54 protein-coding genes, 1 tRNA gene and 2 pseudogenes (1 of these 57 running past the window's edge) are annotated in these 57,671 nt (G+C 46.3%); 28 read left to right on the top strand and 29 right to left on the bottom strand.

Annotated features, from left to right (window positions below; translation table 11 throughout):
• The 3 genes from GN112_RS34755 to GN112_RS00270 form a co-directional block, all read right to left on the bottom strand.
• Positions 1 to 133 carry the 5' end (the start) of an enoyl-CoA hydratase/isomerase family protein gene (locus tag GN112_RS34755; RefSeq protein WP_269434879.1) on the bottom strand. Its footprint begins 242 nt before the window's first position, so only the first 133 of its 375 coding nucleotides appear in the window; its start codon is at positions 131 to 133; the stop codon falls past the left edge of the window.
• On the bottom strand, positions 111 to 530 hold the full coding sequence (locus GN112_RS34750) for an enoyl-CoA hydratase/isomerase family protein (protein ID WP_269434878.1): 420 nt from the start codon (positions 528 to 530) through the stop codon (positions 111 to 113). The genes GN112_RS34755 and GN112_RS34750 overlap by 23 nt, the downstream gene beginning before the upstream one ends.
• Before the next feature lie 362 nt (positions 531 to 892).
• Positions 893 to 2,098 carry a TetR/AcrR family transcriptional regulator gene (locus tag GN112_RS00270; RefSeq protein ID WP_231716899.1) on the bottom strand — a complete coding sequence of 402 codons (1,206 nt, stop codon included), beginning with the start codon at positions 2,096 to 2,098 and terminating at the stop codon, positions 893 to 895.
• Here GN112_RS00270 and GN112_RS00265 point away from each other — a divergent pair.
• Positions 2,043 to 2,396: a hypothetical protein gene (locus GN112_RS00265; RefSeq protein WP_155308377.1), complete on the top strand. Its 354-nt coding sequence runs from the start codon at positions 2,043 to 2,045 to the stop codon at positions 2,394 to 2,396. The two genes, GN112_RS00270 and GN112_RS00265, sit on opposite strands and share 56 nt — an antisense overlap.
• A 402-nt stretch (positions 2,397 to 2,798) precedes the next feature.
• On the opposite strand, the gene GN112_RS00260 is transcribed toward GN112_RS00265, so the two are convergent.
• The 24 genes and pseudogenes from GN112_RS00260 to GN112_RS00145 form a co-directional block, all read right to left on the bottom strand.
• Positions 2,799 to 3,545 carry a hypothetical protein gene (locus tag GN112_RS00260; RefSeq protein WP_155308376.1) on the bottom strand — a complete coding sequence of 249 codons (747 nt, stop codon included), beginning with the start codon at positions 3,543 to 3,545 and terminating at the stop codon, positions 2,799 to 2,801.
• Between the two features lie 72 nt (positions 3,546 to 3,617).
• A complete protein-coding gene (locus GN112_RS00255; RefSeq protein ID WP_155308375.1) occupies positions 3,618 to 4,367 on the bottom strand; it encodes a HesA/MoeB/ThiF family protein in 750 nt (249 codons plus the stop codon).
• Positions 4,364 to 4,888 carry a hypothetical protein gene (locus GN112_RS00250; protein WP_155308374.1) on the bottom strand — a complete coding sequence of 175 codons (525 nt, stop codon included), beginning with the start codon at positions 4,886 to 4,888 and terminating at the stop codon, positions 4,364 to 4,366. Before GN112_RS00250 ends, GN112_RS00255 begins: the two co-directional genes overlap by 4 nt.
• Before the next feature lie 128 nt (positions 4,889 to 5,016).
• Positions 5,017 to 5,298, bottom strand: a complete 282-nt coding sequence (locus GN112_RS00245; protein ID WP_155308373.1) for a MoaD/ThiS family protein — start codon at positions 5,296 to 5,298, stop codon at positions 5,017 to 5,019.
• Positions 5,299 to 5,649: 351 nt separating this feature from the next.
• Complete coding sequence (locus tag GN112_RS00240; protein WP_155308372.1) at positions 5,650 to 6,015, bottom strand: pyridoxamine 5'-phosphate oxidase family protein; 366 nt, start codon at positions 6,013 to 6,015, stop codon at positions 5,650 to 5,652.
• A gap of 85 nt (positions 6,016 to 6,100) precedes the next feature.
• Complete coding sequence (locus GN112_RS00235; RefSeq protein ID WP_155308371.1) at positions 6,101 to 7,765, bottom strand: methyl-accepting chemotaxis protein; 1,665 nt, start codon at positions 7,763 to 7,765, stop codon at positions 6,101 to 6,103.
• Positions 7,766 to 7,989: 224 nt separating this feature from the next.
• A complete protein-coding gene (locus tag GN112_RS00230; RefSeq protein WP_155308370.1) occupies positions 7,990 to 8,580 on the bottom strand; it encodes a DUF4125 family protein in 591 nt (196 codons plus the stop codon).
• A 4-nt stretch (positions 8,581 to 8,584) separates the two neighbouring features.
• A complete protein-coding gene (locus GN112_RS00225; protein WP_155308369.1) occupies positions 8,585 to 10,291 on the bottom strand; it encodes a vWA domain-containing protein in 1,707 nt (568 codons plus the stop codon).
• An 81-nt stretch (positions 10,292 to 10,372) separates the two neighbouring features.
• Positions 10,373 to 11,248 (bottom strand): AAA family ATPase, encoded by an 876-nt coding sequence (locus tag GN112_RS00220; RefSeq protein ID WP_231716898.1) that lies wholly within the window; start codon positions 11,246 to 11,248, stop codon positions 10,373 to 10,375.
• Positions 11,249 to 11,282: 34 nt separating this feature from the next.
• Positions 11,283 to 12,224 (bottom strand): NAD-dependent epimerase/dehydratase family protein, encoded by a 942-nt coding sequence (locus tag GN112_RS00215; protein WP_155308368.1) that lies wholly within the window; start codon positions 12,222 to 12,224, stop codon positions 11,283 to 11,285.
• Positions 12,225 to 12,244: 20 nt separating this feature from the next.
• Positions 12,245 to 13,168, bottom strand: coding sequence for a DUF4037 domain-containing protein (locus GN112_RS00210; RefSeq protein WP_155308367.1), 924 nt, complete (start codon positions 13,166 to 13,168; stop codon positions 12,245 to 12,247).
• A 65-nt stretch (positions 13,169 to 13,233) separates the two neighbouring features.
• Positions 13,234 to 14,121 carry an electron transfer flavoprotein subunit alpha/FixB family protein gene (locus tag GN112_RS00205; RefSeq protein WP_155308366.1) on the bottom strand — a complete coding sequence of 296 codons (888 nt, stop codon included), beginning with the start codon at positions 14,119 to 14,121 and terminating at the stop codon, positions 13,234 to 13,236.
• Positions 14,118 to 14,876: an adenine nucleotide alpha hydrolase family protein gene (locus tag GN112_RS00200; protein WP_155308365.1), complete on the bottom strand. Its 759-nt coding sequence runs from the start codon at positions 14,874 to 14,876 to the stop codon at positions 14,118 to 14,120. The genes GN112_RS00205 and GN112_RS00200 overlap by 4 nt, the downstream gene beginning before the upstream one ends.
• A 96-nt stretch (positions 14,877 to 14,972) precedes the next feature.
• Positions 14,973 to 15,212, bottom strand: a complete 240-nt coding sequence (locus GN112_RS00195) for an enoyl-CoA hydratase-related protein (protein ID WP_231716897.1) — start codon at positions 15,210 to 15,212, stop codon at positions 14,973 to 14,975.
• Between the two features lie 56 nt (positions 15,213 to 15,268).
• Entirely contained in the window at positions 15,269 to 15,964 is a 696-nt protein-coding gene (locus GN112_RS00190) for an acyl-CoA dehydrogenase family protein (protein WP_231716896.1), read from the bottom strand.
• Between the two features lie 15 nt (positions 15,965 to 15,979).
• The gene (locus GN112_RS00185) at positions 15,980 to 17,245 is read right to left on the bottom strand and encodes an IS4 family transposase (protein WP_155308364.1); all 1,266 of its coding nucleotides are present in this window, start codon (positions 17,243 to 17,245) and stop codon (positions 15,980 to 15,982) included.
• Between the two features lie 93 nt (positions 17,246 to 17,338).
• Positions 17,339 to 17,914, bottom strand: coding sequence for an acyl-CoA dehydrogenase family protein (locus tag GN112_RS00180; RefSeq protein WP_197743226.1), 576 nt, complete (start codon positions 17,912 to 17,914; stop codon positions 17,339 to 17,341).
• Between the two features lie 45 nt (positions 17,915 to 17,959).
• Complete coding sequence (locus tag GN112_RS00175) at positions 17,960 to 19,189, bottom strand: CaiB/BaiF CoA transferase family protein (RefSeq protein ID WP_155308363.1); 1,230 nt, start codon at positions 19,187 to 19,189, stop codon at positions 17,960 to 17,962.
• Entirely contained in the window at positions 19,179 to 20,414 is a 1,236-nt protein-coding gene (locus GN112_RS00170) for a CaiB/BaiF CoA transferase family protein (RefSeq protein ID WP_155308362.1), read from the bottom strand. Before GN112_RS00170 ends, GN112_RS00175 begins: the two co-directional genes overlap by 11 nt.
• A gap of 128 nt (positions 20,415 to 20,542) precedes the next feature.
• Positions 20,543 to 21,289: pseudogene (locus tag GN112_RS00165) on the bottom strand (SDR family NAD(P)-dependent oxidoreductase).
• A 54-nt stretch (positions 21,290 to 21,343) separates the two neighbouring features.
• Positions 21,344 to 22,093, bottom strand: a complete 750-nt coding sequence (locus GN112_RS00160; protein ID WP_155308361.1) for an SDR family NAD(P)-dependent oxidoreductase — start codon at positions 22,091 to 22,093, stop codon at positions 21,344 to 21,346.
• Positions 22,094 to 22,248: 155 nt separating this feature from the next.
• On the bottom strand, positions 22,249 to 23,418 hold the full coding sequence (locus GN112_RS00155) for a benzoylsuccinyl-CoA thiolase subunit BbsB (RefSeq protein ID WP_155308360.1): 1,170 nt from the start codon (positions 23,416 to 23,418) through the stop codon (positions 22,249 to 22,251).
• Between the two features lie 25 nt (positions 23,419 to 23,443).
• Positions 23,444 to 23,887 carry a benzoylsuccinyl-CoA thiolase subunit BbsA gene (locus GN112_RS00150; protein ID WP_155308359.1) on the bottom strand — a complete coding sequence of 148 codons (444 nt, stop codon included), beginning with the start codon at positions 23,885 to 23,887 and terminating at the stop codon, positions 23,444 to 23,446.
• A 554-nt stretch (positions 23,888 to 24,441) separates the two neighbouring features.
• Complete coding sequence (locus GN112_RS00145) at positions 24,442 to 25,647, bottom strand: TetR/AcrR family transcriptional regulator (RefSeq protein ID WP_231716895.1); 1,206 nt, start codon at positions 25,645 to 25,647, stop codon at positions 24,442 to 24,444.
• A gap of 354 nt (positions 25,648 to 26,001) precedes the next feature.
• On the opposite strand from GN112_RS00145, the gene GN112_RS00140 reads away from it, so the two are divergent.
• The 12 genes from GN112_RS00140 to GN112_RS00090 all read left to right on the top strand — a co-directional run bounded on the left by GN112_RS00140 (position 26,002) and on the right by GN112_RS00090 (position 40,735).
• A complete protein-coding gene (locus tag GN112_RS00140; protein WP_162458708.1) occupies positions 26,002 to 27,270 on the top strand; it encodes a lactate/malate family dehydrogenase in 1,269 nt (422 codons plus the stop codon).
• Between the two features lie 944 nt (positions 27,271 to 28,214).
• Positions 28,215 to 29,189, top strand: a complete 975-nt coding sequence (locus GN112_RS00135) for a glycyl-radical enzyme activating protein (RefSeq protein ID WP_155308357.1) — start codon at positions 28,215 to 28,217, stop codon at positions 29,187 to 29,189.
• Between the two features lie 183 nt (positions 29,190 to 29,372).
• Positions 29,373 to 29,552 (top strand): benzylsuccinate synthase gamma subunit family protein, encoded by a 180-nt coding sequence (locus GN112_RS00130; protein ID WP_155308356.1) that lies wholly within the window; start codon positions 29,373 to 29,375, stop codon positions 29,550 to 29,552.
• Between the two features lie 26 nt (positions 29,553 to 29,578).
• A complete protein-coding gene (locus GN112_RS00125) occupies positions 29,579 to 32,167 on the top strand; it encodes a glycyl radical protein (RefSeq protein WP_155308355.1) in 2,589 nt (862 codons plus the stop codon).
• A 108-nt stretch (positions 32,168 to 32,275) separates the two neighbouring features.
• Complete coding sequence (locus tag GN112_RS33505; protein ID WP_162458707.1) at positions 32,276 to 32,497, top strand: benzylsuccinate synthase beta subunit family protein; 222 nt, start codon at positions 32,276 to 32,278, stop codon at positions 32,495 to 32,497.
• 454 nt (positions 32,498 to 32,951) lie between these two features.
• On the top strand, positions 32,952 to 34,235 hold the full coding sequence (locus GN112_RS00120; protein ID WP_162458706.1) for an OmpP1/FadL family transporter: 1,284 nt from the start codon (positions 32,952 to 32,954) through the stop codon (positions 34,233 to 34,235).
• A gap of 79 nt (positions 34,236 to 34,314) precedes the next feature.
• Positions 34,315 to 35,367, top strand: a complete 1,053-nt coding sequence (locus tag GN112_RS00115; protein WP_162458705.1) for a TRAP transporter substrate-binding protein — start codon at positions 34,315 to 34,317, stop codon at positions 35,365 to 35,367.
• 59 nt (positions 35,368 to 35,426) lie between these two features.
• Complete coding sequence (locus tag GN112_RS00110) at positions 35,427 to 37,316, top strand: TRAP transporter large permease (RefSeq protein WP_155308352.1); 1,890 nt, start codon at positions 35,427 to 35,429, stop codon at positions 37,314 to 37,316.
• A 24-nt stretch (positions 37,317 to 37,340) separates the two neighbouring features.
• Complete coding sequence (locus tag GN112_RS00105) at positions 37,341 to 37,790, top strand: Crp/Fnr family transcriptional regulator (RefSeq protein ID WP_155308351.1); 450 nt, start codon at positions 37,341 to 37,343, stop codon at positions 37,788 to 37,790.
• 57 nt (positions 37,791 to 37,847) lie between these two features.
• Positions 37,848 to 39,581 (top strand): sensor histidine kinase, encoded by a 1,734-nt coding sequence (locus GN112_RS00100; RefSeq protein WP_155308350.1) that lies wholly within the window; start codon positions 37,848 to 37,850, stop codon positions 39,579 to 39,581.
• Position 39,582: 1 nt separating this feature from the next.
• Positions 39,583 to 40,104, top strand: a complete 522-nt coding sequence (locus GN112_RS00095; RefSeq protein ID WP_155308349.1) for a response regulator — start codon at positions 39,583 to 39,585, stop codon at positions 40,102 to 40,104.
• A gap of 52 nt (positions 40,105 to 40,156) precedes the next feature.
• Entirely contained in the window at positions 40,157 to 40,735 is a 579-nt protein-coding gene (locus GN112_RS00090; RefSeq protein WP_155308348.1) for a DUF4258 domain-containing protein, read from the top strand.
• A 121-nt stretch (positions 40,736 to 40,856) separates the two neighbouring features.
• Here GN112_RS00090 and GN112_RS00085 read toward each other — a convergent pair whose 3' ends face one another.
• Positions 40,857 to 42,395, bottom strand: a complete 1,539-nt coding sequence (locus tag GN112_RS00085) for a class I adenylate-forming enzyme family protein (protein WP_155308347.1) — start codon at positions 42,393 to 42,395, stop codon at positions 40,857 to 40,859.
• Positions 42,396 to 43,029: 634 nt separating this feature from the next.
• On the opposite strand from GN112_RS00085, the gene GN112_RS00080 reads away from it, so the two are divergent.
• The 15 genes and pseudogenes from GN112_RS00080 (at position 43,030) to GN112_RS00010 (ending at position 56,115) form a co-directional block, all read left to right on the top strand.
• Positions 43,030 to 44,289, top strand: a complete 1,260-nt coding sequence (locus GN112_RS00080; protein WP_155308346.1) for an MmgE/PrpD family protein — start codon at positions 43,030 to 43,032, stop codon at positions 44,287 to 44,289.
• A 268-nt stretch (positions 44,290 to 44,557) separates the two neighbouring features.
• A complete protein-coding gene (locus tag GN112_RS00075; RefSeq protein WP_155308345.1) occupies positions 44,558 to 45,064 on the top strand; it encodes a hypothetical protein in 507 nt (168 codons plus the stop codon).
• 77 nt (positions 45,065 to 45,141) lie between these two features.
• Positions 45,142 to 46,386 carry a DDE-type integrase/transposase/recombinase gene (locus GN112_RS00070; protein ID WP_155308344.1) on the top strand — a complete coding sequence of 415 codons (1,245 nt, stop codon included), beginning with the start codon at positions 45,142 to 45,144 and terminating at the stop codon, positions 46,384 to 46,386.
• A complete protein-coding gene (locus tag GN112_RS00065; RefSeq protein ID WP_162458704.1) occupies positions 46,373 to 47,191 on the top strand; it encodes an ExeA family protein in 819 nt (272 codons plus the stop codon). The genes GN112_RS00070 and GN112_RS00065 overlap by 14 nt, the downstream gene beginning before the upstream one ends.
• 27 nt (positions 47,192 to 47,218) lie before the next feature.
• A complete protein-coding gene (locus GN112_RS00060; RefSeq protein WP_155308342.1) occupies positions 47,219 to 47,392 on the top strand; it encodes a hypothetical protein in 174 nt (57 codons plus the stop codon).
• 829 nt (positions 47,393 to 48,221) lie between these two features.
• Positions 48,222 to 49,367: pseudogene (locus GN112_RS00055) on the top strand (TetR/AcrR family transcriptional regulator); the annotation flags it as partial.
• A 46-nt stretch (positions 49,368 to 49,413) separates the two neighbouring features.
• Positions 49,414 to 49,571, top strand: a tRNA-Ser gene (locus GN112_RS00050).
• Between the two features lie 201 nt (positions 49,572 to 49,772).
• Complete coding sequence (gene rpsF / locus GN112_RS00045) at positions 49,773 to 50,192, top strand: 30S ribosomal protein S6 (RefSeq protein WP_155308341.1); 420 nt, start codon at positions 49,773 to 49,775, stop codon at positions 50,190 to 50,192.
• Between the two features lie 3 nt (positions 50,193 to 50,195).
• Entirely contained in the window at positions 50,196 to 50,459 is a 264-nt protein-coding gene (rpsR, locus tag GN112_RS00040; protein WP_155308340.1) for a 30S ribosomal protein S18, read from the top strand.
• 54 nt (positions 50,460 to 50,513) lie between these two features.
• Positions 50,514 to 51,485 (top strand): YybS family protein, encoded by a 972-nt coding sequence (locus GN112_RS00035; RefSeq protein WP_155308339.1) that lies wholly within the window; start codon positions 50,514 to 50,516, stop codon positions 51,483 to 51,485.
• A 31-nt stretch (positions 51,486 to 51,516) separates the two neighbouring features.
• Positions 51,517 to 51,966, top strand: coding sequence for a 50S ribosomal protein L9 (gene rplI / locus GN112_RS00030; protein WP_155308338.1), 450 nt, complete (start codon positions 51,517 to 51,519; stop codon positions 51,964 to 51,966).
• Positions 51,967 to 52,036: 70 nt separating this feature from the next.
• Positions 52,037 to 53,398, top strand: a complete 1,362-nt coding sequence (gene dnaB / locus GN112_RS00025) for a replicative DNA helicase (RefSeq protein WP_155308337.1) — start codon at positions 52,037 to 52,039, stop codon at positions 53,396 to 53,398.
• Positions 53,395 to 55,041, top strand: a complete 1,647-nt coding sequence (gene hflX, locus GN112_RS00020; RefSeq protein ID WP_155308336.1) for a GTPase HflX — start codon at positions 53,395 to 53,397, stop codon at positions 55,039 to 55,041. Before dnaB ends, hflX begins: the two co-directional genes overlap by 4 nt.
• Positions 55,042 to 55,134: 93 nt before the next feature.
• Positions 55,135 to 55,908, top strand: a complete 774-nt coding sequence (locus GN112_RS00015) for an inositol monophosphatase family protein (protein ID WP_155308335.1) — start codon at positions 55,135 to 55,137, stop codon at positions 55,906 to 55,908.
• Between the two features lie 9 nt (positions 55,909 to 55,917).
• Positions 55,918 to 56,115, top strand: coding sequence for a hypothetical protein (locus GN112_RS00010; protein WP_155308334.1), 198 nt, complete (start codon positions 55,918 to 55,920; stop codon positions 56,113 to 56,115).
• Positions 56,116 to 56,230: 115 nt separating this feature from the next.
• On the opposite strand, the gene dnaA is transcribed toward GN112_RS00010, so the two are convergent.
• Complete coding sequence (gene dnaA, locus GN112_RS00005; protein ID WP_155308333.1) at positions 56,231 to 57,571, bottom strand: chromosomal replication initiator protein DnaA; 1,341 nt, start codon at positions 57,569 to 57,571, stop codon at positions 56,231 to 56,233.
• Positions 57,572 to 57,671 lie beyond the last annotated feature (100 nt).

The following is a 57,671-nucleotide window of genomic DNA, read 5'->3' as shown; positions in this document are numbered from 1 at the left end:
CACTGACCAGCCCGACCCGTAAGGCCTCCTGGGCGTCGATCATCTCACCGGTGAGCAGCATCTTCATGGCCACGGCCTGGGGAATCGCCCGGGGCAGACACTGGGTGCCGTTAAGGCCCGCCAGACTGGCCACTTTGACCTCGGTGAGGCCGAACTTGGCGTTGCTTGCTGGCGATGCGCAGATCGCAGGCCAGGGCCATCTCCAGGCCGCCGCCCACGGCATAGCCGTTGATGGCGCAGATGATCGGCTTCCAGGTCTTCATGTGCGGAACGATCGGCTGGCCTTCCCGCAGCCAAATGGAAGCCATGCACTCAGATGGCGGCGGGGTTTTCTTCATGTCCGTGCCCGTGCAGAAGGACTTCTCTCCGGTACCGGTGAGAACGGCCACGCGGATGTCGTCATCGCCGCGCACTTGACCCCAGATCTCCTTGAGCTGAATGGTGGATTCGGGGTCCAGTGAGTTCATGGCCTCGGGACGGTTCAGGGTAATATAGGCTACGTGGTTTTCGATCTTGAAATCAACACCCATGATGTTCTCCTTTTGATAATGGTTGTATATCGATCCTAAAACGCTTTATTATTTTGATTGATAATCTGCTTCAAATCCTTTTTGAAAAATAAATAAAATCAGTAATAATAAATTGATAGATATGAATATGATTGTTTTTAAATAAACATACATAAAATTTCACTTATTTAATAATATTTACTGAGTCAAATTCAATCATCATTGTGACTTGTTGTCAATAGATTATTTGATAAGATTTTCAAAAAAAATGATTGATCGACGGCGAGGGGGTTGGGAAAGCGGGATATGCGGATTGAACGGATTTTTAATCCAACAGGCTTGAAAATATTAAGATTGTTCAGAAATGGGGCTATTTTGGAGTATCAGATCTTTTGAGGACTGATTAACACCGCACGGCAGAGCAATTCGCAGGCCTGGTTGAACTCTTCCATCACCGTCAGCGGGCTGAGGTTGCCGATGATAAACCAGCGAATGGCCATATGCGTGAAGGCACCCACAAACAGATTGCGGTAGATCCGGTTATTCAGATCCTGCTTGAACAAACCTTTCTGCTTGCCCTGTTCGAGGATTTCATAAAGCGGATCAAGGTAGCGCAAATACTGGGGATAGGCTTCGGTGGTGTAGAACTGCTTATTCAGCTTGACATCGTTGAGATAGACCAGCAGGAAACGGATATCGGAGAGGAAAATCAGGAAGTGGCTCCGCATGATCTGGCGCAGTTGAATCAATGGGTCGTCCGACCGGTAGGCCTCTTCCATCTCGTGCCGATAGATCTGAAATTTTTCCCTGGGAATGGAAAAAAGGAGGTCCTGCTTGTTTTTGAAGTGCTCGTAGATGGTGCCCTCGGCAACGCCGGCGCGGTTGGCAATTTCCAGGGTTGTGGATTTGTTGAAGCCTTTTTCGGCAAACACCGCTTTGGCCGCATCCCGTACCAGGTCGGCCTTGCTTGCTTTTCCGGAAGACGGGGCCTCTGCCTCGGACCGGACTTCGATCATAGTCAGAATCAGGCTCATCACGGCCTCGAAATCGGGGAGGGTCTCGGAAATCTCTCCGGCCGACAGGCACGCCAAGGACTCTTCGTCCAAAAAACCAAAGATCACGTCTCTTACCAGCAACACATTGATATCGTTTCGAAAATAATTCTCCTCGATCCCGAGGCGGAGAATGTCCACCAGAACCCGGGTATATTTTTGAAGTGTTTTGCGGCATTCGTGATTGTAGAATTCCTTGTTAGAGCGGCATTCGAGAAACAGATTCTTGTGGATACGGACATTGCCCTTATTGAAGTCGTTCATATACAGGTGGAACCATACCATCTTGCCGAGCTTGGAGACCGGCCCCATGATGCCTTCAAAGTGAAAATAGAGCTCCTTGAGCGCCAGTTTCATCTGCTCGGCGAAGGCCCAGTATAGCAAGTCCTCCTTATTCTTGAAATAGTGGTAGATGATCGAGTCGACTACGCCGGCTTCTTTGGCGATTTCGGTGATGGTCGCATCACGGAGGCCTTTTTCGGTGAAGATTGCCTGGGCCACCGCCAGAATCGCCTCTTTTTTGTTGTTTTTGTTCACAATTACTCCTTTTACACCAAAAAAATTGATTGGTCTCTCTTTTATTATTTACCCCGAGGGTTTGGCAAGCTCAATTCGGCTTGAAAGCGACGGTGCAAACCGCAATGGATCGGCGGGCCGGGCAGAAGCTCCAGATGACTTTTTATTAGAAAAAGAATTAAGCTCAAAAAATAGCAACAAATGGTTAAATTTTATTATGTTTGGATTGCTCCATGAACTTGGACGGCCATTTGTATCAGCACTCATTGACTGCCGAAACCAGCAAACCGCGTTTTGCATGCTATCTAACTTTATTTAATTAATATTTTAAAAATTATCAACGATATGGTTTACAGAATTTTCAGGTGGTTTAAGTGCGATTGCAAACACCGCCAAAACGGCCGGGTTTTTTAAAAGAGTTTGACAAATTGCTTTTTATTAACTCGAATTCTACTCAGTATGATACATTTGAACGCAGAGGAATTGAGATGGCGTGTGGATTTCAGTAAGCGCTTTCGGGAACAGAGGGGAAAAATGATTAATGGACAGATTCGTTGGTTATGCGCTGCCGGTTGGGGCATTCTCGTTTTCTGCATGACGACATTTTCTGCTGCGGCTGCCACGCTGGGGTCAAACGGGGCTACTGGTCGGGCATGTTGACCTTTGGCGACACCATTTATTTTGATGAAGCCTGTTCGTGGTCCTTCAGCGCCTTAAATGTTCAATCAAATTTCTCTTGTTGGCCATCGACAAATTCAGTAACAAGTCTTTTAGCCTCTGCGATGGGTATTGCAGCACCCATATTAAGGTTATCGTCATTAAGCATAATAGAAAAAATACCTATGATCTCGCCTTTGACATCCACTACAGGAGAACCGCTAAGCCCCGTAGCTATCTGTTTGTCAAGTCCCCCAATCTCTAAGATGATGTAGTCATCATAAAATAAGCGGTTTTTTTCAATTGAGACAGAGAGACTATTTTTAGTCTGTTCTAAGTCAGCGATTTCGTTTAAAAAAGCGTCAACCCCCATGCGGGCCAGGCTTTCGTGCATAGCCACAATTTTCCCCGCTACAGAGACAGGACATATTTCTTTGGATATATTCAGATTATAATATGAGCGCAATATACCCTTTGCTTCACTGTTCTCACAGGGCAGGAATCCGGGAATTATTATCTCATCTCCATCGCGTGAATCGGCCGTAGCAGGTGAAGAGGCGAGGGGCTCATCCCACGTATCATCCAGGGTTACCAGAGCCATATCCATACGCCAATCAATGGCATCATTCTGGAATGCTGCATTATATGCTCTGTCTCCTAAAAAAACCTTGCACTTACTGCCCCGTTTGACACCATGAGCCACAGTTGATACGATTCCTCTAACACTGTCCATCAAAATTCCGTTTCCCTGCCCTATGGGAAGGCCCCTATCGTCTTCATTAACGATTATTGCCTGATAATTCAAATTCATATGGCTTCCCCCCTTGTTTTTTAATCAATGACTACTTCCACACAGTCCGAACAGTCCGATTTCAGGTCCGGATCATGGGGGCCTTTTTCCACAGGACATACAACCGGCATTTTTTGAAATTGCGAACTCGGCAACCGTCATTTCCAAAAGATCGATAAAAAGCAGCCTGCCAACCAGCGCTTTTCCGACATTAAGAATTAGTTTTATGGCTTCAGCAGCTTGAACGATGCCTATGATACCTGGCGTGACGCCAATAACAGGGGCAGCTTGAGCTTCGCGGGAATGAGCAGCGGCGGAAGGGTACAAACAGCGGTAACAGGGGCCACGGCCGGGTATTATGGTCATCGACTGTCCCTCAAGGCCGTTAACTGCTCCATAAATCCAAGGCTTGTTTTCTTCAATACAAGCCGTATTAATGATATAACGGGTTGGCGCATTATCAGAGCAGTCGATAATAACGTCATACCCTTCAACAACCCGGCTCAACCGACCCGCATCTTTCAATCTTTCCGGATAGGTTTCAATGTTAATTTCCGGATTCGCGGCCGTTAATGTTATTTGGGCTGAATTAACCTTTAATGTCCCAATCCGATTTGGGTTATGAAGAATCTGGCGGTTCAAATTGCTCAGTTCCACCATATCGTTATCGCAAATACCAACGGTCCCAACGCCGGCAGCTGCAAGGTAAGTACTGCAGGATGATCCCAGACCGCCGGCGCCAATCAATAAAACCTTTGCATCCTGAAGTTTCTCTTGGCCTGATTCACCGATTTCCGGAAAAATCATTTGACGTGCGTATTTTTCGAACTTCTGAGCATTCACTGCACAATTCCTCTGAAAACGGCATTCTCATTTTCAAACATCTGTTTAAAGGTATTCTCTGCATCATTGCGGACTTTTTGGGCCATTTCTTCGTCCATCTTCCTGCTTGAGATCCATGTTTCGAGAAGGTACCCACCGGGACGCCACCGGTCAACGGTTTCTTTCTCATAAACCCATGCCTTGTCTTTGATTCCAAGGTTTGAAAGTATCGTCCAGACACTAGTACGCTGTCGTACATCGCAATAAACACACATGACACATTGGCCGAATTCAAACTCGGGAATTTCCTTCCGGTCGTATTTGACTGCCGGGATCCTTTTTTTTTCAACATAAAAATCAAGCCGCTTTGCCAGTGCGGCGAGTTCTTCCGGATTCCCAAAGATGATCCATTTTCCCCAATACTTAAGGTATTCTCTATTGGTCAATGGCTTATTATTGTACTGAATATAATTATAATGGCGATTTACATGGTCAGTGGGAAGAACGAAAATGAAGTGTGACTTTGGGCGGTCAATAATCATGGATTCCTCCTTCATTATAGTATTGAAGATAATGTTTTTGGCAAGGCCTTAAGGGAGGAAGCCGTATTGGTATACTGCTTTCGACCGATAACGCAGCCCAAAAACATTATCTTCAATGCTAGATAATGCTAACCGGCTGCAGCCGCCGGAATAATATTGACTTGGTCACCATCATTAAGAGCTGTATTTAAATCTTTAAGATAGCGCACATTATCACCGTTTACGTAAATATTAATACTATCCGTTATGTTGAGGTCGTCATCGCACAGCTCGCTTTTTATACCGGGAAGCATGGTTTCAAGGGTATCAATTAAAATCAGTAAATTTTGATCTGCCTTTATTTCGACCATCATTCGTTCTTGCTGGAATAAACGAACCAAGCCGCCAGCTAATTTAATGCTGATTTTCATTTCCGGTTGTCCTCCTTTATGACTTCAGAATGGGAACCGTAAACCTCCTGCCATGCTTTCCACGCCGGGCACCATTTACCGTGCCAGATCATCATGCGGCCAACAAAGCTTTTCGGGTGATTCCTGGCAAAATTACATAACGGACAAAAATTGCAAATTGTAGCAAAAATATTTCTTATTTTCATCAATCAGCATCCTATAGTGTTTAAGATAATGTTTTTGGCAAGGCCTTAAGGGAGGAAGCCGTATTGGTATACTGCTTTCGACCGATAACGCAGCCCAAAAACATTATCTTGAATGCTATAACATATTAAAATCGTTGGTTTCGATATATTTGATGACAAATTGGAATTAGAATATCATTCCCCTTTCGACAAGGACTTTGATAACATAGTTCACTTTTCCCTTGGCGGCGTATTCATCTCTGAGCCGATCGTATAAACCACCGGAATCGGTTATCTCGACGGCTTTTCCCCATACCCGCCATCCGGTTCGCGTGGCCGGATCGAATCCGATCATTGAAAGATATGGATTTTCCTTCAAATTATTAGTTGTGATGGGAGATCTTAAATCCGCAAACAACAAATGATGCTCATCAAGCACGCGTAATGAGCCTTTGGGTGATACGTTCGGTCGTCCTGTTTTGTCAGCAGTTGCCACCATAGCCGGCTTTATTTGTGATATGCAATCTTTTAATTGATGGCTGATAAGAAACATATTTTATCCTTTGAACTTATGTAATTTGTAAAAAAACAATTTTTAGGGGATATTAGTTTTAATTGTAATTGCGGGATATAAGATTTTATACGATAAATATACGCACTTTTTCTTTCAGCTCACCTGCAATACTCGTCAATTCTCTGGCTTTCGTATTTAACCGAGAGTTGCTGCCAGAGATTTCATCAGCCATCTGGTTGACTTTCGATATGTCTCCGGTTATTTTATTGGAAACAGTTGAACTTTGGACTACATTTTTGGTAATTTCTTGTATCTCAATGGAGGCTTGGGCAACATTTTCCGCAATATCTTTGCCTGCAATAGATTGTTCTTCAATCGCTGTTGTAATTGTTACAACGATTTGGTTAATTTCACTGATCACTTTGGATATCTGTCCAATTTCGTTTACAGTATCGTCGGTTTTGCTTTGAATCCCTTCAATCTGCATTTTTATCTTTTGTGTGGCGTCAGCTGTCTGTTTTGCAAGGTCTTTAATCTCGTTCGCTACCACCGCAAAGCCTTTACCGGATTCTCCAGCGCGTGCTGCCTCAATCGTTGCATTTAATGCCAATAGATTTGTCTGCTCGGAAATTTCAGTTATGGTTTCAGTTACTTTACTGATTTCGTTTGCTGCGTTGCCTAGTTCATCGACTTTATCAGAAGCGTTCTTGGCCTGTTCAACCGCCTTGGAGGTGATAGATCTGGCTTTTTCTGTATTTTGAGCGATATCTTCGATTGTGGTGGACATCTCTTCCATAGCAGCCGCTATCATTCCCACATTGTTTGATGCGTGCTCCGTTGTTGTAGATACTGAGTTCATGTTTGCGCTCATCTCTTCAGCAGCCAATGCAATAGTGCCTGCCATGCTGGAGCTATTTTTTGAATTCTCTAACATTTCGCCAGAAAGAACTGCAAGAGACTCAGACGAATCGTTCAACACTTCGGATTTTGATAAAACAATGTCTATTATTTCTCTGGTTTTTTCCACCATGGTATCGAACGATTCCGATAAATTCCCAAGTTCATCTTTTGTTCGTAAATTTATTCTTTTTCTTAAATCTCCTTTAGCGATTTCCAGTGAAATATCCGTTATCTTTATAATCGGTCTAATGACCATCTTCGCAAACAGAATCAAAAATATAAGCGTTGAAACAAAAGAAACGACCACTATGAAAATCATCAGATTTTTTATAATGGAAGCGCTTTTATTGACCAAAATGGAAAAATTGGCACCATAGTCTTTTATTAAATCAGTTTCCGTTTTTAAAACCTTCATGAGCTGTGTTTCTGACATTTTAGCATCTTTATATTTATTCAATGCGTCTAAAATATGATTGCAGGAAGTTATGTCATCATTGCATAAGTTGATAATTTCACCTAATCCAAGCAATCTAAAAAGCATCTTCTCTATGGGGTTGATCGCTTCAAAAGCATGCGTGGGTTGATCCTTTAGCTCATTAACTAATTGAATTAATCCCATTTCTTTATGCGTACCAGCTTCTTTGGTAACCCATTTTGTCATATCTGCATCCAGCATGCTCGAATCATCTTTTAATTTCTTAAAAAATTCAAAACTCTTCCATTCAAAATAGACTACGCCTTCAGCATGATTACGTTCAAGCCTCTGAAAATAAGTTGTCTTAGCAATCTCCATCATTCCAATAAGCGAAACAAAAAACATAAAGAAAACCATCCCTCCAAAAATAGCGAACTTTGTTTTGATTTTCATATCTTTCATATTTATGGACATTTATAGTTCTCCTATTATCGAAAGTGTAACTATAATGAAAGTTTTACGATGTTTTTACCGGTAATGAATAATTACTCAGATTTAGGCTGGCGGAAAGAAATAATTCCCCCAGATCGCGCCGGATTTGTAGTCGTCTACAAGGCGCCGCCACCGGTGCATATCGAGAATATGTGCCTGTGGCGGAAACGCGGTAGACGGGCACAAAGACAAGCAGGATGGTGGAATTATTTCTTTCCGCCAGCCTTACCTGTGGTGGTCAGATAGTTTTCAGCATGTTCTATATCCTTGTATCCAGCTTTTTTAACCAGACGGTCCATTGCTTTTACAGCAATGTTTTTTTTATTATCAAAAGCTTTTTTTACATGCGAATAATAACGTTCAATGGTTTTGTTGCTATATGTTTCCAGTTCGCATTTGAGGTATACGGAAAAATTGCTTCCATTTTTAACAGGGTCCATTCCCCGGCAGGAAAGAGCATAAATTGATGGATATTTCTGTTTGAGTTCCTTTTGCCAGCCAGTTTCAATGTTCACTATTTCATTGATTAACGGGTTGGCATTTAGCAAAGGAATCAGGTTGTCCATACGGGCATACTTTTCGGTGAGCAGGTTTTTTCCCGAATTTTGAGCGTTGATCAGATCGTCAAGATAAGATTCAAGAATTTTGTTCGGCCAGGTCTCAAAAATAGAACCGCGTATCTTTCTGAAACTATCCGGCGCATTTTGGCAGGAAGCGGGAGAAGCACTTTTGACAGCCTGAAACATCTCCCATTCGATATCCAATATTTGATTCACGAGGTTATAATCAACTACCATTTTATTAGTTCCATTTACTGTAATTCAGTAATTTTCTTAAAAGATGGGGCAAGTCATCGGTTTTATCCAGAAACTGCAAAAGATTGCCATATTCTTTTTTTAGTGCATCCTTGGCTCCGGGGCTGCATCCGACACCTAAAGTCAACAGATTGATTTTCCTTTTAGCGCAAAATTTGATGGCATCAACAACCCCACATCCCCAGTTCGAAGCACCATCGGTGATATGGATTAAAAGGGGTTTCTTTTGAGTGGATTTAAGCTTGAGTGCCGTGGCGATGATGGCTTCTCCGGATGCCGTCTGGCCATGGGGCAGCACCGTGTAAAAGATTCCGTTCATATAAAGTTCCGTCAGGTGGCATATGTTTTTTACTTCGTTGTAAGCAAAGAGCCTGGCATTGGGGTTGTAGTTGACAAGCGCCGTAAATAAGGTCTGAATCAAAATTTCAGATTGATTCCACTTGTTAGGCTCCGCCATGGATCCTGTAGCGTCTAAAAGCAGCACAATGTTGTTAACCATCCTGAACAGATCTTTTTTATGATTAAATACCGTCCCCGTGGTAGAAGCACGGTATAATCGTCTACGGTCGATTTTTCCGGATTTTAAGCCTCTACTGTAAACTGTTTTTCTGTGTGCGACGCTCTTCAGGATAAATTGCAGGTTGTGCAGCAATTTTTTATCCACCTTATTTTTTACCCGCATTATAACATCGTTTCCTTTGATACGCACAACATCATCGACATTCTTTACATTGGATCTTACTTTTTCAGTATAGTCAGCAGCCTTTTTCCGTATCGTTTTTTCAATCGTGTCAGCATAGCTGATAAGGGTGGCCTTGACAGCCTTTTTTTTCTTGTCATCCTTCTCAATATCATCTTGGTATTTATCCGCGAGAAGAAACGGATCGGACCTGTCCGTAGGCCAGAATCTGATTTGCTCTAGAATCCCAGGCCATATGGACAGGTAGAGCTCTTTTCTAAAGGAGCCTCGTTCACTGACACCTGCAATTCTCGGGCACTCATATCTCAGCCTGTCCACTATGGAGTTCAACATCCTGAGGGGTTTCTTATAAAATTTTTCCAGGTTTGTTCTTTCAAGGAGACCACCCACCGAGCGATCGACATACTCTTCCTTGTATTTTAAACCTTTTCTGTCCGCCGCCATATCCCACCATAGGTGATAAAGTTCGATATCCGTTGGCGGATTAATGAATGTTTTACGTTTTTCTTTTATCTCCCACAGCCTCGCCTTTTCCGTATAGTTTCCAAGAACGCTGACATTAGCAAGCAAATCAGTATAAACCTTCTCGCACATGTCAAAAAAAAGATTGAATTTGTAAGCATAATTGTCCGGCAGATCGAGTTGTGATAAAGATAATTGTTTATACCTTTCGCTCCATTCCGTTTTTTCATAGGAAAGCTGAATCGTTCTGCCCACCATGATATCTGTTTTAAAAGCAGGGACAGGGTACTTGCCCATAATGGGTGTTGGGTCAAGGGCAATACCATCCTTAAGTTCCATCCCCGACCAGACAACTGTTCCCACATTCCTGCCGATATGAGATGAAATCTTCCTCAGGGACACAAGCACCTTGGAAAGCTCTAGAACTTCAATCGGAGATTTATCCCTCCGCCAGAACGCCGAATATCCATCTCCGCCAGGAATATAAAACCTTTCGATTATATTATCGTTGGCATGTATCCGAGGGTTCATTCAATCACCTCCTTTTGCATTCATGGCCGTTGTCGTGTTCTGTTTCAGTCCAGGACGCGAGCTGTTTTCCTGATGATGACGCTATTTTTTAAGCAACATTTCCTTGGTAAGCAGCAAATACTCTGATTTGCCCATTTCCTTATAGCCCTTCTCTATATGAAGGGAGAGTAGAATGGATTCCAACGTTTCATTGTCGGTTTGAAGGCTGGTGACGATGGCTTCTCTCAAGGAAGCACCGACGGCCATCATTTCACCGATCATCAATGCCGTCCGCGTTGATACCTCCATGGATAACTCGGAATTGCCCCGGAGGGTGTTGATCGATTCGATTATCTGATCGGCGTCTTCATCGGATATACCGGTTTTCTTAATCAGCACCTCCCTTTCGACTTCATTGGGGAGATAATCCATCAGCAAAATATAAAACCGATCCCGAAGCGCCGGGTCAAGCAATTCTGTCCCGATAAAGTCTTCCCCTTCATTGAGGGTAGCGAAAAACACCACACCGTCTGCAACATTTAAAGTTCCCAGTTCATCCATCCATACCTGGCGGTCGTCAGATAAAAGAGAAAAAAGCATGTTCAAGGCTTTGGGATTTTCAGGCCGATTGATTTCCTCTAGATGGATCACACAACCAGGTGTCTGCAAGGCTTGAGGGAATAAAAATTGCTTGTACTTTGTCTCGCCACCTTCCAGGGCATATTCCCCAAAAAGTTGGCCGGGCTCCGATAGAATGCCCACCTGGAATGTGGCCAGGGGCTTATCATAGACCGCTGCATACTGTTTGACCAGTGAGGACTTCCCGCAACCCTGTCTTCCGGCAACAAGGACATTAACAGGATGTCTTTGGGAGATACTATAAATTTTGTCGAGAACGCTTATCGTCTCTTTGGAGGAATAATAGTATGGGTCTTCCCGGGGAATTATTAAATCGCTGGTAGTAGGTTTTTCTTTCAATTTAAGAGCTCCTTTCATTGATTGAAATTGCCTTTCAAAGATGGGAACGACGCCTTTTTTGAAGCCACTGATAATAGGCATAGGTTCGTCGCATGCCATCCTCGAACGGAATATGTTTATACGCCAAAGTCTGGTTTAACTCCAATCCTGAATAGATCAGATGTTCATCAAGAGGAAAAGGCAGTGGAATTTTCCGATTATTTATTTCATCCACACTCATCGTCATGGGAGTTAACCGTTTTTCAGTGACAGATTCGAGCACCTGGATAAATCTTTCATAAGAGACCAGATCTTCTGCCGCAATATTAAATTCCCGGTTAAATACCTTCTCGTTTCCGATGCATTTGACAACCAACCTAGCCACGTCCGTAACCCAGGCAAAGCTGAAAAGGGCTATCGGCTTATCGGGAATAACGATCGGTTGATTATCCCTGATCAGATCGAAAAAATATGATTCCCTTGGCGCATAGTTGTATTTACCATAGATGATGGCGGGGCGGAGAACGGTATGGACAGCTTTTCTGGTTGCACACATTTCCCTGAGTTTGCATTCAGCCCGCCATTTATTGAAGCCATAATCCGCATATTCACCAAGTTGCGGTTGTGGTTTTGTCAGTTTCGGTGCGTCTTCCTTAACCGGTAAATTCACACTCTCTTCATAGACAGTCGCTGTACTTATAAAAATATACTGTCTAAAGGTGCCAGGAAGCGAAATGATCATCTTTTCAATATCTTCCGGGGTATAGGCGCAAAAGTCGATTAGCGCATGCCATTCAATGTCCGGAATTACTTCTTTTATTCGATTGATATCATTCCGGTCCCCGAGAAGTTCCTTAACGCCCTTTTTTTTCAGGGGCAAATTTCCCCTGTTATAAACAAAGACATTGTATTCATTTTCTTTTATAAGCTCTTCCACAACAACCCTGCCGGTAAAGTAGCTCCCCCCTATGATCAATAAATTTTTCTTATCCATCATGATTCACCAAACAAGAAGAATTATCCTGCCCACACATTACGCTTTCTTAGATCTGAGTCTTTAATTTTTTGGTGGATTACCGGACCATGATCAAGTAAAAAATTACTGTCTAGATTGCTCAACCCTTCTTTATGGAACATATTTATCACGTTTGAGGATATTTCATTCATCATGGCATTTTTTGCCTTGGGGTCCGAATTTGATACAATATCAGCAACCTTGGAATAGATAAATTCCCCTAAGATCGGTAAGGCACGGACAGCCCGGTGTTTCCATTTAAAGTACGGTGTGTACTGGTGGTTTAAAAGAAAAACCAACGAAATTATATCTGAACAAAATTTTGTTTCGACATACTGAGCCGCGAACATTTCACGGCGTTGGACAGTCCGCATAAAATTATACTGGCCGGATTGGCCGCATGACATACATTTTGCGGATATTTTAACAAGCCTTACATCTTCGGGGTAGAAGTTGAGCAATTCATCTCTGATTCTTGAAAATTTCCCCAGCGGATCGGAAAAAACCTTTCCGGAGATGCATGCGCTGAGGTACTCTTCAGGAATTGAAAGCCACTGCCGTAACTTTTGGGGTGCCTGGGGACTTCCCAAGTATCGCCGATAATAATCCCCGATTTCAATCACGCCGACTCTTCCAGCCCCCCACTGGCTGGTTAACCGCTGAAATCCTCTGAATATTTTAGGGAGGTTATCGTATTCAAGTTGAAGCGCTCGGCCAATTTCTTCAAAATCGTGGCGGGTGAGAAAAAGGCAAAACCCGGGCCCCCAATCATGATCCTTTGATATTTCATCATCAAAACCGTAGCATTCCGAACCGTCTCCCAAAAGACCGGCCGCAATACGGTGTTTGTATTGAGGAAATTTTTTTTCGATCATATCGGCGCCAAATTCTACAAAATATTTTTCACATAGTTCCAATCCTTTCATCAGATTCAACCCCTATATGATCCTATTGTCAAATTTCATGCCCCCGAATAAGGGATCCTCCCCATTTACGCTTCCTCTTTCAGCGTTTCAATCAACACCGGTACGATTTTTTTATAATCGCTAACAACGCCGAATCTCGCACGTTTGAAAATATTGGCATCTTCATCTTTATTGATTGCGACAACGCATTTGGCATTTGCGATTCCGGCCAGATGTTGGCTGGCTCCGGATATCCCTACTGCAAAATAAACACTAGGGGCCACAATTTTACCCGTTTGGCCAACCTGCTGGGTCGGCGGCACCCACCCTTCGTCAACGGCACCCCTTGACGCACCAACGGCGCCATTGAAAAAATCGGCCATATTCTGAAGCATGGAGAAATTTTCCGCGCTACCAACCCCCCTGCCGCCGGATACAATAACTTCCGCATCCTCAAGAGGTATCCCCTCCGCCTTTTCCTCCGTCTCGGCGATGAGTTCGACTTTTTTTCCACCAGGGCCCAGTAGTGTCGGTTCAGTAAAACCCTGCAAATCAGCGGATTCAAAATATTTCCGCCGGATGGTCAATACAGCAGGCATTTTTTTGAGTTTATAGGTTGCAACCGCTTTTCCGCCATACAAAGGTCTTTCAACAACAAGCTCCGGTTTGATTCCGATGACTTCTGAAACCACAGGTGCCGAAAGTTTAATGGAAAGCGGAGCTGCAATTCCGGAACCAAGGGTCGATGCGCTTAATAAGACAATTTCATAGCCCTCCTTCAGGATCAATGAAGCTAGGTCCGAAACCAAATTTGAAGCGACGGTATCTTCCACCTGGTATGCCTTAGCAAATGATCCCGGAATTTGACCAGCCCCCACGGCAACAATGTCCGGCTTTTCACAAAATTCCCTACTCACCGTGACCAATTCGCCAAGCCTCTTTGGCTCGATAATCTCAATAATCAGTGTTTTCATATATATCGTTCCTCCCTCAATTTTCTCAGCAGAATTTTAGCGGCCTCGGCGATGTCATCTTCCGCCGGTATGAATTCACATACAGACTCTATTTGGGGAATATCCACCGAAACTTCATCGATGGGCATCGTGTTCCCTTCTATTTCTGCAAGTTCATTAACCGGCTTTTTTTTCGCTGCAAAAATTGATTTTACAGTTGGAATTCGAGGAACATTTTCCGGAACACTGGTAATCGACAATACAGCGTTTCCACCAAATTTAAGTTCACGGGATCCGCTCTCTGTGTTTTGAATAACTTTCCATTGGCCGTCCTCACGGTCTATTTTGGCAATCTGAGGAATAAAAGCAAATTCGAGCATCTCGGCCAGCATGCCATGGACAACGCCTCTGTCCATATCCGCTGATTGCTGGCCAGCCAATATCAAATCCACATCTTCCAGTTTGTCGATGGCCATCTTAAGATTAGCGGCGATCACGTTAGGATCATCAGAATCCCCCACTACCAGACTTAGTTTTTCGCCGCCCATGGCCACCGCTTTTCTAAGCACCGGAATATCATCTTTACCCCCGTACGATAAAATCGTAAGTGACGCGGAGTATTTTTCTTTTAACTGCACGCCCGATTCGATAGCGTTTTCATCATAAAGGCCCATCATCCGCTTATATCGCTCATGGGCACGATTATTGGCTAACTCAAAATCGGCAGCCGGAACTTCGTAATCCGGCACAACTTTTGCTAATACAACGATATGCATTGCCCCCCCCTTTTTGGTAAAACCGTTGGAGCGTTCGAGCCCCTCCATCCTGGCCAAACATATGGACGCACAGAAGCGACCAGCGAATAAATCCCGCTATTTACCTTTGTATGCAGGCGCCCGTTTTTCCGAAAAAGCCTGAAACCCCTCCTTGCGGTCCTCGGTATCGCGCAACACACCCCACAATAAATGAGAAAATGCAATTCCGTGGTCCAGGGACATATCCAACCCCATAACAGCGGCTTGTTTTGCGGCCTTGACGCTCAACGGTGCATTGGCGGCGATCCTTTCTGCATACTTTTTTGCGAGATCCGGCAGTACGTCCGGTTCGACCACTTCTGTCGAGAAAACAAAAAATTGAGGAGAGGCACATGGGTTACGGGTTTCCCGCGTTAGTTCTCTTTTTCGACAATAAACGGGTCGTATGGTTTTTTCTGTTTGAGTAATGCCCTAGCCAGAGCCCATCTGTGAATTTCCGAAGGACCTTCCAGAATTCGCCAGATTCTGACCATACGAGCAACATACTCGATCCCCAATTCATGTGACAGTCCAAGACCGCCATGGAGCTGAATCGCTCTATCGGCCACTCGGGTCAACATCTCGGTTGCCGCCACCTTTATGGCTGATCCCTCAATTCGCAAATCTTTGTACCCCTGGTCAGATTTCCAAGCTGCATAATAAAGTTGTAAACGAACCCCCTCCAGTTCTATTGTAGAATCTGCAATCCAGTTCTGAACCGTCTGCCTCGTAGCCAATGGCTGGCCGAATGTTACACGGGTATTCGCCTGATCGATCATCATTTGAATCAATTTTTCCGCCATTCCGGTACAATGAGACGCCAGCTCGATCCTGCGCACACCGAACCGGTTCTGCAGCGGTATAAAAGCCTTACCGACCTCTCCAAGCACGGCATCGTCTCCGACCTCAACATCTTCCAGAATGAGATCCCACGTCGGCATGGCGCCCATAACAGGAATTTCGCGACCGATTCTCAAACCCGGTGTATCCCTGTCGATAAGAAATGCCGTAAATTTGTCTTTGCTCGGGGCATCTTTGTCCGTGACGGCAATCAGTATGAAAAAAACCAATACTGTTCGGCACATTCATTGATAAGAGTATTGAGCAATAACTTTGGCGATATTCACATCAAATATTTCTAACAAATTATTTTTTACTGCTAATAACCAGTGAAGACCAATTTTATAAAACTGTTTTAATTTTTCTCCAAGAAGAGTTACTAACCCGCAAACATATGGTCTTTTTGCATTTGAATTGGAGCATGAAGATGAAGTTAGCAAGGTTTCGTTCTTATTATTTTCTTCAGATTCATGCTCATCTTTTTCATTTTCTCTGCTTATTATTTCCGTATCTTGTTTGAATGATAATAACAATAGATAAGCAATCATATACAAGTAGAATTGTATCTGTACGCCATGAGGAGATTGGCTCATTAAGTGAATTCCCTTGAAGGTTCTTTTTATGAAGCGAAAAAAAAGTTCCACTTGCCACCTGTAAGCGTAAAGCATTATAATTTCGTAAGTTGTCAAATCATTTCTGTTTGTGATCAAAATGTAGTTTTCGCCCATAGCCGTAAAGCTAACAATACGATAACTTGCTTTGTTTTCATCGCTATTGAATATTATATTTGAATCTGTGATGTCACTGAAAAATTTCAAGAATGTATCCGGTACGGTGGCAGTGAGACACTCTTTTACAGTGTACGTCATATTCGACTTTCCGCGAATAATAAAAAATGCATTGCTGTCGGATATCTGCTTGAACAGATTGAAAGCGATATAGCCTCGATCACAGACATATGTAATGCCTTCGCGAAGAATTTGCTTAACAAATTCTTTTTCGGAAAAGTTACCTTCCGTACTGATAAATTCGGTTGGAATCATTCGGTTGAGTTCAAAAGATAAATGCATTTTGATCGCATTAGCGGTTTTCTTGTAACAAGCCCATGCCATATTGGAAATGGCCGGAAAAAGCGAACCATCTACAATTAGCATTTTTCCAAGATGACTGATTTCCGGAATTTTATGCAAATCCAATTCTTTTACCAACTGATGGAATATATCTTTAAATATTTCTGGGGGATAACGATTAAACGCTTCATTATACATAGACTTCGATGCGACGACCAATCCTAATGCCTTAGCAGTTGGTGATGTTTTGATCTCAGTGACGATTTGTCCAACGCTTTTAATTCTGGTTATTATTCCAAAAAGCAAATTTGTGGTGAACGATGATAATGAAAGCTTGTAAGTGTCCAAATCATTATGGAGACTATTTTGATTAACCTCAATCAATGGTAGCACCGGTGATAGAATTGTTTGAAAAACATTTTTGTCGATGTGTTCGCTCATGGAGACCTCCTGATTAATTAATTGTACCCACCATGATTAAAACACAAAGCGATCTTTTTGTCCAGTGCTATTTTTTATTTTAATAACAGGATGTTATGGCAATATATATGCCGAACAGTATTGGAAAAAAACCGAAGGATAGTCACATTTGCTGATCCATGTTTTTGTACCGTTAATCAACCACTTGTCACCTTTGCGCACCGCAATCGTTTTCAAACCGCTGACGTCAGAACCGGCACCGGGTTCGGACGCTGCCATGGCTGAGTCGATTTCAGCATTGCAGTATGGCTTAAAGTATTTATCCCTCTGACTTTCGGAACAACACTCATGCAAATAGTATAGATTGGGTGCATCGGGCGGCAGGGTGAAACCATGATGCGAAAACCCGACGACTGACTTTGACATTTCCTCCATAACCAGGGTTTTGGCCAGCATTCCAAGACCCTGTCCCCCAAATTTTTCTTCAACCTCCAACCCCCATAAACCGATCTCTTTGGTTTTTTGCATTAGCCGGTCATGGTCTTCTTCGGGAATCAGCGGCCCCGGTTCGGTCCACAGGGCCAGATCCCGTTCCAGCAACATTTTATCCAAAGGCAACATCTCTCTTTTTACAAATTCTGCCGTCGCCTCTTTAAGCATCATATACTCTTCAGATATCGAAAAATCCATTTATCCCCCCTTGCTTAATATAACAAATTGATTTCACTCAAGATATTAAACCAGCACATCTTCTTCGGTAAGTCGCGCAACTTCCTCCTCGTTGTATCCAAGCATGTCGGTTAAAACCTGTTTTGTATGTTCCCCCAATATCGGCGCTGCGGTATTCATCTCTGTGGGTGTCTTGGAAAATACAATCGGTGCGCGATTATACAGTGTACTTCCCACCACGGGATGGTCAAGATACGCCCAGAACTCCCTTTGCCGGAGAGAATCATCTTCTATCGCAGCCCGTGCATCATTGACGACACCTGCTTTAATGGCATTGCCGGCAAGCTTTTTCTCCAGCCAGTCTCCATATTGACCCTTGGTCCAGGCTTCGACTCTTTGATTGAGTTCCTGTTCGTTTTCCTTCCGTTTCGTCATGGTTGAAAATTTTTCATCTTCAGCCCAGGCAGGAAATTCCATTACGCTTTTGAGCCTTTGCCACTCGTCTTCATTGAAAACCGCGATAGCAATCCAACTTCTATACCCAAGCGTTGTGTATACACCGTGGGGGGCGGCATTATCGTCGGCGAATCCCATGGGACCGGCTATTTCTTCATGCGATGCATAAGCCATGGCGTCGACGGGTTTCATGCTGATTGCCGATTCCAATTGTGAAATGGCGATGGTTTGCCCCTTTCCGGTTTTCTCGCGTTGAAGCAGCGCCGCCATAATGCCGAACAGCGTATGACTGGGCACCATCACATGGTCCGTGTAATTTGTACCCGTTCCGAAAGGAGGCTGGCCCGGAACCCCCGCTTGAGCGGTCAACCCGCAAAGCGCGTTTAAATTGACACCGAACCCCATATATTTGCTATGCGGCCCACTGGTACCCTGCAAACTCATCGTAACGTAGATGATGCGAGGATTTATTTTGCTGACATCTTCCCATCCCAAATTCCACTTTTCCATCTGCCCGACTCGGAAATTATTAATAATGATGTCGCTTTTTTTGATTAATCGAACCGCGACATCACGGGCTTCCGGCTTAGACATATTCAAGGCAATGCACTTTTTATTGGGATTCCGATTGGCGAAATACCCGCTTCGTTCCAATCCCTCACCGATACCATCTTTAAAAGGGCCGCCCTTTCTCAGGATATCCGGACGTTTCAGGCTTTCGATCTTTATAATTTCAGCACCACACTGGCCAAGAACATTGGTCGTAATCGGTCCTGCCCCTACCCAGGAAAAATCGCATACCACAATACCCTCAAGTGCTTTTTTTAAATTAAGCGACATGGATTATTCCCTCCTTTGCCATCGCACTGACATCTTCTTTGGTGTATCCAAGCTCTTCAAGTATTACGCCCGTATGCTGACCGCATATCGGGGCCGGATCGCCAAGGCGCCAGGTAAGGTTCCCAAATTCATATGGAGAGCCGGGGTATACGACTTCCCCGTCAAGGTTGTCATGTTTCAGGGTTTTCCAGAAATTACGGTAATTCAACTGAGGATTTTCCAAAAGATCTTTTCCGTTACTTACCGGGGTGATGGCCACGCGGTGCGCCTGGCCCTGATCATAAAGGTAAAGCTTGTCTTTTTGCAAGGTAAAGCGTTCAAAGATTCGGCAGAACAGTTCGTAACCCTCCGCTGATGATCGGTAATCGGGGTCAATCCATTTATCATCGTCAAAGATTTCCCATTCTTCAACACCTTCATCTTTCATCCATTTTACAAAAGGTTCCCACATCACCTTGTTTTTTCCCATAATCGCTACAATCGCAACAAAGCCATCCTTACAGGGATGAATCGTGGCCGTTCCGGCTTCCTTGCCTCTGCCTCGGCGAATTTTTCCTTCCAGATCCCAATACTGGATTGCATTTTCAAGCGCCATGCCCACCGATTCCATGCAGGAAACATCAACAAATTGTCCTATCCCCGTTTTTTGTGCAAATAACAGCGCAATCGAGCTGCCGACAGCGGCGTATGCCTCTGCCATCCGGTATGCTTGGTTGTCGGAAACCCTGACCGGCTTTTCATTTCCAACACCCGCTAAAAATAAAAACCCGCCCAGTGCGGAGCAGGTTAAATCACAACCCGGTTGGCCAGCCCGTGAACCGAATTGCCCAAAAGGCGTGATCGATGTCTGCACCAGCTTGGGATTCACCGCACTTAACCTCTCATAGGATAGGCCCAAATCATCAAGGAAGCCAGGAGCAAAGCTTTCAAAAAGAACATCCGCGGTTTCACATAGTTTAATAAAAATCTCTTTGCCGGTTTCGGTCTTTATATCGAAAGAAATACCTTTTTTACCTGCGTTATAGTAGAGAAACGGTAGGCTGCCATCCTTTCGGGGGACGCCTTTATAAAAGGGGCCTACATCTCTTAACGGATCTCCTCCAATCGGCTCGATATGGATGACCTCTGCACCCAAACCTGCATATAGCTTAGCCGCATACGGCCCCAACTCACCGGTAAAATCCAACACCCTGACGTTGGCCAGGGAATTGTCTGTTTCAACCATAATTTTACCTCCTTTAGATCCAAATTGTATCGCCGGCCAACGTACCACCAAAATTTATTTGGGTACGGGAGTTTCAGTCCTTCATTTTTTCAGATAGCAGAAGAAATCTGTTGATGATTTCTTTTTTTTCATCCTGAAAAAAGGCTCCTGCCGCCGCATGTATACAATACTTGCCCGGTAATAAAACCGGCGTCATCATCGGCGAAAAAAAGAATGGCATTGGCCACGTCATCCACATCGCCCAATTTTCCCGTTGGCTGTTTACTGAGCAAAAACGCTTTATTTTTTTCCGGCAATTCATCCCACAAGGGCGTATGAATCAGTCCCGGCGCAATGCAGTTTGATGTAATGCCCTTTCCGCCCAGTTCGAGCGCAAGCGTTCTTGTTAAGCCGACCATGCCAGCTTTTGCCGAAGAGTAAGGCGCTTGACCGGGCCCCCCCAACCACGCTCGTGATGCAATATTGATAATTCGGCCGTGCTTCTTTTCAACCATGTGATTATGCGCCACCTAGCTGCACAGGAAAGCCCCTTTTAAGTTGACATTGAGGGTAATATCCCAATCTTGTTCACTCAGTTTTCTTAAAGCGCCGGCCCGTTCCATTCCGGCATTGTTGACCAGGATGTCAAGACCACCAAAAGTGTCCACTGTTTCTTTGACCATGTTTTCAACGGAGGACTTGTTACAAATATCGGCAACCTTCCCGATCACATCAAACCCTGCTTTTTTAAATTCTTTTACCGTTTCATCTACCTTTTCGGAAACAATATCGTTGATGACGATTTTGGCGCCGTTTTCCGCCATCCTCATCGCAGTTTGTTTCCCCATACCGCTTGCTGATCCAGTTATCAGGGCGACCCTGTTTTTAATACCCATTTTATACCTCCAGATAATGAAAGCCATTCGCACAAACCATATGATGCCGGCCGATTAAACAGACATGGAAGAGTACAAGCTTTTTCCACCGCAGACGAACAACATCTGACCGGTTACATATTTGGCGCTCTCCGACGCAAAAAAGTTAACAGCCATAGCAACATCTTCCGGTTTGCCGACCTTTTTCACCGGGATCCGTGCAGCCATTTTCTCGGATTGCTCCTCTGAGATATCAGATCCTGCAATATCGCCCTTGATCACGCAATTTATCGTCACATTGTCTTTTGCGGATTCAAGTGCGAGGGATCTTGTCAGGCCGAAAACCGCGGCTTTTGTCGCCGAACAATTCGATTTTCCCGGCCCTCCGAGGTAATCGATACCGCTTATATTAATTACCCTTCCATATTGATTTTTTCGCATACCCGGAACGATTTCACGGCAAAAATAAAACACGGCATTCATGTTTGCGGCTAAAGACTTTTCCCAACGCTCATCTGTCACGTCGGCAATCTCCCAGCCTTGCGATTCATCCAGATTATTCACCAGAACATCGATGGCCCCAAATTTATCCGTGATTTCATCAATGGTTTTCTTAACATTTTCGGGGTCTGAAAAATTCACTGCAAACCCCATTGCCTGTTGATTTTTTCCCTTGATTTTTTCAACGATGGTGTCTACCCGCTGTTGGTCGATATCACAGACGACAACCTTCGCGCCCTCATCAGCAAATCTTAGGCTGATGGTTTCACCGATCTCGTTCGTTACACCGGAAACGACTGCGACCTTATCTTTTATACCACCCATTCTCGGTCCCTCCTTTACCTATAAAAAATTACAAAAACATATGATTAGATACAACGGCTCATCTCGGATTGGTGTGAATTTTCCCCACTGATTTTCGGCGAAAATTAAAACCACAAGTTTGGTTTTCACACGAATCCACGATGAGCCGATACATCTTACCAGGCAGCTGACAACATGTGCATCGTACAGGCAGCGTGCTCGGTTCCCGATAATCCTCCGCCGGTGACATGGGTCATGGCTATTTTCGGTATCGGATCAACCTGATAGCCATTGCATTCACCCCGGAGCTGTTTGACTTGCGATGCAATCATGGCCGCACCGGATGCTCCGATGGGATGACCGTAGGACAACATCCCTCCTCGAGGACTTACAACACATTGCCCGCCATACGTTGCCTGCCCATCACGTAAAAATTTGAGACCGTCTCCTTTCTTACACAGCCCGAGGCATTCATAGTACAGGAGTTCGGCAATCGTGAACGCATCATGCACTTCAAGGATATCCACATCTTCCGGTCCGATACCCGATTCCTCGTAAAGCTGTTCAGCGGTTGCTTCGGTAATGTCGTCGGCGGTAATATCGCGCGGACGGTTATGATAAGGACCGGACCGCACGACGGAACCGTTCACCTTAACCGGTTTTTCAATGCCCAGTTTTTTTATCATCTCTTTTGTACAAACCACTACGGCGCCCGCACCATCTGAAATTCCGCAGCATTGTTGCAGTGTTAACGGATAGGCAACCATTCTTGAATTGACGACCTCTTCCACGCTGATGTCTCCCTTGAACCAAGCATGGGGATTGTTTGCGGCATGTTTTCTGTTTTTTACAGTAATCAGCGCCAAATCTTCTATTGTTGCACCGGTTTCGTACATATACCGCCTTGCCCTTAAGGCATATTTTCCCGTCATCACGGCCCCGTGCATGGTTTCAATATCTGTCATGGCGGGGGAAAAGGCAGATCCGGATGCCCTATGCATTGAGTGGTTTTCAGTCCCTACGCCGATAGATATATCCGTAAGTCCCGTTGCTACATCCTTAATGGCGCAATACACCGACATCCCGCCGGCCGAACAGGCACTTTCCACATTGATAATCGGCATGTGTCCACACATGCCAAGACTGGTAAACACGGTCTGACCGGTGACCAGGCCATTGGTGGCATTGCCCACATAGGCGCTTTGGATAATATCCGGCTTATCGATATTTGAGCTTTTTATCGCTTGAAAAGCCGCTTGCCGTCCCAAGGCATCAAAATCGGTTTTTTGACGTTTAAAGTCAGTTTCTCCGACTCCTGCGATATAGACGTCTCTTTGAAATTTCATATACCCTCCCCAATATGACTCGCATCTATTCGTTTATTTTTTTAAATTTATAACTTTTCAAAGGAAGGCCGTCATTGTTCATGCGGATTATTCCTTCAACCACTTCAACTTTATCACCACAGTTAATGGTTTCGACATCAGCCTCAAATTGGGCAAAGATCCTTAAATCCTCCGGCAAATCAACGTATCCGAAAACATAGGGGGTCTCCATACCGGCCTGGCCGATATAAATATCCGTTGCGCTGTAAACGGTTCCCTCTCTGCTAAGCGCAACCATTTCGAATTCCTCACCCCAGCAATTGGGGCAAGGGCTTATTTTGGGAAAGTCGATCTGGTTACATTTCTTGCAGCGATAGCCCTTTAAAAATGGAGCTGAGCCGTCCTCAGGAACCTCAAACAAATCAGGATGGAAAAAGACAATATCCGGCTCTTTTTCCTTTTTTTTTCCTTTTTTCTTAGTTTCTGCCATCTCTTTCTCCTTTCAATCCGTTTTAATGAATAAATTAAATTTGACTTTGATAAATATATTAACTGAGTGCTATTCAAATATAATTCAAATATCTTGTCAACTATTTTTTTACACCGATAGACGATATAGTTGAACGTTAACCACCGCTGCCATTAGAAAAGCCTGACAAACCTTGAAATCGTGGGCTATCGTCAGCGTTTATAAAAAAAACCAACTACGTAGCCAACAATCAAAGAGGCCGGCTGTGAAAAAGATTAATATTCAGGAAACGTTTATGACTGACCACTTCTCGGCCAGGGCCGTAGCGCATGTTCGATGCGTCACGGGTGAAGCCAAGCAATCAGCGTGATGACCCGCTGAAACGCTCGTATTCAGCTGAAATCTTGGCGGATTCGAAAACAGCCCGAGATCAAGGCTTACGGATCCTGAGGAATGAGGCATGCTGAGCGTACGCCGAAGTGACAAAGGATTCGCGCAGGCGCCGATATCGGGCTTTTTTCGAATCCGCCACAATGGTGACTTTTTACGCGTTCATCAATCTTTCTTTGGGAAATTCATGAATTCCACGGATCGATCAGCACGGCGCGGCAGAGCAGGTCACACGCCTGACTGAATTCTTCCATGACCGTCAGCGGGCTGGCACCGCCGATAATGAACCAGCGGATGGCCATGTGGGTGAACGCGCCCACAAAAAGGTTGCGGTAGATGCGGTTGTTCAGGTTCGGCTTGAACAGCCGCTTCCTTTTGCCCTGCTCGAGGATGTCGTAAAGCGGGTCCAGGTAGTGCATGAAATTGGGATAGGCGTCGGTGGTGTAAAAGTTTTTATTCAATTTGATATCGTTGAGATAGACCAACAGAAAGCGCCGGTCAGAAACAAAGATACAGAAGTGGCTCCACATCATCTGGCGCAGCTGGACCAAGGCGTTGCTCGATCGGTGGGCTTCTTCCATCTGCCTCCGATAGGCGGCGAATTGCTCCCTGGGAATGGAGAACAGAAGGTCCTGCTTGTTTTTGAAATGCTCATAGATCGTCCCCTCGGCCACGCCAGCGCGGTTGGCGATCTCCACGGTGGTGGATTTGTTGAATCCCTTTTCGGCAAAAATATCCTTGGCGGCCTCGCGGACGAGATCGGCCTTGTTGGCCTTTTCGTTGGGTTGAACGCCGTCGGCGGGCCGCGCTTCGATCATGGTCAGAATCAACTCCATGATGGCGTCGAAATCGGGCAGCGTCTCGGATATTTCATGGGCGGAAAGACAGGCCAGGGACTCCTCATCCAGAAATCCGAAGATCATGTCCCGGATCAGGATGAGATTCAAATCATTGCGAAAATAACCATCATTCACCCCCAGGCGAAGAATATCCACCAGCACCCGGGTGTATTTCTGTAACGCTTTGCGGCTTTCGTGCTTGTGGAACGTCTTGTTGGAACGGCATTCGAATAGCAGGTTCTTGTAGATGCGCGCGTTGCCGGTATTGTAGTCGTTCATGTAAAGGTGGAACCAGACCATCTTGCCGAGCTTGGAGACCGGTCCCATGATTCCCTCAAAGTGAAAGGAGAGCTCTTTGAGCGCTAATTCCATCTGTTTGGCGAGCGCCCAGTACAGCAGGTCTTCCTTGTTCTTGAAATAGTGGTAAATGATCGAGTCGACCACGCCGGCTTGTTGAGCGATTTCGGTGATGGTTGCATCACGCAGTCCTTTTTCGGAGAAGATTTCCTGCGCCGCCGCCAAAATCGCCTCCTTTTTGTTGTTTTTCCCCACAATCACTCCTTTTGTACCAAAAAAATTATTGGCATCTATTTTATTACTTACGCTGAAGGTTTGGCAAGTTCAATTCAGCATGAAAATGACGGTGCCAGACCGGAACGGATAAGCGGACCGGGCAGACGTTCCGGATGACTTTTTATTTAGAATAGAATGATACTCTAAAAAAAAGCAATATAATGTAACACTGATGGCTTTTAAAAAAGTTATTTTCATCCAATAAAAGCCGGGGTAAGCTGCTTTTTGCGATTTCATCAAAATCACCAAAACCTGTTTTACAAAGAACGAGATCTAAGTTAATATGCGATTATTTAATCGGAAATTACTCAGTCCATGATTGAACGGATGCATATGACACCCATTATCAGTGATCCCGACTGGCATCAACGCGCCCAGGACGTCCTGGCTGCCCTACGCAAGCGAAAAATGCCGTTAACCGACGATTTTGCCGAGGACATAACAGCGTTGATCAACCGCGCGCATCGCGTCAAAAATGTTCGGGAATTGCATGAACGAATTCTGGGACGGTTAGATCGGCTTTGTGACAGGGCCCAGAGCGTGTTGCTGCCCAAAATGGTTGTCAGTGTTACCGGTGCGAGCGGCGGGATTGGCAAAGAGACCATACTGCAGGTAGCCAAGTCACGTATCGTAAAGAAAGTGATAGGACTGGTGCGGACCAACAGTCATGGGCCAGCGACCGGGAATGTCATGGATCTGACCGATCGGATGTACCTCGAAGGCCCCGACGGTTGCCGGTCCGACATCGAGATTCGCACATACAATGATTTTGCCGCTGCGTCGTCTGATGAGGAGCCGGTGGATGTATTCATTCATACCATCGGCCAGGGCCGCAAGCCAGCGCCCATCAACCCGGACACATTGGAACCTATCGGTAAGCCGCCCACCCGGGAAGAACTTCTGTCCCGCAACCAAGCGGTGCTGAAGCAGGTGGTGGCCTGCACCCATGGTGCAAGCCCCAAAGCCTTGAATATCTTTGTTACCAATCCCATCGGACTCCGTTTGATGCAAGTGGTTCTGGACGCAGGGGTGAACGCAAACAAGATTTTAGGGTTCGGTGGAGAACTGGATTCGGCCCGCTTCCGCCATTTTATCTGGCAAGCCCTTGAGGCGGAAGGCCATGGCGTCCTCGATGTTTGTGCCCAGGTGATCGGTGAACACAACAACAACATGATTCCGCTGCAAGGCAGCGAAGTGACATTTGTCAATGGTGTGACTCTATCCATCGAACGGTGCGTGGCAGAAGGACTGCTGTCGGCCGAGAAAGTCCGGCAGATAATGGATCGTACCATTCAGCGGGGGATAGAGATTGTCGAATCCCAAGGAAGTTCCGCCATACGCTCACCTGCCAGGGGATTGGTCGTGATGTTTGAAAAACTGCTGTGCGGCAAAGTGGTCAACGGCCTCAGCTATCGACCCGATCGCAACGGCCAGCTCAGTTTTGTCGGCGGTCCGGTACGCTTGCAGAACGGACTGACCCTGGTGCCGGAACCCCTGGAGCATCCCTTCACGCTGACAAGGTCTGAAAAAAAAGAGTGGGTGAAAGCCATGCAAGCCAATTGCATCGGTTCCGATCAGCACCATCCCGTTCTGGATTCTTGACGAATTTTTCCATGCATCTCGTATAGTTTCTTTATCACTTCAGCAGCACGGGCCTTGATGAAGCCAAATTAAAAGAGAAACCCTTTTTTATCGCTATGTGGGGGGGAAGCCGGAATCCTATAAAATTCCGTCACCCCACTCCAACCCTGCCACGATCGAATTCAAATCAATGGCCGTGCAATGCTTTTACCTGAATGCGCTATCAGCGCCCATCATGACAAAAGTGAAATTCGACATCGCTTTGACAAGGGTTGCGGGCACCCTGTGACGCTTAGGCGATTGGCCGAAAAGAATGTCCCATCAATCGTATGGCTGTTGCGATGTGACCGAAACGACGATCAAAGTTATTTTTGAGCATTATTCAGGCTTTATTTGATATATCCCAAATTCTTTTCGGCGAAACGGCATAAAACTATATATTCTTTATTATCAGGTTGTTGAGGCGATTTATTGGCGATATTCAATATCTTTTTCCCATATATTATCAGAACTTAATTAATTTGGAATCGAATGGTTGGTAAGCGGATGCGTTCACTTCACACCTTGCTGGTGATGCGCTCTACGAATGATTGGTTACGAATGATGGGTTACTGAAATCTTGACTCAATTTGATTTTAACAATCTGTATTTGTTTCTGATTACATCCTTTCTGCATGGTTTTTGTCAGTCAAAACAAAATATAATTCAAAATTTTGAAGTGGTTTATAAAAAAGATGGTTGACAAGAAAATATTTGCCAAGTAGAATCGTACTCATAATTCGTGTGAAACTATAGTAACAGTTAGTTTTTTAATTTGACTTCGGAAGGTTAACCAGGTCCCTGCTTTTGAGCAATTTGTTCACTTGTGCGTTTGTGAGACTGCATTGCTGCTATAACCGCCTTGAGCGGTTCACTCGTCGAGCTTCCCGCTTTGCTGGCGGTCATGACTATCAAGGATGTTGCATATGAAAATACCGCTTATCACAGAAATTCAACAATTCTGCCTTCAAGACGGTCCTGGAATCCGATCCACGATTTTTATCAAGGGCTGTCCCTTGCACTGTCCATGGTGCCACAATCCTGAGACGCAGCACACAGAAAAAGAATTTTATTATCATTCCGACAAGTGTGTTCATTGTGGAAAATGCGTTGAAGTCTGTCCCAGCGGAGCTTCAACAATGGAGACAAGTGCTGACGGCAAACCAGTTCTTAACATTGACCGCAGCAAGTGCGCTGGTTGCGTGAATATGAGTTGCATTGAAGCATGTCCAACCGGAGCAAGGGAAGCCGTCGGTCAGCAATTAGAGTTTGATGCTATTATCAAGGAAGTGATATCCGACAGGCCATTTTATAAAAACAGCGGTGGTGGCGTTACTATCAGCGGGGGAGACCCCCTGCTATTCCCCAAATTTACGTTGGAAGTAGCGAAGAAATTAAAGGAAGAACAAATCCATGTGGGCATTGAGACCAGTTGTTTTGCAAAATGGGAAAAAATTCAACCGCTCTTGCCCTATGTCGATATGTTTCTGGTAGATATAAAATCTCTCGACCCGATAAAACACAAAGAGACCGTGGGATGGCCCTTGGAACCAATTTTAAGCAACATTCAAAAACTTCTCGAATCGGGAGCGAATGTCCGAATACACCTTCCTATCATTCCGGGCTTTAATGACACGAATAAAGATTTCGAAGCCTATGTAGAGTTTTTGCGGCAATTTGTTGAATATAATATCCACGGCGTCGATGCCCTGCCTTATCATGTTTATGGCGAGTCCAAATATCGATTCCTCGGCAGGCATGATGAATATCAATTTAAAAACGTGAAGAATATGCCGGCCGGCAACCTTAAACCGCTAGTCCAAGCGCTAAAAGCAGCCGGCATAAAAAAGATTACCATTGGCGGCATGGTGGGGATGGGAGGTGATAAGCAAAAAAAATGAGACTACCTGCCAATGTTATTAACTATCTTTATCCTTAACAACATCACTGAATTGTTCGAGAACAACATATGGCGTCTAAGTCGGACAATGAACCACAAGATATTATGCCTATTTTTCTATGTCACGTTGTAAGGCCCTATGACAATTGACTCTTGCTCAACTATTAATTGAAAGGAGTAAAAAATGACCACTTATGGAGAACACAAAAACTTTTTTGCGATTCCTGAAGATGCCGATGATTTTGAACCAGGAAAAGGTGATTTCGTTGTACAGGTTAGAGACGAAAAAGGGACATACTGGTTATCGAAGCCCGTTTTCGCCGACCAGGAGATCACTGCCGAAGACTTGCAACTTTCCAAATAATTTAAAACCCACAAGGAGGGACCATAATGGTAACAACTGCGGAAGCGATTGATTATAAAGGAAAGAAGGTGGAGTTTCCCTTGGAATATGCTGCAGAAAATGAGATTCCAGATGAGGAACTGCACGAGCACCTGGCCAAGCCGTCCACGGAAAGGACCAAAAGACTGAAAGCCCGATGCAGGTGGAAACATGCTTCGGCGGGGGAGTTTGTGGAAAAGGGGGTTTGCGCCGGAATCGAGCGAATGCGGCTGCTGACCGAAGCGCATAAAGCAAGCGAAGGAAAGCCGGAAGTGATGCGCAGGGCGCTGGGGCTGGCCAACATTCTGAACAAATGCACGGTTGTTTTACAGGATGACGAGTTTATCATCGGATACCATGCCGAAGATCCGAACATGTTTCCTCTCTATCCCGAACTTGCCTATATGGCTGTCGCCGATTACCTGATCACCGATTACGCGCCTCAGCCAGTGGAGGAAGCCAGAGAGATAATGGATTACTGGGTGCCGTACAGCATGCAGAGCAAATGCGAGCATTACTTTGATCCAGAGGATCTTCAACGGATGTACCAGGTCAGTACCATGGAAGCCCCGGGGTTTGCCACCGGTTATAACAGTATCGTACCGCCTTATGAAACGGTCCTCGAAGACGGCCTGCTCAAACGGATCGAGTTGGCGGAAGCAAACATCCAAATGGCCAAGGACAAAATGGCTGAAATGCCGTGGGACGCGACAAAAGGCCTTGCGTGGTTAGATAAGATCGATAACTGGGAAGCGATGATTCTCGTGGACAAGGCGGTTATCGCATGGGCCAGACGCCATGCCAGGCTATGCAAAATCGTTGCTGAAAACTTCGAAACCGATCCCAAACGTAAAGAGGAACTGCTGGAGATTGCCGATATCAATCAACGGGTTCCGGCCGAACCGTGCAAAGGGCTTAAAGACGCTTTCCAGGCAAAATGGTATACTTATCTACTTTGCCATGCCATTGACCGTTATGCAAGCGGTATGGCCCACAAAGAGGATACCCTTTTGTGGCCCTATTACCAAAATAGTGTGATCGATAAGTCCTTCCAGCCCATGACCCATGCGGATGTAGTTGAGATGGTCGAGATGGAGCGGCTCAAGGTCTCCGAACACGGGGCCGGCAAATCCCGTGCTTACCGGGAAATTTTTCCGGGATCCAATGACCTTTTTATTATCTCCCTCGGCGGTACGCTTCCGGATGGGTCCGATGCCTGCAACGATATGACCGATGCGATCTTGGAGGCAACGAGAAACATCCGGACCACGGAACCGTCTCTTATGTTCCGGTATTCAAAAAAGGGACGCTCAAAGACCAAGGAACTGGTATTTGGTTGTATTCGGGACGGCCTGGGATATCCTTCCATCAAGCATGACGAGATAGGCGTCCAACAGATGAAGGAGTACGGCAAATTCAGCACCGAGGGAAAGGGTGCGACTGACGAGGAGGCCCACAACTGGGTAAATGTCCTTTGTATGTCTCCCGGAATTCATGGAAGAAGAAAAACCCAAAAGACCCGTTCTGAAGGCGGCGGTTCCATTTTCCCGGCAAAGATCATGGAGGTTACGCTGAATGACGGCTACGACTGGTCATACGCCGATATGCAGCTGGGCCCGAAGACCGGCAACGCGGAGGATTTCAATACCTTCGAGAAACTCTGGGAAGCGTTCAAAGTACAGTACCAGTACGCAGCCAGTCTGGTCATCAGGTGCAAAGACACCTTGCGTTATTTTGAAGGAAAATTTCTCCAGATGCCGTTCGTTTCCAGTATTGACGACGGCTGCATGGAACTCGGCCGAGACGCATGCGAGCTTTCCGAACAACCCAACGGCTGGCACAATCCGATTACCACCATTGTAGCCGCGAATTCATTGGTTGCCATTAAAAAGCTTATTTATGATGAGAAAAAGTACACCATGAAGCAGCTCATGGATGCGCTGAAGGCCAATTGGGACGGTTTTGAAGAAATGCGGAAGGATTTTAAAAACGCTCCCAAGTGGGGAAATGATGATGAGTATGCCGATGCAATCATTAAGGATTTCTATGAAGACATCATCGGCGGTGAAATGAGAAAGATCACCAATTATTCCGGCGGCCCCGTATTACCCGTAGGACAGGCGGTCGGGCTTTATATGGAGATCGGTTCACGAACCGGCCCCACCCCGGACGGACGGTACGGGGGCGAGGCCGCCGATGACGGAGGGATCTCACCCTATATGGGTACGGACACCAAGGGACCCACCGCCGTCTTGCGATCGGTCTCCAGGGTGCAAAAAAATCAGAAGGCAAATCTTTTGAACCAACGTCTGTCTTTGCCTATTATGAGAAGTCAACATGGCTTTAACGTATGGCATGCGTATATGGATACCTGGCATGACCTGAATATCGATCACGTGCAGTTCAACGTGGTCAGTACCGCCGAAATGAAGGCGGCCCAGAAAGAACCTGAAAAACATCAGGATCTGATCGTCCGGGTGGCGGGCTTCAGCGCCAGGTTCGTCGACATACCAACCTATGGGCAGAATACGATTATCGCCAGAAACGAGCAGGAATTCGGCGCGGAGGATTACGAATTTATCGACGCCGATCTGTAAAAACACAGTCCAAAACCTATACCTGTCTCCGGTATTCGGCCGTCCATGGCCGCATACCGGAGGTAAACCATAGACCTCTTAAAATCATTTTACAAATGGAGGCACATCATGAGTGTTGTTGAAAGTCAGCTACATATTGAAATGGGCACCAAGAAGCCCTGTCGAAACTGCAAATGGGAAATCGCGGACCCTACAAATCCGAATCAAGGCCAGTGTACCGTTAACAGGACTAAAGCGGGTTCCGTCTGGAAAAGATGGGTCAGGGATGTACACAATATGACGTGTACGCATTATGAAGAGGGGGAATTAAGCTTCAGAGATCATGTTTAATTTTTGCCCTCTCGTTAAAAAATCTTATACTGGGTCTTGATTTTTACCCAAGTTAAACAATTGTCGATCTTGCCGCCGATCCAAGGAAACGTTCGTTCCGCTATGGCCGCCTACACGGGATGGACATTGATATCGGAGATGTGGTGAGATCGGCAATCTTGGAGGGTTTCTCATTTTTGAGCCGATGTATTGGGCAAGGCTTCCGCTCTCCTGTATTTTTAGACAGCACCAAAATGGGAAACGCTGAATTCAGGTTTTGATTCATGTGCCGAATCGATTGAATTCATATAACAGACTATCTCTCCTCCCCAACTTTGTCAACCATCACAAGCATACCAAGGATGATCCAGTACTTTGAAAAGTTTTTCGATATCCTGAAAACGACATTGAGTATTCGACGTTTATTCAAGTGGTTTATTATTATTTGTGCATAAGAGGAAAGATGAGGAAAAAGATGAAAAGATTAGAAATTGGATTTTTCATTATTATTGTATTGTGTTTCTTTTCCAGAATCCAAAATGCCGATGCGTTCATAGATTTTACTCGGCCAATAGGATATAACGCGGACTCAATGGCGCGGGGAGGCACCTCAATTGCCAACGGAGAAGATCCCAGCAATATGAATTTTAATCCTGCCGTAATTTCAGAAACCAAGGGAAACAGTTTAGACTTAAATCTTATCTTTATTTTTCCCGACTTCGATTACACCTATAACGGGACGGATAGTCAAAGATATACGTCAACAGATAAAGACTGGCTCCTTTTGGCTCCCGGAATGAGTTTTTCCCACAAATCCGATAGATTTGCTTACGGCTTTACAATTGCCGCTGTTGATGCGGTCGCAACAGACTATTCGGTGTGGTCAAAAAATTTCGGGTCAGTAAACGCTTCGTCTGAACTTCTTCACCTGAGGTTGGGGCCAGCATTTACTTACGATATAACCCCTGATCTTTCAGTCGGAGTTCGTCTGGGCATTGATTACGCCTCTTTGGACATGCGTTTTCCTATGGGAGCGGCGTATGTTGATATGGGGCAAGCGGATGGCTGGGGCTTTTCTGGCGCAGTTGGTTTGTTTTACAAGCCATTTGATAACTTAAGCGTGGGTTTGTACTACGAAAGCCCCACATTTCTTTCGGATTTAGAAACAAAACATGCCGATGGATATATTAAGATGGGAGATACTGATATCCGGCAGCAGGATGTCAAAGTGAAGGATCTTCAGTTTCCGCAAAATGCCGGTCTGGGAATAAGTTATATGCCTATCCCTTCTTTGAGACTGTCGTGCGATGTTAAATATATCAACTGGGACAGCCATTGGGATGAAATGGAACTTGAATTCAGTGCAATGTCGATGAAAGTTCCCGTCAATGTGGATGACCAGTTAACTTTCGGGGTCGGTGTCGAATACTTTATTTCCGAAATGTATAAGGTGTCCCTGGGTTATCATTTCAACGATAATCCAATGGATGATAATTTTTTAAACCCCTATGTTCCTACCGAGATCGATCACACCGTAACGCTTGGTTTTTCCGTAAAACCGGTTGAATACCTGAAAATTGGATTTGCCTATATGTATGGATTTGTGGGGAGCAGCGAATCCGACGCTATTCATGGTTACGACGCTTCTCTTGAAGAGCAGTTTGGATATCCGTCCGGGGCGCTAAACAGTGAATTAAGCGACGCCACATTAGATAACGACATTCAGTCTGTAATGCTATCGGTCGTGATAAACTGGTAGTGGCTGAAGCTGTTTAAAAAAGATGATGGGCATCCACTTTTGCATGAGTCCTAAGAAAAATAAGATCAAAGGAGAATTAATGAAAAACAGGTTATTGCTTGGACCAATTTATCGGTTTGTTCCCATTGTGCTGGGAGTTTTATTTTTCTTTGCCGGGCCGATTCAATCCGAAGCCACCCAAAAAATTAAACTGAGCCTGTCAAGCAACTTGTCTCCCGGAAGTTGCTTGGAACTGGCTGCCGATAAATTCAAAGACGTTGTGGAAAAAAAGAGCAATGGCAACATCACTGTTATTCGTTACCCGTCAGGTGAGCTATACGACTCGAAAAGCGAAATTGAGGCTATCGTAAACGGCAGCGTTGACATGGCACTTTTACATGTTGCTTATGTCGGGGCAAGATCTCCGGAACTTGAATTTATCAGTTCATTTGGAGCGCAGGGATGCTGGGACGATTATGAACATTTTTATCGGTTTTTAGATATGCCTGAAGTGCGCAAAATTGCGGATAACATGTTTGCAACCAAATTAAAGGCAAAACTCCTGACGCCCATTTCCTATGGGACTTCGGTTGTCGGCACCAATAAAAAGGCAATTCACACAGTGGCCGACTACAAGAATTTGAAAATGAGAGCAAGTGGAACCGCACAAGCGGCCATGTACAAGGCGCTTGGCGCCATCCCCGTTGAATTGAGCATAAAAGAGGTTTTTATGGCGCTTCAGAGAGGGACTATCGATGGCGCCTGTACAGGTCCCGGACGGTTTTATTTCTCAAAATGGTATGAGGCCACACCCTATATTATTCAGGATTATGCCAGCCCCTTTCTTCAGTTCTGGCATGCAATGACCATGAATAAATGGAAAAAACTGACATCCGAAAATCAAAAGATTCTGGAAGATGCTGCGCAGGAAATTGCTCTATGGGCTCGGGAATATATTGCCAAAGAAACAGAACTGACATATCAGAAGTTTAAAGGCGGGCTTGTAAAAGAGATGAACTTTTTATCTGATGATGAAAGGGTCAAGTTAAGAAAACTTGCTTACCCGGCAATGCATGAATTGATAATCAAACGATGCGGTAAAGAAATGGGTGAAAAATTATGGGGTTATATGATTCAGGCCAGAAATAAGTGAAAGGACTAATTTTATAACCCCCAAGAGATTTAATCGCTTCGTCCGAGGAAATAAAACGCATGCAAACACCCGACTCAGGGCTTCACCCTAACCGTGCTAATATTATCGATTTTCTTTCACTTACTTTTGGAACCGTCGCCGGTGCTGCCATGTTTTTCGTTAGTATTTTTGCGAACTACGAAGTCATAACGCGAAGAATCTTTGGTAAACCGACAACGTGGGTGTTCGAAGTTTCACTTTTTACCCTGATGTGGTTCGTTTTGCTGGCTGCATCCTATGCCTCAAAAGAAAGAAGACAAATCGTTGCTGATGTTTTCATTTCTAGGTTGCCTAAATCTTCCAGTTTATCTCTTGGAATCGCAACCAATATCGTTGTTTTGACATTTACAGCAATCGTCGGATACTATGGATCTCACACGTGCTTGGATGCCTATCAGAATGATATAAAAAGTATCGGTCTGTTACAATACTCCAAGTGGATTTTAGATTTTGTTTTTCCGCTTACCATGAGTATGCTGTTTTTGCAGGTGCTTCGAAATACTTTGCTGGATATTAAATCGCTGACATCCCTGAAAAAGGAATCTGGAGTTTATGAAACATTCCCATTAGTACTGATTTGCGGTTTTATGACTGCTATCGTATTCGGCGTATACTTTATATATGCCTTGCCTTTTTTGGGAATCATCATACTGATTCTTTGTTTTTTAATTGGTGGCGTCCCCGTCGGCATCGCCTTGGGTATGACCGGGATAATAGGTATGTTTGCTAATTTCGGAGAATTTCAAAGTTTGACGATGGTGCCTGTTATTATTGAAAAAACCCTGTATAATTTTGTTCTTCTGGCGATCCCCCTGTTTATTATGGGCGGTGTAATTATGGCCAAGTGCGGTATTGGAGAGCGAATTTACGATATGGTTAGTAAGTGGAGCGGTCAGCTCCCCGGCGGACTTTCAATGGCTACTATTGTTGCCTGTGCTTTGGTTTCAGCAATGATCGGTGTTAGTACGGCTGTAGCCGGTGCGATTGGCTTAATCGCCATTCCTCAACTACTCGCCAACAGATACACCAAGGAAATCTCCTATGGAAGTGTCGCTGGTGGCGCGCTTGGCGTTCTTATTCCTCCCAGTGCCGGCCTGATTGTTTATGGCTTTTTAACAAATACGTCAGTTGCCTCGTTATTTGCTGCCGCATTCATTCCAGCTGCCATATTGGTCGGTTTTTTTGTCACGTATGTTTTTTTTGCAAGCCTTCTTACCGGAAAATACCAGAGGGTTTCTTTTACCTGGGAGCAAAAAATAACCGCGACCAAGGACGCTTTTCTTGGACTTTTGGCGCCCGGAATTGTTTTAGGCGGTATTTATACAGGAATCTTTACGCCTACAGAGGCTGCTGCTGTTTTTGTCGTATATTGCCTTATTACGGCAATTATCTATAAACAAATCGACTGGGAAACGTTTATCAACATTCTAAAAGAAAGTGCGATATTGGGATCTTCACTCATGATGATTATGATCGGCGCCATGTTGCTTAGCAATCTAGTCGCTCATTTGAGAATCCCAAGATTACTTACAGAATGGATTGTTACATCGGGATTTTCCCATGGGGTAGTGATTTTTTGTCTGCTTGCAATGTATATCGTTATGGGGATGTTTCTGGACGGCCTTGCCATGACAGTGCTTACCATTCCAGTGATCTATCCGTTGATGCCTATTCTGGGACTTGATGTTATTGTATTCGGAGTCGTTTTAATGGTATTTATCGAAATGGCTCTTATCACACCGCCGGTCGGCTTGAACCTTTTTATAATTCAGGCAATTGCAAGAGATAATCTCTGGACCATCGCAAAAGGTAATTTACCTTTTGCCATCATGATGTTAATTGTAGCAATGATTTTGCTTTTTTATCCCGGCATTTCTCTCTGGCTTCCTGAAATGCTTTCTATAAGATAATGCTATAGACAGGAGGATGATCGCATGGTTGATAAAAGCATTCTTAGGCCTGTTCGGTTTTTCGAAGATTTGTCTGATGAAATGCTTGAAAGCATCGCTGGCATTGCTGAACTAAGAATGTACGACAGTGATGTGTACCTGAATAAAAGAAAAAGGTCGGCAGACTACTTTTATGTTATTTTAGAGGGCGAGGTGGGTTTACAACTAGAAACCCTTTCTGGAAAAATCGTCCGTTTGGAAACAATTGGGGCCGGTGGTGCCATAGGTTTTTCATCCTTGGTTGAATCTAAAAAACATGAATATCTCAGTGATGCAAAAACACTGATGCCGACAAAAGCAATTCGCTTTCGGAACGATGAACTTCAACTTCTCTTTTATCAGAATTTTCAGATGGGGTATTTAATTATGAAAAAAATTGCCTATATTGCCAGACGCAGGCTGGTCTACAGAACCTATCCGATACCTAAGGTATAGCCAATTAAATTCGGCAGCATTTTACGAGCTCTGCCCAGAGGTTACTGGTTAAGTAAAATGAAGAGAAAAAGAATTAGCGCTGAGCGTCTTCTCGAGAGAATCGCCTCTCTGGCAATTTCCGGCGATGAATCAGCGGTGGGAACCATCTTGCATGAAGTGTTAAGTCTTTTGATGGTGGGGATAGATGCGGATATAGGCCAGATAAATTTGTTACCCAAAAGCGGACCCGTGGAAAAGCTTTTCATTATCAAAGATAAAAAGCCATGGTTGCGGGACGGGATGGGTCTGCATCCGTTCGATCCCCAGGGGGGCTTTACAGGGAGGGTCATTCAATCCGGTAAATCTATTCTTGTCGAGGATATTTGGTCAAAAACTTTTCAGGGCGAGCCTAACCCTTTTTTACAGATTCGTCAGGAAATGAATGATGAATATGTACAAGAGATAAAAAAACCTACGGCGAGTATTATCATTGTACCAATTAAAAGGGGTGGGAGTACTTTCTGCACCATCGAGTTAAGCCGCTACCGGGGTAGAGAGCCGTATAATCAATCTGAAAAAGAACTGGTTGATGATTTCGCTCAAAAATATGGTCCCCTGTTTATGAATTATATTATAGACATCAAAAACAGAGTTGCCATTAATACAGCTCATCGGAAGCTAGCAAGTCTATCCCGATTCATTGCTACAGATACGATCGTTAATTTCAGAGACGCAATAGGTGCCTATCAAAAGCTTTCCTCTGCTGATATTGGTTATGGTTTCTTTAAAACAGGAGGGCTAAGTACGTCAAACGTTCGTCTGGTTGCATGGTTCGGTGACGAAGTGATGGAAGTATTCCTTCAAGATTTTGTTGCCTCCTCTGACAGTGTTTTAAGTGATGGTAGCGACATCACATATCCGGTGGAGGGAAAAGCAGATGATCGCCGCTTAATTCGATTTCGAAATAGAATTTCAACCTATCCCGGACTGAAACAAAAGGAGCGGGATTTCATTATTAAATGCAATGACCATATCAAATCTTACGTAATTTATCCACTGCACATGCTCAGCCAGGATTTGGGAGCTGTCGTTCTAGGTTCCAGAAGGCCGAAATTTGAGCCTTTTCTTAAAATGCAACCCTTTCTGTCGTTGTATAATTCCCTGTTTAAATCTTTTCTGCTAAATGAAAGGGTGGCTAGGCACCTTTCAATTATCAGCCATCAGATACATAATCCTGGATTTTATTGTTTAGCGTCGTTAAAGGGCACTCTGGTTAAAAAGTTTCCTGAGGTATATTGTGATCCTGAGGTATCTAAAGCACTTGTAGGCTTGGAAGTATTGCTGTCCAGTCTTCATGAACAGGGACTGATACTAAAAAGAAGGCAAAAAAATATTCAATTATTAAAATGGTTGAGTGCCTACATCAGCCAGCTCAGGGCTAGCAATCCGCATCTGATCATTAACCTTTGTATTGAGGACAACAATCTGATAAATAAAAAAGTTACCGGGACCTATGAGCAGCTTGAAGATATCTTTGAGAACCTTTTTACCAATAGTACGCGATCGATAATTGCCCGACAACAACAAGAGGACACTGTAATCGGGAAAATTGATATCAATGTAGAATTAAAAGGCAAAACGATTATTATCACGTTTCAAGATAATGGGTTGCCATATAAAACCGTTTCCGGCAGAGGCTGGCCACAGGTTTTAAGCATCATGGAAGCTCTAGGGGGGAAAATTTATAAAGAAGAAAATCCGTACTTAGTTAAATTGGTATTCAATATCATCAATACAAACGGGAGGGAATGAAATGGAAATAAAAATATTGTTTTTTGATGATATTTTCAGTGATCTTTTCAGAGGGAAGCATGCGGAAGAAGAGCTGGCCTGGGACGATAACTGGATAGACGCTATTTCTAAATCCCTCGATGCGTCAACGCAAGGGATTGGAGTTAGTTTTGAACTGATTAAAAGTGGCGAAATCGATGCGTGGGAAGCATTAATTAAAAAGGAGTCTCCGGACATCGTTTTGATTGATCTTTTTTGGGTAGAACAGGCACAACAAAAATATAATGATCGCAATCGTGCAATAGACATCAGTTTGGATGTCATGCAACAGATTCGTAAGGCGTTTCCGGATTTACCGGTTGTTTGTTATACGATCAAGCCCAATTATGAATTGATGGAAAGAGCGTATAAATCAGGCGCTACCTTTTTCTTGGAAAAGGTGGCGCTGGCAATTCCAGAGGTTCATAGCTCATTGAAGTATATTTTTATTCACTTGATACGGCAGGTGCAAAAAGAATTTCTTGTAATGGAGCCTGATTTTTGAGCTTAGCAGCTAAACTCCTTTTTCGTAATAGCGATCGCTTAATTATAACTTTATGAAATTTGCCGACCCTTTTAAAAAGATTGATTGGATAGCGGAAAGAGTTAAAAAATCACAATATTTGGTCTCCGAACACGTTATGCGGTTTCTGACTGAGGGTAAGATCCATATTACTGAAATCGAAGATGCCATTTTATTCGGCAAAATACTGGAAATCCATAAACATCCAAGTAGAGGAGGCAGCTATCTGATTCTTGGCTTTTCAGGAAAGAAACCTGTGCATGTGATTTGCGCCGAGACTCAAAACAGCCTGATAGTCATTCTCTTCGCCTATATCCCTTCACTGCCTATCTGGAAAAATTCCTATCAACGAAGTCAGCCTGGAGACAAGAGTATGGGCGATAAACGCCAAGTATGTTTTTTCTGTAATGGAGAAATTAAGCAAATTACCGTGGGAAATTTTGATTACCGGCTCGAAGGACAACTCTATGTAATCAAAAATGTTCCCGCCGGATTATGTATGCAATGTGGTGAAAAATATATTTCAGCTTCATCTGCCAGAAAAATAAATGACAGAATCGAAACAAGCAGATACTCAGGAACCGAAAAAGTCTTTGTACTGGAGTATAAGTAAAGAATTTCAAAGGAATCAGTTTGGTCACGATTCCCTTTACTCGAAAAATTCGGACAACCGGTAAAGTGGCGTTCGCCCGGATGTGTGTCGAGGACCATGGCGAATATCACCATGCCTGGACTCACTTCCATTTTCTGATTTCAGCCTTTTTTATTTTTCCCCATACTGTTCTGGGTAATGCATCCACAATTTTAATGATGGTGGGTAGTTTATATTTTGCAACTTTACCATTTAGAAAGCTATGAATATCTTCTAAAATAAGGCTCTCCCCTGGTCTACACTCGATATAGGCTTTGCCAGTCTCACCCCATTTATCACTCGGCACGCCAATGATAGCAACAGCTTCAATTTTTGGGTGATATGACAATATCGCCTCCACTTCTGCTGGGTATACGTTTTCTCCACCAGTTCTGTACATATCCTTTGCACGATCTACCACATAAACGAATCCGTCCTCATCTAAGTATCCTAAATCACCAGTATAAAGCTTATCATTAATAATCGTTCCGGATGTTTCCCGTGGCATATGCCAATATTCTTTCATAACACTAGGCCCGGTTGCGACGACTTCACCGATTTGTCCAGGAGGCAGTTTTTCTCCATTATTGTCTTCGATCCACAACTCAGTAAAAAAATTGGGTAACCCCATGGAACCGGGCTTTTTGTCTGAAGCCCATTGCGGCATCAGAACCATTGCTGAATTTTCAGTTTGTCCGAACCCCATTAAAAGTGAAACCCCCTTGCTTTTCAACGTATCAAGGAGTTCCAAGTTGGTTCTCTCTCCACCTCCAAAAAACATCCGGACGCTGCTGATATCAAGTGTATCGAGCAGTCCGGTTTCAAGGACGAAACGAAACATCGTAGTCAGGCCAAATACAATAGTTGCCCTGTATTTTTCAATATCTCTAACAAACGTGGCCGCATCGAAATGCTGGCGCATCAGCAAAGCGGCTCCGCGGCATAGGGCAGGGGTCGCAACTGCGCAGAGTCCAGCGGAATGGCATAGCGGCGCCTGAGATTGGAAAATATCATCTTGACGCATGTCTGTATAGTTAATGATTTGAAAGCATTTAAAATAGGTTTGGCCATGGGTAATTACCGCTCCTTTGGGATTACCTGTAACGCCGGATGTATAAAGGATTAAAAGCGGATCATCCAAATCAATTAGAGTATCAATTTCAGGTTCTTTTGGTTCTTTTCCTGAAATTGCCTGATGATAATCTAATGCCCAAGAAGGGCAAAACGGTGCATCTTCCGAATCCGTTGAAAGGCAAATGAAACTGCCCTCCTCAATGGATACAAGGTGACGGATAGGTTCGATTTGGGGAGCAAAAATATCATGAAAGATCAACAAACGGCACTGGCACCAGTTCAGTTGGTACTCAAGTTCACGAGAGACCAGTCGAAAATTTAAAGGCACAAAGATCACTCCTAACTTGGCAGCAGCCATATAACAGGCCAAAAATTCCGGACAATTGAGCAGATCCACCGCAATACGGTCACCTTTTATTAAACCTTTTTCCTCAAAAATTCCGGCGATTCGGTTTGCTTCAAGATTCAATTCCTTGTAACTCATTGGATGATCTTCAAAAATTACAGCTATTTTATCTGGAGTTAAAAGAGCTCTTTTACTGAGGATTTTCCCCACGCTCCATTTCATATGTTTCAATTCTCCAAGTCGTTAGGCGATTTCTGTCAAAGAATATACCCGCCTGCTTTTCATCCGTCTTCTGCGTTGGGCGTTTCCACACATAGCCCCACTATGCGTAAAAAAGCCCGCCTTGAATACGAATGAAAATCATGCGCATTCTGGTATATTCTTTTCCGCCAATCGCCTTAGTTGTCGATTTCCAATATTCAGGCTTTTTGATAGAAAGAATATTATATCATATTCTATGGTTAGCGATCAACTTTGATTTCGCTCTCTGAAAAACAAGTTTAGATTATTTACTACAGGTCGATTCTTCCTTTTTGATCGACAGTTTTATGACCGGCGAGTTGGCCAACCATTGGATAATAGCCGGCTCGGGTTAGGGCTTGGGCATAGGCCAGTTGGTTAAGCCGCAGATCGATACGAAAACAGTCCTGATCCATATCAGGCTTGTTGAAACAATTGTTGACATCGGAACGTTAGTGGAGTTGAATATAACTCAATAATTAATTAAATTAAAGTTAAATTATATCGTCCTATCTAAGGCTTTTGGGTATGACATAATATCTGCAATAGCGATGATGAACCCCCTTTACGGGCAATGGGAACGGGAAATGATCTAATGAATGCGAAACATAAAATTATGACCATTGCCGAACGATTTGCCGATTATATCTATATTACATCATATGATAGTATTCCAAAATATATCCAACGCTTTGCAAAACTATGCATTTTGGATTGGATAGGCGTAACCCTTGGGGGCTCAAAGGAGCCGGTGAGCGATATTTTATTGGATTTGATTGATATCATGGGCGGAAATCCCCATGCCACGATCATCGGAAAAGGGGTGAAGACCAATGCGCTTTTTGCCGCGCTTATCAACGGTACCATGTCACACGCCCTAGATTTCGACGATACTCATAAAGATGCCGGCATCCATCCCAGCGTCTGCCTGGCGCCGGCCGCCATTGCGGTCGCGGAATACAAAAGGGCTTCCGGCAGGGATTTGATCACGGCCTTCATCATCGGTTTTGAAGTTGCGGCAAGGATCGGCATTGCTGCCGGCCAAACCCATTATGAATACGGATGGCATGCCACCGCCACGATCGGACGGTTCGGTGCCACGGCCAGCGCGGCAAAACTGATGGGTCTTTCTCCGGAGCAAATCGTGAATGCCTTCGGGATCACGGGAACCCAGGTTTCCGGCCTGCGCGAGGTCTTCGGCACCATGAGCAAGCCTTTTCATGCCGGAAAAGCGGCCATGGACGGGATTTTGTCGATGGCCCTGGCAAGAAGGAATTTTGACAGCAGCCATGAAATTTTCGAGGGGCGCTTCGGCCTGAAAAATGTTTTTTCGCCCAAATCACAATCCAGTGACATGCTGACCGGTCTCGGAAAGCAGCACCATATTCAGGATATCGCCTTTAAACCCTATGCTTCCGCGCTTGCCACGCATTCGACCATCCAGGCCATCGAAGCCATTCGCAAAGAAGAAAACATCACTGCCGCGGACGTTGAAGAGGTCCAGATCGAATTCGGACCCTTGCCATATAGCGTGGTCAACCGGAAAAACCCGCAAAAGGTACTGGAGGGAAAATTTAGCGTCCAGCATTGCGCTGCCATCGCTTTAATAAGAGGGCGCGTCAGCAGAGATATGTTCACTTCAAAAGATCTGAATGATCCTCATATAATTGCTATCAGAGACAGGATCAACGTCTTACTGAATCCTGAACTCACTATGTTTGAGACCATAGTGACGGTAAAAACAAAACAGGGTGCAACCCTGAATAAATTTATCAAGGAATCTAAAGGGTCACCGGGTGTTCCACTTACACTCCCGGAGATGAAAGAAAAATTTATGGACTTGGCTACTTATAAGGAGTCTCTCTCTACTACCTGAGAAGAGAGAAAAAAAGTCAACTTACGCTACCATCAGAGATAAACCCCATGTATCCCTTCTTGAAAATAGGCAGGTAGAATAACCTGCCATCTGGCTTTTCCAGACAATCATCCCCAATCGACAGATAGTCAGGCGGAACTGAGCAGCCCAAACAGCAGGAACCGCCCCATGCCTTGCATCCTTTCCCCCTTTGGGGGGGATAAAAGGGGGGGCATGTGCTATTGATCCGGTGCACATTTATTTTTTCAAATAAAAACGGAGAATAGCCATGCCCCACCCAGTATTGACAATTCTATTGGTTCTGAACAAAATTGCCAAGGAAAATCAGACCGGACCGATCGCCTGCCATTGGTGCAACAACCAAGTCAATATTATCAAATACGGCACCTACGAGCGCTATGGCTTTTCCGGCCAGGAGCAAATCAGGATTCAGCGTTATCTTTGTAAACATGATCAGTGCCGGCGGACATTTTCCATTCTACCGCATCCATTTCTACGAATAACCCGATTGACGTTATGCATGCTTACCGCCTTGATCCAGTTGGTGGATCGACAGCTCGCCACTGCTGAGATATGCCGTCGCCTGTGCCTTACCCGTTCCGTGGTGGATGGATCCATCAAAAAATGGCACGGCCTTTTGGACTGGATCGATCAGGAGGCTAAAACAACGCCGGTCTGGGCACCTTCACCATGCATCGACCCACCGGGGCATTGGTCCGATTTTATCCGCATGTTTGCCATGAAATTTTACCCGAAACGGTACGGTTATGCCTGACCAACAGAATCTATAAATTGTGAATAACCAGTAGATTACGTACATGGGGGCAAACTTTTTATCAAAGGAGGCCCCTTATGCAAGATGATCGGCAAATGGACTTGGCGTTGTGGCGCTACGGGATTATCAGCCCGCTTTTGCACCGCGATGCCAACGATGTTCAGTTGTGTGAAATGCTGGCCGTCGTATCACAAAGCAGCTACATTCATCCCCATGACGGTCGCTATGTTACGCTATCGGCCGAAGCCATTCGAAAGTGGCTGTACCGGTTCAACCATGGCGGGCTCGGTGCGCTTTGCGACAAAGAGCGATCCGACAAAGGCACGCACGATGTGCCGGCACCCCTTGCCAACGAGATGTTTGAACTCCGGCTGGCACATCCCCGCTGGACCCTGTCACTGATGCTTCGGGAACTGGTCGAGCGCCAATTATGGGATGAAACCCGTCCGAGCCGCTCCACGTTGTATCGATTCGCCCGGAATAACAACCTGATGCGCGATCCTCATTTGGCAACCGCCGAAGTGGTTCGTCCGTTTGAATTCGATAAATTCGGTCAGATGTGGATCGGAGACTTCATGCACGGGCCCAAACTGTACGAGGGCAAGAAAAAACGCAAAAGCTACCTGCATGTCATCATCGACGATTGCACCCGCTATGTGGTCAGCGGAAGGTTTTATTCCACGGAATCGACCCAAAGCCTGATCATCGAATTGATGACTGCCATAAGGCGCCATGGTATCCCCCATCGGCTGTATACGGACAATGGGTCGGCATACAACAGCCGCCATTTGAAAATCGTTTGCGCTAACCTGTCCATGCGACAACCCCATACACCTCCCGGGCGTCCCCAGGGCCGTTCCAAAGTGGAGCGATTTTTTCGTACCGTCCGGGACCAGTTCCTCGCCAAACAGCGGTACAAAACGTTCGATGAAATCAACACGGCGTTCACCCTTTATCTGAACGACTATCACCGCCGAATCCACAGTACCCTGGAATGCTCACCCATGCAAAAACGCCTGGGGGTCGATAGCGTTTGCCAACCCGTGCCCGAAGTCGCCGATATCGAATCGTTGTTTCGGCTAAAGCGTCGTTGTCGCGTTTACAACGACGGTACGATTCGTCTGAAAAAAAAGGCTTTCGAAGTGCCCGGATGTCTGCCGGGACAGCGGGTAACCATCTATTACATGCCCTGGGATCTTTCCCGCATTTACTACGGCGATGATCTTAAACCGGCCAAGCCGGTGGACCTTACCGCAAACGCATATCGTTTTGACAACGCCAATTTCGCTCATACCAAGGAGAAAGACAATGACACCGAGTAACCACCAGAGTCTGGCCGAACACTTCGGATGGAAGTTTCATCCATTTGCCGATACCTGGAAAATGGAACAACCGTTCTACAGCCAAAGGGATCAACGAATCGCCGATCAAGGCTTGCAGCTTTTACAGCACGGAAAAAGTTTTGCCGTCAGCGGGCCTTCCGGTGCCGGGAAATCCACCCTGGTTCAGCACCTTTTGGCAAGCCTGGACGCCAATTATTACCACGGACTTTACATCCATTACGGCGGCTTGCAACGAACGGCGCTGCTAAAGACCGTTGGCGAACAACTCGGCGTGGAAACCCAAACCAGGGCCGTGCCCCTCTTGGTAAAATTGCAAAAACACATCGGCATGATGGCTACCGGAAAGCATCCGGTCCATCCGGTGATCCTGATCGACGATGCCCAACTGCTCGAACGGGAATCGCTGATGGACCTTTGTTCCCTGATTGTCTGTCCCCCAAAAAAGGCCGCCGCCGCCTCCTTGATCATCGTCGGTGATGATATGCTCGCCAAGCAGATGACATTGTCGGTGATGACGCCCATTCGCACCCGGTTGACGGTGAACTTTCGCATCGACCCTCTGGACGAAAAAGAAACCGAGCAGTTTATCGACTTCAGACTCCGTTGTGCAAAAGCACCCAAGGACCTCTTTGAATCCGATGCGCTGGCCCTTGTCGCGGCGCATTGCCACGGCAATCGACGGGAAATCATGAACCTGGGCACCTTACTGCTAAGCGAGGCATATTATCGCAACGAGAAAACCGTCAGCGCCGAACTTTTTACCGATTGTGATCTGATTGCCTAACCCAAATAACACAAAGGAGGCCGTGCCATGTTTGATCCGGAACAGGATTTCGAATATGAGCAAAAGTGTGAACGAATCGCCATGGAAATCGAAACGATCATCCTCGATGGCGTTATCGCTGCGTTGGGAAGAGTAAAACAATACCTTCAAGACGATGACATACAAACCCAAAAACCATCCAAGGACGTCGAACCGTTTTAAACCCAGATGAAACGGAGGCGCTCGAGAGGGGACTCCGGCGCCAAGGGATAATCTGGTGCGGTAGACTGCTGTCTACTATCAAAGGGGCTTGGTATCACCAAGCCCCTTTCTTTGTCTTTGTCACACTTTCACCGAGAATTCTCTCCCATAGGTAATATATATTGGAATTACGTAGGGTTAATATCGTGACAATCTACAGCTACTTCGGTGATTCCCAAGGAAAATGCTGAAAAAATATTCGAAAAAATAGGGAGGCTCCAAGAAATACAGGACGTGAATGAAATTATTTCACTATGTAATCCCGAAAAAAAATAACGGTAATGCTTTTGGGGCTGTGATATCAGTGTCCTGCAACAACACAGAGCATAGGCAATGCGTGAAAAGCTGAGGAACCGACCCTCCGAGGCCTACCTGCGGGGGGCGACTTTCAAGCCACCCTCGACGGCGTTGGTCAAAAGCTCTTGTCCTGAGCGTTGAGGGAAAAGGCGCGACAAACGCGTCAGGTATTAACCGAGAAGGATACTGCGTAAGCACAATCGGCTTGGATGAAGAAACAATACGAAAATATATTCGATATCAACGTGAGTCTGAAAAGGAATAGCTAAAATGAGCCCCTTTGGTACTACATCGAAACATAAGGGAAAAAGGCCCAAATATTGAATAAGTTATATTGCAAAACACAATATATTGATTGGATTGGTTCAAAGTTACGCTGTAGTGTTAGGGGCTTTACGAATAACATCGCCCCCTTCGGAGGGGGTTTCATCAAACCACCCGCTAATCGGGTGGTCGGTGATTCAGTTAAACTTGAAATGAAGCATAGATCGTTATGATTGTAAAAAACAAAGTGTTGGCTGCTAATCGAAGGAAAAATTTGCTAAAATCTGCGCAAGAGATTTTTTCCCAGAAAGGATTGGTAGATTCGAATATTTCTGATATCGCAATAAAAGCAGGTATATCTGATTCGAATATTTATCATTATTTTGTAAATAAAGAAGACCTGCTCTTTTATGCATTGGCGGATAAACTCGATGAGGTCGAAAAGGAATTAAGACTTCATTTAGAGGGAATCCGAGATCCGGTTTCTAAGCTGGGTAAAATGATATGGTATCATCTGTATATCAATGATTTAAGTCCACATGAAACCCGAGTCTTAAAAGATTTTCTTTTCGAATGTCGTTCCAATAAAAATTTTTATTCTCATGAAGGCTATCAAGCTCTCAGACGATACACGAAAATCATGTCTGATATATTACAACAGGGCGTTAATCAAAAAATTTTTAGATCTGATATCAACCTGATATTAGTTAGAAACATGATATTTGGGTTACTCGATGAAGAATCCCTTTCCCGCTTTTCTTCACAAGAGATCGACCGCACCTTACCGGACTTTAACGGTATCATAGATTTAGTATTATCAATTATATCTTGTGAGGAAGGCATGGGAAAAGAAATTGTCAATGGAGACAATAAAGAAGCCCGAATTCTTAAGTCTGCTGTTCGAGTGTTTTCTGAAAAAGGATACAATGCGGCGACAATGGCTGAAATTGCAAGTGTCGCCAATGTTGCTGAAGGAACGATTTATAGCTATTATGAAAGCAAAATTGATTTGCTTTTTTCAATACCAAAAAGACGCTTTAAATGGTTATGTGACAGTAGGGATGAAGTCTTTCAGATCAATTGCCCTATCAAAAAGCTTCGCCGATTTATCCGTTTGTTATTTACAACTTTTATGGGAAATAGGGACTTTTTGCGTGTTTTTTTGTTGGATATCAAATTAAACAAAAAATTTTATGTATCACCAGTATATAAAGATTATATTGATTATGTATCTATTATAGAAACGATATTGGAAGATGGAAAAGAACGTGGCATATTCAAGACTAATATTAATAATCGACTGTTCCGGAATCTTTTCTTAGGCGCTTTTACGCATTTGGCAACTCGTTGGGTAATACTGGATAAAACAAATCCCATCGACATGATGCAAAATATTGAAGACTTGGTATCGTTATTATGCTGGTCCGTTGTGATAGATAAAGCTGATCTACAAGAGATTGAAGAAAGTATTGGATAACGCTACAATTTTTTATTTAACTCTACCTTGTCACATTAAAAAATTACCGATAAAATATGTGTAATCAGTAGGTTGAAGGTTCGATTCCTTCACGGCCCACCAAATAAAATCATCAAGGGACGGTCATGCCGCCCATTTTTTATGGCAAATTCAGCCATCCTGGATTAAAAAAAAATCAAGGGCACTGAATGCTTGACAGCTTTTTGGGGCGATGATATTTATGCTGATTTTTGGTGATTCCATTGGAATCCCGTATCCTTGCTCCGGCGATAAACCGGGGCTGAAAAGCCACAAGGAGGTTTTATGAAGCGGTACGAAACGATTGTCATTCTCGACCCGGACCTGTCGAAGGAGGCCGAAAGCCCCTTCTTCGAGCGGGTGAACGACCTGATCCCCCAGTACGACGGATTCTTGGTGGAAACGGACGATTGGGGCACCAGGAAACTGGCCTACGACATCAAGAAAAAAAATCGGGGTCACTATGTAAGATTCGATTTTTGCGGCGATGGCGCCTTGGTTCAAGAGATGGAACGGTTCTTCAGGATCGACGACCGGATCATGAAGTTCATGACGGTCCTTCTGGACGCGGAAGCGGATCTGGACACCATTAAGGCCGAACTGGCGGCTGAAAAGGATCAGGCTGCCGCCGAGGAAGCCGAATCGACCGAAGCATCCACCGAAACGAGTGATTCATCTACCGACGAAAAATCCGAGGAGGAGTAACCCATGGCCGTCGCAAAACCCCGTCCCAAAAGAAAAAAAAGAAGAGTTTTTCATCGACGCAAAGTCTGTCGCTTCTGTGCGGACCAGAGCCTGGTAATTGATTATAAGGATCCCAAGGCCCTGAAATACTTCACAACCGAGCGGGGAAAAATCATTCCGCGGAGAATTTCAGGAACTTGCGCCAAACACCAGCGCCAACTGACCCATGCCATCAAACGGGCCCGAACCATTGCCCTGCTGCCATACGTCGGGACTTTTGATCTGTAATTGCCCGAAAGGCACATCCGGCGGAACAAAAACGCCAACTTTGGGGGGAATCAGATGGCGCCATGGCCATTTCAAAGTGGAGTATCGAAAGATATCGCTACCGGCGTAATGGCGACCCTGGTCATCTTTTCGGCATCGGTGTTCATGCCGGTCATCGGTTTTCTCTTCTCCATGTTTATTCCCCTGCCCGTTCTCTTCTATCGCACGAAGCTGGGCAGGCGGCATGGCATGATTGTTCCGCTGGTGGCCATTGCGGTCATCGGGTTTATCATTGGCGGCATCACAATGGATATCGTCTTTTTCTCCGGACTGATGCTCTTGGGCTTCGCCCTGAGCGAGATGTTCGAAAAAGCGTTGCCCGTGGAGATGGCCATTGTGGCCGCTTGCGGTATTGTTCTGGGCGTTGGTCTGGGGGCCATGGTGATGTACAGCATCGCCAGCAACACGGGGGTCGTCAGCCTGGTTTCGGCCTATGTGGCCACCAACCTGAAACTGTCCCTCCAGTTGTACCAGAGTATCGGCATTCCCCAGGAAACGATCGATGCCATCTCAGGATCCCTGGATCGAATTCAATATGTGCTGGTTCGCATCCTGCCCTCGCTGGTGGCCGCATCCACCCTGTTTGTGGCCTGGACCAACCTGATTGCCGCACGACCGATCCTGGAACGCCGCGGTCTGGCTTTTCCTGACTATGGTCGGCTCAATCGCTGGCGGGCGCCTGACGTACTCATCTGGGGCGTCATCGGCAGCGGCCTGATCATGCTGCTGCCGGCAACCGGATTCCGACTCATCGGGATCAATGGCCTGCTGGTCGTCCTGACGGTCTATTTCATTCAGGGCATCGCCATCGTCTCCTTTTTCTTCGAGAAAAAGAAGCTGCCACGGCCCATCCGTGTTGTCCTGTATATAATGATCGCACTCCAGCAGCTTTTTCTGCTGGTAATCGTCTGCATCGGACTTTTTGATATGTGGATCAATTTTCGAAAGATTGACCCTGACAAGCGTGAACCGGACCTGCCGGCGTAACATTCGGGCAGGCCTTTTTTGGAGGATAATCATGAAAGTCATCTTAAAAGAAACCATCAGTTCGTTGGGCATCATCGGAAGCGAAGTCGATGTGGCGCCCGGATATGCCCGCAACTATCTGCTCCCTCAGGGGAAAGCCGTTCCGGCCACCCCCCAGCAACGCAAGATTCTGGAGCAGGAAAAAGCCAAATTCGAGCTGCAGATCGCCAAGGAGAAAGAGTTTGCCCAGGAGATGGCCAACCGCCTTGAAATGGTCTCGGTGACCATTGCGTCCAAGGTCCATGAAGCCGATAAACTCTACGGCTCGATTACCGTTCGCGACATCCTCGACGCGCTCAAGAAGCAGGATGTCGAGGTGGAAAAACGCATGGTGCTGCTCACCGAACCGATCAAGACCGTCGGCACTTTCAAGGTGCCCATCCGCGTCTATCAGGGAATCAAACCGGAGATCACGGTGGAAGTGGTTCCGGAAGAAGCCTAAGATCAACCCGCTGCCGGGAGCCTTGGCCCCAGGTTCAGGTCCCGGCAGTTTTTAGAAAAGCTGTTCGTGTATGCCCGACACTCCGTCCGCAACCGTCAAAGATCCCGCGTTTCACAAGCTTCCCCCCCAGAGCATCGAGGCGGAAGAATCGATCATCAGCGCCATCCTGATCGACAACGACACCCTGATCGACATCCTTGAGATTCTCTCCGCCGACGATTTTTACAAAACCGCGCACAAAATGATCTTTGCCGCCGTGGAAACGCTTTACGCCAAAAGCGAACCCGTCGACCTGGTCACCCTGAGCAACCTGCTCAGGGAAAACGGCGAGCTGGAGAAGATCGGCGGCGCCGCATACCTGGCCCACCTGGTAGATGCCGTACCCATGGCGGTCAACGCCCATCACTATGCGCGCATCATCCATGACAAGGCCATTTTAAGGCGGCTCATCGAACGCTCCAATACGATCTCCAATCGCTGCTTTGAAGACCGCGGGGATGTGGACAGTGTCATCGAATTTGCCCAAAGTGCCATCTTCGAACTGTCGGAGGGGAAAACCAAGCCCGCCTTTTCCCCCCTCAGTAAAATCATCGAAATCAACATCGACCAGCTTGAGGAACGCCAGGGCAACCGGGCACTGGTGACCGGCATCACCACCGGTTTCGCCAAACTCGACAGCCTGACCTCGGGCCTGCAGAATTCTGATCTGATCATCCTGGCCGGCCGGCCGGCCATGGGAAAAACCGCCTTTGCCCTGAACATGGCCCGCAATGCCGCCATTGATGGCGGTGTACCGGTGGCGATCTTCTCCCTTGAAATGTCCAAGGAACAGCTCTCCATGCGGATGCTCTGTTCCGAGGCCCGCGTGGATTCATCACGCATCCGGAGCGGTTTCCTGAACCAGGAGGACTGGAACCGCATTACCGACGCTGCCGGACGGCTCACGGACGCCCCCATTTTCATCGACGATTCACCGGACATTTCGACCACCTCCATCCGCACCAAATCCATGCGCATGAAGATGGACAAGGGGCTGGGCATGATCATCATCGACTATCTCCAGCTCATGCGCGGCAGCATCAATACCGAACGGCGGGATCTGGAAATTTCCGAGATCTCCCGATCACTCAAGATTCTGGCCAAGGAACTGAACATCCCGGTCATCGCCCTCTCCCAGCTTAACCGCAAACTGGAGGAGCGCAGTGACAAACGCCCCCAGTTGTCCGACCTCCGGGAATCGGGTGCCCTGGAGCAGGATGCCGACCTGGTGGCCTTCATCTACCGCGACGAGGTCTACAACCGGGATGAAAACAACCCCCACCGGGGAACGGCGGAAATCATCCTGGCCAAACAGCGCAATGGCCCCACAGGCGTTGCTCCGCTGGCCTTCCTGGGATCTTACACCCGCTTCGAAAACCTGGCCGTTGAATGAAAGAAATCTTCGGTAACCTGCTGGGGCTCAAGGCGAGCCAGATCAAACGGTTGGAGAATCTGGGCCGGCGCCGCATTCCCACCCAGGCCATTGTCTCCTACGAACTGTGCCGGGATCTGTCCCGATTGTCGACTGAGATTGGCCGCCAGGTCGGTCTGCTTGTCGAGCGTAGCGGGAAAATCGCGCAGGTGCTGGTCGGCGGCGTGGACCGCATCATGATCCCCGACCTGCGCGAGTACCGCCTGGCACCGGACCGCCTGCGCGGCCTGCGCTGCATCCACACACGCGCGGATGACATGGGTGGCCTGACCCAAGACGACCTGACCGACCTCTCCCTTTTGCGGCTCGACCTCATGGCGGTCATCACCATGCACCCCGATGGATCACCAGCGCAGATTCATTATGCCCATATTCTTCCCGGTGCCAGTGAATCGGCCCCGTACCGGATCATGCCGCCGATTCCGCCATTCCGGCCGGAAATCGACTGTCTCGGCCTGATCCAGGCCCTTGAAGCCGAGCTGGCCAGACAAAAAGTCGAGGAAAAGGATGACGCCAGCGGAGAGCGCGCCCTTTTGGTCAGTGTTTTCACCGGCGGACGCAAAGCGGCCATGGCGTCCCTGGACGAGTTGAAGGAACTGGCCCACACCGCCAACATACGCACCATTGACACCGTCCTGCAACAACGCAAAAAAGCCGATCCGCGATTTCTCATGGGCAGCGGAAAGCTGGACGAGCTGGCCATTCTGGCGCTGCATCGCGGAGCCAGCCTGATTGTCTTCGACCAGGAACTGAACCCCTCCCAAATCCGTTCCATCGCCGACCGGACGGAAATCAAGGTCATCGACCGCACCCAACTGATCCTGGATATCTTTGCCCAGCGGGCCAAAAGCCGGGAGGGCAAACTGCAGGTGGAACTGGCCCAACTGAAGTACATTCTTCCCCGGCTGGTCACCAAGGATACGGCCATGTCCCGGCTGACCGGCGGCATTGGCGGCCGGGGACCGGGAGAAACCCGTCTGGAAATCAATCGAAGGCGGGCCAGAGAACGCATCCGGCGTCTGGAACAGGCACTGAAAACGGTCCAGAAGAACCGTGATCAGCAGCGGCGCCGGCGCAGTCGGATGGGACTTCCGGTCATCTCCATCATCGGCTACACCAATGCCGGAAAGTCCACCCTGCTCAACCAGTTGACCCAGAGCCGGGTGCTGGCCGAAAATAAACTCTTCGCCACCCTGGACCCCTCCAGCCGGCGACTGCGTTTTCCCCGGGACATCGACGTGATCATCACCGACACGGTCGGTTTTATCCGCGACCTGCCCAAAGAGCTGATGGCCGCTTTCAAAGCCACCCTGGAAGAGTTGGACAATGCCGACCTGTTCGTACACATGATTGACATCAGCAACCCCCGTCACCCGGAACAGATCCACTCGGTAGAAACGATCCTGGACGAACTCAACCTGGGTTCCATCCCCGTCATTCGGGTGCTCAACAAAATCGATCGCGTCGATCCTGACACCCGGGATATGCTGGTCAAGCGGCTTGGCGGCATTGCGGTCAGTGCGATCAGCCGGCCATCCCTAAAGCCCCTCTCCGAGCGATTGCAGGCGGCGGTCGAGCACATCACGTATCCCGGCAGCCCGTAACGCTATAAAATAATCTTTTATTTCTGGTAGTTGCAATCATATCTGACAATTCGGTTGACAGCGCGGGCAAATTGCAGGTAAAGGTCTTTTCTTATGGACATGGAACGGATCAAACAGGTGGGAACCGCCGCAGCCTATAATGGCGGAAGGATTCTCAAGGAACATTTCGGCCGATTGCGGTCTGTTCGTAAAAAAGGGGCCATCGACCTGGTCACCGAAGCCGACTTGCGCTCCGAAGCCGCCATCATCGATACCCTCATGCGAAGTTTCCCTGACCATGCCATCCTCGCCGAAGAGAGCGGTCGGCACGGAAACAGCGGCCAACGCTGGATTATCGACCCATTGGACGGTACCACCAACTTCGCCCACAATCTGCCACTGTTTTGTGTTTCCATCGCTTTTGCCGTCGATGACGCTATCCGTGCAGGATTCGTTCTTGCTCCGCTTATGGAAGAATTTTTCATGGCGGTCAAAGGTGAGGGAGCCCTGCTGAACGGATCGCCGATTTCCGTTTCCGCGACCCCGACGCTCGCCGATAGTCTGCTGGTCACCGGCTTTCCCTACGACCATGCAACCATTTTTCCCCCGCTGATGGAACGTTTCGGACGCGGGCTGAAGGCGACCCAGGGCGTTCGGCGCCTGGGAGCGGCAGCACTGGACTTATGCTATGTCGCCTGCGGGCGCTTCGATGGGTTCTGGGAACAGCATCTCAAACCCTGGGATACGGCGGCCGGATTTCTGGTGGCCTCGGAAGCCGGTGGCCGCACCACCGTTTTTTCAGGGGCGCCCTATTCCATCACCGCCGATGAAATCGTCAGTACCAACGGCGCCATCCATGATGAACTTCTCACTTTGCTGGAATTATAGGATTTGTCAATGACACTGGATCAGGAAACAGAATACCCAATGGACCGGTACTTGGGCTGTTTTGGCAACTATCGCAGGAACGACCCCATTTGCCGGAAACGCTGTGCGCTGACATTGCGCTGCATCATCGAGCAGGATCAAAATGAACGTTTTGAAATCCTGGAAGAGCTGGTTTCGGCCAATGGCATGGAAATAAAAGTCAATTGATCTAATTTGGCATCCCGCGTGTGAGCAAGGGCATCCGTACCATCTGCGACCGTCTTCCCATGCGTTGCCTCAGACCCAACCGTCCGTGCACGGACCGGCCTGTCAGGACGGATCTCTACCCCCTGCCCTTTTCCAGCCGCTGGGAGAGGAAATCAACATGTTTCTGAAAGGGACCATTCTCTTTGAGACCCTTTTCCACGGCTTTCAGGGCATGCAGGGTGGTTGCGTGGTAACGATTGAAGCTTCTTCCGATGGTCTGCAGGGAATGGTCGGTATAGCGTCGGGATAGGTACATGGCCACCTGCCGTGGCCGTACGATCGCTTGCCGCCGGGAACGGGAGGTCAGATCGGCCAGTGTAACCTTGTAATATTTGCACACCAGCTGTTTGATGGAGTCCAGGGTAATCTGTTCACGACTGGTCACGATGTCATCGACAACATTACGGGCCAGTTCCAGATCCACGGCCGATCCGAGCAGGGATGCCCTGGCCGCCACCCCGATCAACCCACTTTTCAGTTGGCGGACATCATCCACCAACTCTGACGCCAAATATTGCAGAACAATGTCGGGAAGGGCGAACCCTCCAGATCTGGCTGCCTTTTTCAGGATTCGCAACCGGACCTTATAATCCGGCAGGTCGATCTTCGAAATCAGGCCGCAGGAGAGGCGCGACTTGAGTTTGTCGTTGACCTTGGGAATTTCAGAGGGCAGGTAGCAGCTGGAGTAGATAACTTTTTTGTTGCTGTTCATCAGCGACTCCAGGGTATTGGACAGCTCTTCCTGGGTTCCGTTTTTTCCACTGAGGAAATGGACATCCTCAAGCAGCAGCACATCACAGTTATGGCGGTACTTGTCCTTGAACTGATGAATGTTGTCACTGCGATAAGCGCCGGTCATCTCATTCATGAAATCCTCGGCGGTAATATAATAAACCCGTTCGTTGGGAAATGCCTTCAGGATGTGGTGCCCCACGGCCTGGGAGAGATGGCTTTTGCCCAATCCGGTCTTGGAGTGCAGATAGAGCGCATTCTGGTTGCCCAGTTTACGCGCCGCCAGGGAGAGCGCCGCCGTATAGGCGAAATCGCTGTTCTTTCCCACAACGAACTGGTCGAAGGTGTAATCCTGCCGCAGTAGCTGCCCCCCGCGAGCGGGCAGGTCCATCTCCGGCAGTTTCATCTGCCGTTCCTCTGGGTTTTCCGGGCTGTCCGCCGGATGTGCGGCCCCGACAATCAAATTCATCTTGAGGGGCTGACCGGCGGCATCACAAAGGGCGCTTTCAATCAACTTTCCGTACTGTTCGCTGATGCGCTTCCTTGAGAAGGGGTTGGGACAACTCAAAACAATCGTATCTGCACAATCTTCACAAAACTCGATGGGCTCAATCCACATCCGGTAGCTGTGCCCAGGTACTTTTTCCTTGAGCAGCGATTTTACACGTTTCCAAATTTGGTCCATTTATAAAATAAACTTCCTTTAGCTTCACCTAAAAAAGCCGCATGTTTATTTTGCTTATCTAACTTTTGGCCTAAATTATGCTATTTGGGTCAATTATCTG

Origin of the sequence: Desulfosarcina ovata subsp. ovata, assembly GCF_009689005.1 — a bacterium.
Taxonomy (GTDB): Bacteria; Desulfobacterota; Desulfobacteria; order Desulfobacterales; family Desulfosarcinaceae; genus Desulfosarcina; species Desulfosarcina ovata.
This window is presented reverse-complemented; position numbering and strand designations above follow the sequence as displayed.

Coding starts and splice junctions, on each gene's coding strand:
- GN112_RS34750 (WP_269434878.1), bottom strand. CDS start 530: ATGGGTGTTGATTTCAAGATCGAAAACCACGTAGCCTATATTACCCTG.
- GN112_RS00260 (WP_155308376.1), bottom strand. CDS start 3,545: ATGAATTTGAATTATCAGGCAATAATCGTTAATGAAGACGATAGGGGC.
- GN112_RS00250 (WP_155308374.1), bottom strand. CDS start 4,888: ATGATTATTGACCGCCCAAAGTCACACTTCATTTTCGTTCTTCCCACT.
- GN112_RS00245 (WP_155308373.1), bottom strand. CDS start 5,298: ATGAAAATCAGCATTAAATTAGCTGGCGGCTTGGTTCGTTTATTCCAG.
- GN112_RS00240 (WP_155308372.1), bottom strand. CDS start 6,015: ATGTTTCTTATCAGCCATCAATTAAAAGATTGCATATCACAAATAAAG.
- GN112_RS00235 (WP_155308371.1), bottom strand. CDS start 7,765: ATGTCCATAAATATGAAAGATATGAAAATCAAAACAAAGTTCGCTATT.
- GN112_RS00230 (WP_155308370.1), bottom strand. CDS start 8,580: ATGGTAGTTGATTATAACCTCGTGAATCAAATATTGGATATCGAATGG.
- GN112_RS00225 (WP_155308369.1), bottom strand. CDS start 10,291: ATGAACCCTCGGATACATGCCAACGATAATATAATCGAAAGGTTTTAT.
- GN112_RS00215 (WP_155308368.1), bottom strand. CDS start 12,224: ATGATGGATAAGAAAAATTTATTGATCATAGGGGGGAGCTACTTTACC.
- GN112_RS00210 (WP_155308367.1), bottom strand. CDS start 13,168: ATGAAAGGATTGGAACTATGTGAAAAATATTTTGTAGAATTTGGCGCC.
- GN112_RS00205 (WP_155308366.1), bottom strand. CDS start 14,121: ATGAAAACACTGATTATTGAGATTATCGAGCCAAAGAGGCTTGGCGAA.
- GN112_RS00200 (WP_155308365.1), bottom strand. CDS start 14,876: ATGCATATCGTTGTATTAGCAAAAGTTGTGCCGGATTACGAAGTTCCG.
- GN112_RS00185 (WP_155308364.1), bottom strand. CDS start 17,245: ATGAGCGAACACATCGACAAAAATGTTTTTCAAACAATTCTATCACCG.
- GN112_RS00180 (WP_197743226.1), bottom strand. CDS start 17,914: ATGGATTTTTCGATATCTGAAGAGTATATGATGCTTAAAGAGGCGACG.
- GN112_RS00175 (WP_155308363.1), bottom strand. CDS start 19,189: ATGTCGCTTAATTTAAAAAAAGCACTTGAGGGTATTGTGGTATGCGAT.
- GN112_RS00170 (WP_155308362.1), bottom strand. CDS start 20,414: ATGGTTGAAACAGACAATTCCCTGGCCAACGTCAGGGTGTTGGATTTT.
- GN112_RS00160 (WP_155308361.1), bottom strand. CDS start 22,093: ATGGGTGGTATAAAAGATAAGGTCGCAGTCGTTTCCGGTGTAACGAAC.
- GN112_RS00155 (WP_155308360.1), bottom strand. CDS start 23,418: ATGAAATTTCAAAGAGACGTCTATATCGCAGGAGTCGGAGAAACTGAC.
- GN112_RS00150 (WP_155308359.1), bottom strand. CDS start 23,887: ATGGCAGAAACTAAGAAAAAAGGAAAAAAAAAGGAAAAAGAGCCGGAT.
- GN112_RS00140 (WP_162458708.1), top strand. CDS start 26,002: ATGACACCCATTATCAGTGATCCCGACTGGCATCAACGCGCCCAGGAC.
- GN112_RS00135 (WP_155308357.1), top strand. CDS start 28,215: ATGAAAATACCGCTTATCACAGAAATTCAACAATTCTGCCTTCAAGAC.
- GN112_RS00130 (WP_155308356.1), top strand. CDS start 29,373: ATGACCACTTATGGAGAACACAAAAACTTTTTTGCGATTCCTGAAGAT.
- GN112_RS00125 (WP_155308355.1), top strand. CDS start 29,579: ATGGTAACAACTGCGGAAGCGATTGATTATAAAGGAAAGAAGGTGGAG.
- GN112_RS33505 (WP_162458707.1), top strand. CDS start 32,276: ATGAGTGTTGTTGAAAGTCAGCTACATATTGAAATGGGCACCAAGAAG.
- GN112_RS00120 (WP_162458706.1), top strand. CDS start 32,952: ATGAAAAGATTAGAAATTGGATTTTTCATTATTATTGTATTGTGTTTC.
- GN112_RS00115 (WP_162458705.1), top strand. CDS start 34,315: ATGAAAAACAGGTTATTGCTTGGACCAATTTATCGGTTTGTTCCCATT.
- GN112_RS00110 (WP_155308352.1), top strand. CDS start 35,427: ATGCAAACACCCGACTCAGGGCTTCACCCTAACCGTGCTAATATTATC.
- GN112_RS00105 (WP_155308351.1), top strand. CDS start 37,341: ATGGTTGATAAAAGCATTCTTAGGCCTGTTCGGTTTTTCGAAGATTTG.
- GN112_RS00100 (WP_155308350.1), top strand. CDS start 37,848: ATGAAGAGAAAAAGAATTAGCGCTGAGCGTCTTCTCGAGAGAATCGCC.
- GN112_RS00095 (WP_155308349.1), top strand. CDS start 39,583: ATGGAAATAAAAATATTGTTTTTTGATGATATTTTCAGTGATCTTTTC.
- GN112_RS00090 (WP_155308348.1), top strand. CDS start 40,157: ATGAAATTTGCCGACCCTTTTAAAAAGATTGATTGGATAGCGGAAAGA.
- GN112_RS00085 (WP_155308347.1), bottom strand. CDS start 42,395: ATGAAATGGAGCGTGGGGAAAATCCTCAGTAAAAGAGCTCTTTTAACT.
- GN112_RS00080 (WP_155308346.1), top strand. CDS start 43,030: ATGACCATTGCCGAACGATTTGCCGATTATATCTATATTACATCATAT.
- GN112_RS00075 (WP_155308345.1), top strand. CDS start 44,558: ATGCCCCACCCAGTATTGACAATTCTATTGGTTCTGAACAAAATTGCC.
- GN112_RS00070 (WP_155308344.1), top strand. CDS start 45,142: ATGCAAGATGATCGGCAAATGGACTTGGCGTTGTGGCGCTACGGGATT.
- GN112_RS00065 (WP_162458704.1), top strand. CDS start 46,373: ATGACACCGAGTAACCACCAGAGTCTGGCCGAACACTTCGGATGGAAG.
- GN112_RS00060 (WP_155308342.1), top strand. CDS start 47,219: ATGTTTGATCCGGAACAGGATTTCGAATATGAGCAAAAGTGTGAACGA.
- rpsF (WP_155308341.1), top strand. CDS start 49,773: ATGAAGCGGTACGAAACGATTGTCATTCTCGACCCGGACCTGTCGAAG.
- rpsR (WP_155308340.1), top strand. CDS start 50,196: ATGGCCGTCGCAAAACCCCGTCCCAAAAGAAAAAAAAGAAGAGTTTTT.
- GN112_RS00035 (WP_155308339.1), top strand. CDS start 50,514: ATGGCGCCATGGCCATTTCAAAGTGGAGTATCGAAAGATATCGCTACC.
- rplI (WP_155308338.1), top strand. CDS start 51,517: ATGAAAGTCATCTTAAAAGAAACCATCAGTTCGTTGGGCATCATCGGA.
- dnaB (WP_155308337.1), top strand. CDS start 52,037: ATGCCCGACACTCCGTCCGCAACCGTCAAAGATCCCGCGTTTCACAAG.
- hflX (WP_155308336.1), top strand. CDS start 53,395: ATGAAAGAAATCTTCGGTAACCTGCTGGGGCTCAAGGCGAGCCAGATC.
- GN112_RS00015 (WP_155308335.1), top strand. CDS start 55,135: ATGGACATGGAACGGATCAAACAGGTGGGAACCGCCGCAGCCTATAAT.
- GN112_RS00010 (WP_155308334.1), top strand. CDS start 55,918: ATGACACTGGATCAGGAAACAGAATACCCAATGGACCGGTACTTGGGC.
- dnaA (WP_155308333.1), bottom strand. CDS start 57,571: ATGGACCAAATTTGGAAACGTGTAAAATCGCTGCTCAAGGAAAAAGTA.